The 56,922-nt window shown below is 68.1% G+C and carries 50 protein-coding genes (1 of these 50 only partly in view); 25 read left to right on the top strand and 25 right to left on the bottom strand.

Features of this window, described 5'->3' with window-relative positions; all coding sequences use genetic code 11:
* The 3 genes in view from modB to F464_RS0104935 are tightly spaced (at most 43 nt apart) and all read right to left on the bottom strand, a layout consistent with a single transcriptional unit that may run on beyond the window.
* Positions 1-569, bottom strand: the 5' portion of a protein-coding gene (gene modB / locus F464_RS0104925; protein ID WP_018988674.1) for a molybdate ABC transporter permease subunit. 103 nt of this gene lie to the left of the window's left edge; only the first 569 of its 672 coding nucleotides appear in the window; it begins with the start codon at positions 567-569; the stop codon falls past the left edge of the window.
* A 13-nt stretch (positions 570-582) separates the two neighbouring features.
* Complete coding sequence (gene modA, locus F464_RS0104930; RefSeq protein ID WP_018988675.1) at positions 583-1,338, bottom strand: molybdate ABC transporter substrate-binding protein; 756 nt, start codon at positions 1,336-1,338, stop codon at positions 583-585.
* 43 nt (positions 1,339-1,381) lie between these two features.
* Positions 1,382-2,203: a TOBE domain-containing protein gene (locus F464_RS0104935; RefSeq protein WP_018988676.1), complete on the bottom strand. Its 822-nt coding sequence runs from the start codon at positions 2,201-2,203 to the stop codon at positions 1,382-1,384.
* Between the two features lie 207 nt (positions 2,204-2,410).
* Between F464_RS0104935 and F464_RS0104940 the strand changes: the two genes are divergently transcribed.
* The 6 genes from F464_RS0104940 (at position 2,411) to F464_RS0104965 (ending at position 9,307) form a co-directional block, all read left to right on the top strand.
* A complete protein-coding gene (locus tag F464_RS0104940; protein WP_018988677.1) occupies positions 2,411-2,839 on the top strand; it encodes a TOBE domain-containing protein in 429 nt (142 codons plus the stop codon).
* 171 nt (positions 2,840-3,010) lie between these two features.
* Positions 3,011-3,973: a phosphate/phosphite/phosphonate ABC transporter substrate-binding protein gene (locus F464_RS0104945; protein ID WP_018988678.1), complete on the top strand. Its 963-nt coding sequence runs from the start codon at positions 3,011-3,013 to the stop codon at positions 3,971-3,973.
* 15 nt (positions 3,974-3,988) lie between these two features.
* Positions 3,989-6,055: a putative bifunctional diguanylate cyclase/phosphodiesterase gene (locus tag F464_RS0104950; protein WP_018988679.1), complete on the top strand. Its 2,067-nt coding sequence runs from the start codon at positions 3,989-3,991 to the stop codon at positions 6,053-6,055.
* On the top strand, positions 6,052-6,633 hold the full coding sequence (locus F464_RS0104955; protein WP_018988680.1) for a hypothetical protein: 582 nt from the start codon (positions 6,052-6,054) through the stop codon (positions 6,631-6,633). The genes F464_RS0104950 and F464_RS0104955 overlap by 4 nt, the downstream gene beginning before the upstream one ends.
* Entirely contained in the window at positions 6,630-7,727 is a 1,098-nt protein-coding gene (locus F464_RS0104960) for a c-type cytochrome (protein WP_018988681.1), read from the top strand. Before F464_RS0104955 ends, F464_RS0104960 begins: the two co-directional genes overlap by 4 nt.
* On the top strand, positions 7,724-9,307 hold the full coding sequence (locus tag F464_RS0104965; RefSeq protein WP_018988682.1) for a SulP family inorganic anion transporter: 1,584 nt from the start codon (positions 7,724-7,726) through the stop codon (positions 9,305-9,307). Before F464_RS0104960 ends, F464_RS0104965 begins: the two co-directional genes overlap by 4 nt.
* A 60-nt stretch (positions 9,308-9,367) precedes the next feature.
* Here F464_RS0104965 and F464_RS0104970 read toward each other — a convergent pair whose 3' ends face one another.
* Complete coding sequence (locus F464_RS0104970; protein ID WP_228214785.1) at positions 9,368-9,748, bottom strand: hypothetical protein; 381 nt, start codon at positions 9,746-9,748, stop codon at positions 9,368-9,370.
* Positions 9,749-9,943: 195 nt separating this feature from the next.
* Entirely contained in the window at positions 9,944-11,551 is a 1,608-nt protein-coding gene (locus F464_RS0104975; RefSeq protein ID WP_018988684.1) for a methyl-accepting chemotaxis protein, read from the bottom strand.
* A 289-nt stretch (positions 11,552-11,840) separates the two neighbouring features.
* Here F464_RS0104975 and F464_RS0104980 point away from each other — a divergent pair, with 289 nt between their 5' ends.
* The 6 genes from F464_RS0104980 (at position 11,841) to F464_RS0105005 (ending at position 18,505) form a co-directional block, all read left to right on the top strand.
* The gene (locus tag F464_RS0104980) at positions 11,841-13,499 is read left to right on the top strand and encodes an ATP-binding domain-containing protein (protein ID WP_018988685.1); all 1,659 of its coding nucleotides are present in this window, start codon (positions 11,841-11,843) and stop codon (positions 13,497-13,499) included.
* 202 nt (positions 13,500-13,701) lie between these two features.
* Complete coding sequence (locus F464_RS0104985; protein WP_018988686.1) at positions 13,702-14,025, top strand: cupredoxin domain-containing protein; 324 nt, start codon at positions 13,702-13,704, stop codon at positions 14,023-14,025.
* 4 nt (positions 14,026-14,029) lie between these two features.
* Positions 14,030-14,854: an FTR1 family iron permease gene (locus tag F464_RS0104990; protein WP_018988687.1), complete on the top strand. Its 825-nt coding sequence runs from the start codon at positions 14,030-14,032 to the stop codon at positions 14,852-14,854.
* A gap of 99 nt (positions 14,855-14,953) precedes the next feature.
* The gene (locus tag F464_RS0104995; protein ID WP_018988688.1) at positions 14,954-15,685 is read left to right on the top strand and encodes a hypothetical protein; all 732 of its coding nucleotides are present in this window, start codon (positions 14,954-14,956) and stop codon (positions 15,683-15,685) included.
* Positions 15,686-15,853: 168 nt separating this feature from the next.
* The gene (locus F464_RS0105000; protein WP_018988689.1) at positions 15,854-16,591 is read left to right on the top strand and encodes a hypothetical protein; all 738 of its coding nucleotides are present in this window, start codon (positions 15,854-15,856) and stop codon (positions 16,589-16,591) included.
* A 159-nt stretch (positions 16,592-16,750) separates the two neighbouring features.
* Positions 16,751-18,505 carry an O-linked N-acetylglucosamine transferase, SPINDLY family protein gene (locus F464_RS0105005; RefSeq protein ID WP_018988690.1) on the top strand — a complete coding sequence of 585 codons (1,755 nt, stop codon included), beginning with the start codon at positions 16,751-16,753 and terminating at the stop codon, positions 18,503-18,505.
* A 36-nt stretch (positions 18,506-18,541) separates the two neighbouring features.
* Here the strand turns inward: F464_RS0105005 and F464_RS0105010 are convergent, their stop codons facing one another.
* From F464_RS0105010 to F464_RS0105025, 4 genes are all read right to left on the bottom strand, one after another.
* On the bottom strand, positions 18,542-19,021 hold the full coding sequence (locus tag F464_RS0105010) for a ProQ/FINO family protein (RefSeq protein ID WP_018988691.1): 480 nt from the start codon (positions 19,019-19,021) through the stop codon (positions 18,542-18,544).
* 147 nt (positions 19,022-19,168) lie between these two features.
* On the bottom strand, positions 19,169-21,964 hold the full coding sequence (fdhF, locus tag F464_RS0105015) for a formate dehydrogenase subunit alpha (protein WP_018988692.1): 2,796 nt from the start codon (positions 21,962-21,964) through the stop codon (positions 19,169-19,171).
* Positions 21,961-23,727 carry an NAD(P)H-dependent oxidoreductase subunit E gene (locus F464_RS0105020; protein WP_018988693.1) on the bottom strand — a complete coding sequence of 589 codons (1,767 nt, stop codon included), beginning with the start codon at positions 23,725-23,727 and terminating at the stop codon, positions 21,961-21,963. Before F464_RS0105020 ends, fdhF begins: the two co-directional genes overlap by 4 nt.
* Before the next feature lie 211 nt (positions 23,728-23,938).
* Positions 23,939-24,838 (bottom strand): LysR family transcriptional regulator, encoded by a 900-nt coding sequence (locus tag F464_RS0105025; RefSeq protein WP_018988694.1) that lies wholly within the window; start codon positions 24,836-24,838, stop codon positions 23,939-23,941.
* A gap of 251 nt (positions 24,839-25,089) precedes the next feature.
* Here F464_RS0105025 and gpmI point away from each other — a divergent pair, with 251 nt between their 5' ends.
* The 9 genes from gpmI (at position 25,090) to F464_RS0105070 (ending at position 36,029) form a co-directional block, all read left to right on the top strand.
* Complete coding sequence (gene gpmI / locus F464_RS0105030) at positions 25,090-26,733, top strand: 2,3-bisphosphoglycerate-independent phosphoglycerate mutase (RefSeq protein WP_018988695.1); 1,644 nt, start codon at positions 25,090-25,092, stop codon at positions 26,731-26,733.
* Positions 26,734-27,081: 348 nt separating this feature from the next.
* Positions 27,082-28,023 carry a LysR substrate-binding domain-containing protein gene (locus tag F464_RS0105035; protein ID WP_018988696.1) on the top strand — a complete coding sequence of 314 codons (942 nt, stop codon included), beginning with the start codon at positions 27,082-27,084 and terminating at the stop codon, positions 28,021-28,023.
* Positions 28,024-28,204: 181 nt separating this feature from the next.
* Positions 28,205-28,876, top strand: a complete 672-nt coding sequence (locus tag F464_RS0105040) for a transglutaminase-like domain-containing protein (RefSeq protein ID WP_018988697.1) — start codon at positions 28,205-28,207, stop codon at positions 28,874-28,876.
* A gap of 60 nt (positions 28,877-28,936) precedes the next feature.
* Positions 28,937-29,575, top strand: coding sequence for a thiopurine S-methyltransferase (tmpT, locus tag F464_RS0105045; RefSeq protein WP_018988698.1), 639 nt, complete (start codon positions 28,937-28,939; stop codon positions 29,573-29,575).
* An 11-nt stretch (positions 29,576-29,586) separates the two neighbouring features.
* The gene (locus F464_RS0105050) at positions 29,587-30,150 is read left to right on the top strand and encodes a lipocalin family protein (protein WP_018988699.1); all 564 of its coding nucleotides are present in this window, start codon (positions 29,587-29,589) and stop codon (positions 30,148-30,150) included.
* A gap of 82 nt (positions 30,151-30,232) precedes the next feature.
* Positions 30,233-30,979, top strand: a complete 747-nt coding sequence (locus tag F464_RS0105055; RefSeq protein ID WP_018988700.1) for an ABC transporter ATP-binding protein — start codon at positions 30,233-30,235, stop codon at positions 30,977-30,979.
* Between the two features lie 4 nt (positions 30,980-30,983).
* Positions 30,984-33,347 carry an ABC transporter permease gene (locus F464_RS0105060; RefSeq protein ID WP_018988701.1) on the top strand — a complete coding sequence of 788 codons (2,364 nt, stop codon included), beginning with the start codon at positions 30,984-30,986 and terminating at the stop codon, positions 33,345-33,347.
* A gap of 4 nt (positions 33,348-33,351) precedes the next feature.
* Positions 33,352-34,548 (top strand): efflux RND transporter periplasmic adaptor subunit, encoded by a 1,197-nt coding sequence (locus F464_RS0105065; protein ID WP_018988702.1) that lies wholly within the window; start codon positions 33,352-33,354, stop codon positions 34,546-34,548.
* Between the two features lie 119 nt (positions 34,549-34,667).
* The gene (locus F464_RS0105070) at positions 34,668-36,029 is read left to right on the top strand and encodes an alkaline phosphatase D family protein (protein ID WP_018988703.1); all 1,362 of its coding nucleotides are present in this window, start codon (positions 34,668-34,670) and stop codon (positions 36,027-36,029) included.
* 35 nt (positions 36,030-36,064) lie between these two features.
* Here the strand turns inward: F464_RS0105070 and F464_RS0105075 are convergent, their stop codons facing one another.
* The 16 genes from F464_RS0105075 to bzdN form a co-directional block, all read right to left on the bottom strand.
* Complete coding sequence (locus F464_RS0105075) at positions 36,065-36,748, bottom strand: TetR/AcrR family transcriptional regulator (protein WP_018988704.1); 684 nt, start codon at positions 36,746-36,748, stop codon at positions 36,065-36,067.
* 102 nt (positions 36,749-36,850) lie between these two features.
* On the bottom strand, positions 36,851-37,606 hold the full coding sequence (locus F464_RS0105080; RefSeq protein WP_018988705.1) for an enoyl-CoA hydratase/isomerase family protein: 756 nt from the start codon (positions 37,604-37,606) through the stop codon (positions 36,851-36,853).
* A gap of 299 nt (positions 37,607-37,905) precedes the next feature.
* A complete protein-coding gene (locus F464_RS0105085) occupies positions 37,906-38,724 on the bottom strand; it encodes an enoyl-CoA hydratase family protein (RefSeq protein ID WP_018988706.1) in 819 nt (272 codons plus the stop codon).
* A gap of 53 nt (positions 38,725-38,777) precedes the next feature.
* Positions 38,778-39,524 (bottom strand): SDR family NAD(P)-dependent oxidoreductase, encoded by a 747-nt coding sequence (locus F464_RS0105090; RefSeq protein WP_018988707.1) that lies wholly within the window; start codon positions 39,522-39,524, stop codon positions 38,778-38,780.
* Positions 39,525-39,705: 181 nt separating this feature from the next.
* Positions 39,706-41,280, bottom strand: a complete 1,575-nt coding sequence (locus F464_RS0105095) for a benzoate-CoA ligase family protein (RefSeq protein WP_018988708.1) — start codon at positions 41,278-41,280, stop codon at positions 39,706-39,708.
* Positions 41,281-41,348: 68 nt separating this feature from the next.
* Positions 41,349-42,380: a TRAP transporter substrate-binding protein gene (locus F464_RS0105100; RefSeq protein ID WP_018988709.1), complete on the bottom strand. Its 1,032-nt coding sequence runs from the start codon at positions 42,378-42,380 to the stop codon at positions 41,349-41,351.
* Between the two features lie 39 nt (positions 42,381-42,419).
* Positions 42,420-43,751, bottom strand: coding sequence for a TRAP transporter large permease (locus tag F464_RS0105105; protein WP_018988710.1), 1,332 nt, complete (start codon positions 43,749-43,751; stop codon positions 42,420-42,422).
* Positions 43,748-44,416: a TRAP transporter small permease gene (locus F464_RS27890; RefSeq protein ID WP_018988711.1), complete on the bottom strand. Its 669-nt coding sequence runs from the start codon at positions 44,414-44,416 to the stop codon at positions 43,748-43,750. The genes F464_RS0105105 and F464_RS27890 overlap by 4 nt, the downstream gene beginning before the upstream one ends.
* Before the next feature lie 117 nt (positions 44,417-44,533).
* Positions 44,534-45,712 carry an acyl-CoA dehydrogenase family protein gene (locus F464_RS0105115; protein WP_018988712.1) on the bottom strand — a complete coding sequence of 393 codons (1,179 nt, stop codon included), beginning with the start codon at positions 45,710-45,712 and terminating at the stop codon, positions 44,534-44,536.
* A gap of 133 nt (positions 45,713-45,845) precedes the next feature.
* Positions 45,846-46,649, bottom strand: coding sequence for an SDR family NAD(P)-dependent oxidoreductase (locus F464_RS0105120; RefSeq protein ID WP_018988713.1), 804 nt, complete (start codon positions 46,647-46,649; stop codon positions 45,846-45,848).
* A gap of 187 nt (positions 46,650-46,836) precedes the next feature.
* Positions 46,837-48,150 carry a D-serine ammonia-lyase gene (locus F464_RS0105125; RefSeq protein WP_040394411.1) on the bottom strand — a complete coding sequence of 438 codons (1,314 nt, stop codon included), beginning with the start codon at positions 48,148-48,150 and terminating at the stop codon, positions 46,837-46,839.
* A 202-nt stretch (positions 48,151-48,352) separates the two neighbouring features.
* Entirely contained in the window at positions 48,353-48,805 is a 453-nt protein-coding gene (locus F464_RS0105130; RefSeq protein ID WP_018988715.1) for a GNAT family N-acetyltransferase, read from the bottom strand.
* 49 nt (positions 48,806-48,854) lie between these two features.
* Complete coding sequence (bzdQ, locus tag F464_RS0105135) at positions 48,855-49,772, bottom strand: benzoyl-CoA reductase, bzd-type, subunit Q (RefSeq protein ID WP_018988716.1); 918 nt, start codon at positions 49,770-49,772, stop codon at positions 48,855-48,857.
* A 31-nt stretch (positions 49,773-49,803) separates the two neighbouring features.
* On the bottom strand, positions 49,804-50,607 hold the full coding sequence (locus tag F464_RS0105140; RefSeq protein ID WP_018988717.1) for an acyl-CoA dehydratase activase: 804 nt from the start codon (positions 50,605-50,607) through the stop codon (positions 49,804-49,806).
* A gap of 148 nt (positions 50,608-50,755) precedes the next feature.
* Complete coding sequence (gene bzdO / locus F464_RS0105145) at positions 50,756-52,066, bottom strand: benzoyl-CoA reductase, bzd-type, subunit O (RefSeq protein WP_018988718.1); 1,311 nt, start codon at positions 52,064-52,066, stop codon at positions 50,756-50,758.
* A gap of 19 nt (positions 52,067-52,085) precedes the next feature.
* Entirely contained in the window at positions 52,086-53,225 is a 1,140-nt protein-coding gene (gene bzdN, locus F464_RS0105150; protein WP_018988719.1) for a benzoyl-CoA reductase, bzd-type, subunit N, read from the bottom strand.
* 421 nt (positions 53,226-53,646) lie between these two features.
* Here bzdN and F464_RS0105155 point away from each other — a divergent pair, with 421 nt between their 5' ends.
* The 4 genes from F464_RS0105155 (at position 53,647) to F464_RS0105170 (ending at position 56,852) form a co-directional block, all read left to right on the top strand.
* Positions 53,647-54,129: a DUF3304 domain-containing protein gene (locus F464_RS0105155; protein WP_026295759.1), complete on the top strand. Its 483-nt coding sequence runs from the start codon at positions 53,647-53,649 to the stop codon at positions 54,127-54,129.
* Positions 54,130-54,201: 72 nt separating this feature from the next.
* A complete protein-coding gene (locus F464_RS0105160) occupies positions 54,202-54,684 on the top strand; it encodes a DUF3304 domain-containing protein (protein WP_018988721.1) in 483 nt (160 codons plus the stop codon).
* Positions 54,685-54,756: 72 nt separating this feature from the next.
* Entirely contained in the window at positions 54,757-55,239 is a 483-nt protein-coding gene (locus F464_RS27895) for a DUF3304 domain-containing protein (protein ID WP_018988722.1), read from the top strand.
* A gap of 98 nt (positions 55,240-55,337) precedes the next feature.
* Complete coding sequence (locus tag F464_RS0105170) at positions 55,338-56,852, top strand: T6SS phospholipase effector Tle1-like catalytic domain-containing protein (RefSeq protein WP_198292227.1); 1,515 nt, start codon at positions 55,338-55,340, stop codon at positions 56,850-56,852.
* Positions 56,853-56,922 lie beyond the last annotated feature (70 nt).

Consider the following 56,922-nt stretch of genomic DNA (forward strand, 5'->3'; position numbering starts at 1 on the left):
GCCTCGACGTGGTCGTAGATCTGCACCGACACGACGCGCGTCTTCTCCGGGATGTTGCCGCCAATCATCAGCACCACGCCGAATTCGCCGACCGTGTGGGCGAATCCCAGCACCGCCGCGGTGACGAAGCCCGGCCGCGCGAGCGGCAACACCACGCTGAAGAAGGTGTCCAGCGCGCCGGCGCGCAAGGTCGCGGCGACCTCCAGCGGGCGCTCGCCGATCGCCTCGAAGGCCTGCTGCAGCGGTTGCACGACGAAGGGCAGGGAATAGAACACCGAGCCGACGACCAGGCCGGCAAAGCTGAAGGGCAGCAGGCCCAGTCCCAGCGCCTGCGTGAACTGGCCGACCGGTCCGTGCGGCCCCATCAGCAGCAGCAGGTAGAAGCCGATCACGGTGGGCGGCAGCACCAGCGGCAGCGCGACGACGGCGCCCACCGCGCCCCTGAACGCCGAACGCGTGCGCGCGAGCCACCACGCGACGGGCGTGCCGATCACGAGCAGGATCGCGGTCGTCACGGCCGCGAGCTCCAGCGTCAGCCGGATCGCCGCAAGATCGGCTGCACTCATCATCGTCCCGTCCGCCTCACTGTCCGTAACCATAGGACTTGATGATCGCGGCCGCCTTCGCACCGCGCAAGAATTCCGCGAGCGCACGCGCCGCGGGCTTGTCGCGGCCCGCCGCGAGGATCACCGCATCCTGGCGCAGTGGCGCGTGCAGCCCGGCCGGCACCGGCCACGCGGAGCCGCTGGTGAGCCGGCCGTCGGCCCACACCTGCGACAGCGCGACGAAGCCGAGTTCGGCGTTGCCGCTGGCGACGAACTGGTGCGCCTGCGCGATGTTCTCGCCGGTGACGAGCTTCGCGGCGAGCGCATCGGCCACACCCAGCTTGCGCAGCGCCTCCAGCGCCGCCGCGCCGTAGGGCGCAGTCTTCGGATTTGCGATCGCGAGATGCGCGAACGCACCGCGCCTGAGCACGTCCCCCTTGCCGTCGACCACGCCGGGCTGCGCCGACCACAGCACCAGCTTGCCGATCGCATAGGTGAAGCGGCTGCCGGCCACCGTCGCCCCCTCCTCCTCCAGCTTTGCCGGCGTCGTGTCGTCAGCGGCGAGGAAGACCTCGAAGGGCGCACCGTTCCTGATCTGGGCGTAGAACTTGCCGGTGGCGCCGAACGCCAGCTGGGCCTTGTGACCGGTGTCGCGCTCGAACTCGGCGGCGATCTTCTGCATCGGCGCGGTGAAGTTGGCGGCAACCGCGACGCTGACTTCAGCGGCGTGGGCGGTGGAAAGGGCGGCCGCGGCGGCGAAGCCGGCGGCAAGGCGGATAAAACGGGCTTCCACGGCAGGACTCCTTTCGCAGGGGTTGGATTGGTCGATGCGGTACTCAGTCCCAGGTCGCGAGGATCACGCTGGACGACTTGAACATCGCGCAGGCCGGCACGCCCACGGCGAGCCCGAGCGCCTCGCAGCTGCCGTGCGTGACCACCGCCGTGACGGTGCGCCCGGACAGCAATTGCAGCGTGACCTCGTCGTTGACCGAGCCCGCGTGGATCGCTGCGACCTCGCCTCGCATGCGGTTGCGCGCGGTGATGTGCAGGTCGCCGTCGGTCATCAAGAGCACCGACGAGGACTTCACCAGCGCGCACACCTCCTTGCCGATCGCGAGCCCTAGGCTCTCGGCGCTTTCCTTCGTGATCACCGCGACGATCTCGGTGTCGCGGTCGAGGCGCAGCCGCACCTCGTAATCCACACCGCCGTCGCGCAGGCCGGTGATCGGCCCGGTGAACTGGTTGCGGGCGCTGGTCTTCATCGCCATGCGGTGCATCAGGGCCTGGAACTCCTTGATGCCGACCGGCCCGATGTCGTCGAGCCGCCCGGCGAGCCGGTCGAGTGCCTGCTGGTATTCGATCTCGAGCGCGCGGTACATCGCGACGATGCGCCGGCCGTACTCGGTGAGCTGCGTGCCGCCCCCCTGCCGCCCGCCGGTGACGCGGCTCACGAGCGGCTCGGGCGCCAGATTGTTAAGTGCATCGACCGCATCCCACGCCGCCTTGTAGGACAGCGGCACGGCCTTCGCCGCCTGGCTGATCGAACCACGCCGGTCTATTTCCTCGAGCAGCCGGATGCGCGTATCGGACAAGGCCGCGCCGACGTCCGTCTCGATCGCGAGACGGCCGATGAACCGGTGCGAATCCCGGTTGATCATCGTGGCATCTCCATTTATATGTTAATCGCTATATAGCGAATGCCATGCCAGAGACGCATGGCGTTATGGTTGCGCCTGCATCGTTGGCGAAAGTACAGTGTTTGCGCCGATGGTCACGCTTGCTGACATCGTTTTATATGTAGCTAATGATACAACGAGTCACAAACCCGACAATCCTTACGAACGAACATGACAAGGAATCCCGCCATGAAAGTCAGCGCACGCAATGTTTTTCGCGGCACCGTGAGCGCCCTGCGTCCCGGCAGCGTCAATGCCGAGGTCGAGCTCGCCCTGGCGGGCGGCGACCGCCTCGTCGCGATCGTCACGATGGAAAGCGTGAGGACGCTCGGCATCGCGGTCGGCAACGAGGTCGTCGCGCTGGTGAAGGCGCCGTGGGTGATGGTGATGACCGACGCCAGCGGCGTGCGCCTGTCGGCGCGCAACTGCCTCGGCGGCACGGTGAAGTCGGTGGCGCCCGGCGCGGTGAATGCGGAGGTCGTGATCACGCTCGCGAGCGGGGCGGAAGTGGCCGCGATCGTCACGAAGGAAGCGGTGGGGGAACTGGGCCTGAAACCGGGCGTGGCTGCCACGGCCGTGATCAAGGCCTCGCACGTCTTCCTCGGCGTGCCGACCTAGAACTTTCGTGCAATACGTCACGCGCATCGGAAGCCTAAGGTCTTGAATTCTGCTGCCATCCCGTTCATGCTGCCGGCGCATAAGATATATGTAACCAATAAGAACAAGACGAGGCTCACGTGCCCATATTCACGGCGCGGGACTATTTGATCCACAAGGGAGACGGCTGGTATGACCAGGGGGATTAAGGGCGCGCGGGACGCCAGGCAAACGCTCGCCGATACGCGGGAGCGCAGCAGCGCGGGTACTGCGCTCGCCGGCCGCCGCCACGTCATGCTCGGACTGCTGGCGACCCTCGGGCTGTCGCTCGCCGAACGCTCGATCCCCGCCGCGCTGGCCTCGAGCGCGGCGCCACTCGTGATGGGAATCTTCCCGCGGCGCCAGGCGACGCTGACCACGGAACTCTACGCACCGCTCGCCGCCTACCTCGGGCGCGAGCTCGGGCGGGAGGTCCAGCTCGTCACCGCGAAGGATTTCGACGCATTCTGGGACGGCGTCGAACAGCGGCGTTTCGATATCGTCCATTACAACCAGTTCCACTACGTCCGCTCCGCCGACAAGTACCGCGTCATCGCGCACAACGAGGAGTTCGGCACCGGCACGGTCGCCGGTGCGCTCTACGTCAGGAAGGACAGCGGCATCAACGCGATCGCGCAGCTGCGCGGGCGCAAGATCGTGTTCGGCGGGGGCACGGACGCGATGATGAGCTACATCCTGCCCAGCTACCTGCTGCTCGAGGCGGGGCTGAAGCCGGGCGACTACGAGACGGTGTTCTCCAAGAATCCGCCCAATTCGCTGATTTCGCTGTACCACGGCCAGGCCGACGCGAGCGGGGCGGGCGACATCCTGATCGACCTGCCGGTCGTGCGCAACGCGATGGACACCAGCACCGTCACTCACCTCGGCATGACCGAACGCGTGCTGCACCTACCCTGGGCGGTACGCAAGGACATGCCGCAGGCCCTCGCCGCGCGCATCCAGGCGCTACTGGTCGAACTGCCGGCGCGCGAGGAGGGGCGCGCGATCCTCGCCCGGGCCGAGATGACCGGCTTCGGCGAGGCGCGCGACGCCGACTACGACCCCCACCGCCGCATCATCCGCAAGGTCATGCCGTCGATCGACCTCCCGCGCTGAGCACGGAGAGCGCCCTTGCGCCTCGCGAGCAAGTTCATCCTCACCGTGGCCGGCATCCTGTCGGTCACGCTGGCGCTGAACGCCTGGTTCTTCCTGCGCAGCCAGAACCACCTCCTGGAACAGCAGCTCAACGAGCGCGGCCGCGTGCTTGGCCACCTGATCGCGCTGATCAGCCCCGAGGCGATTCTCGGCCTCGATTTCCTGACCCTCAACGCTTACGCGCGCGAGGTCAGCCGGCAGCGTGACGTCGTCTATGGTGTGATCGTCGACAATGACGAGCAGCCGCTGACGTCCTACGTGAACGGCGACGATCCGCACATCCGCAGCAGCCTCGGCGTCGACGGGCCGACGCCGGATCATCTGCCGCCGCCCCGCCTGCAGACACTGATCCGGGAGCTCGCGGCGCTGCCCGACGTGATCCCGATCGAGTTTCCGATCGCACACGACGGTCGCCCGCTGGGCCGCCTGCAGGTCGGCATCAGTCGCGCGGAACTCGCCATGCAGGCGCGCGAGCAGCTCCTGCAGCAGTTCGGCATCTATGCGGCGATCATCCTGTTCCTGAGCGTCGCGATCTACCTCGTGTTCCGCTACAGTGTGATGCGTCCGGTGCAGCGCCTGATCGAGGTCTCGCGCGACGTCGGGCGCGGCGAATTCACGCTCGTCCCGGTGACCTCGGGCGACGAGCTGGGGCGCCTCGGCGAGACCTTCAACGCGATGACGCTCGAGATCCAGCGCGAACAGGCCAAGCTGCACCATCAGGCGAACTACGATTCGCTGACGGCCCAGCCGAACCGCATGCTCGCGGTCGAGCGGCTGCAGCAGGAGATCCGTTCGGCGCATCGCCAGCAGCAACGCTTCGCGCTGATGTTCATCGACCTCGACGACTTCAAGATCGTCAACGACACGATGGGGCACGCCGCGGGCGACCGCCTGCTCGCGCACGTGAGCGCACACATCCGCGCGCGCCTGCGTGACGAAGACACGCTCGCGCGGCTCGGCGGCGACGAATTCCTGGTGCTGCTGCCGCGCCTCGGCCAGGCGAACGACGCCCGGGACGTCGCCGACCGGCTGCTCGCTGCGGTGGCCGAGCCGGTGACGCTCGACGGACGCGAGGTGGTCGTGCATTGCAGCATCGGCATCGCACTGTACCCCGACGACGGTGAAACGGTCGAGGCGCTGATGGCCAACGCCGACAACGCGATGTATCAGGCGAAAAGACCCGGACGGGCGCCGATCTGCTTCTTCACCGCGGAGATGAACGCCCAGGTGCACGAGCGCCTGCGCCTCGAACAGGATCTCAACAAGGTCATCGCGCGGGGCGAACTGCAGCTCGAGTTCCAGCCCATCTTCCGCGCCGCGGACGGCGCCTACGTCGGCGCCGAGGTGCTGCTGCGCTGGTGGCACCCCGAACGCGGCTTCATCAGCCCGGCGACCTTCATCCCGCTCGCCGAAAGCACCGGCCAGATCGTCGCGATCGGCGAATGGGTGCTGCGCGAGGCAGGGCGGCAGCTGCGCTGCTGGCTGGACGCGGGACTCGCGCCGGGCTATCTGGCGGTCAACCTTTCGCGCGTGCAGCTGCGCGAGGACCTGGAGCTGCTGATCCGCGAAGTCCTCGACACTAACGAATTGCCGCCGCAGGCCCTGGAGCTCGAGATCACCGAGAACATCCTGCTCGACGACCACCAGCAGATCAACGCGGTGCTGGGACGGCTGCACGCGCAGGGGTTGAGCTTCAGCCTCGACGACTTCGGCACGGGCTACTCCTCGCTCAGCTACCTGCGCCGCTTCTCGTTCGACACGCTGAAGATCGACCGCAGCTTCGTCGCGCCGCTGTGCGACGACGCCGAGGCCGCCGCGCTGGTGCGCGCGATCGTCGCGATGGCGCACAGCCTCGCGCTGAAAGTGATCGCCGAGGGCGTGGAGACCCGCGCACAGATGGAATTCCTCCGGGACCTGCACTGCGACTACCTGCAGGGCTACCTGTTGTCGCACCCGCTCGACGCCGAGCACTTCACCACCTTCCTCACCCGCTGCGCACGCGACTCCCTGCCCAGGGACAGCGTGCCGACGTTTGTCCAATGAGCCACAGTCAGCCCGACGCCGCGCTCGCCGCCATGCGCAACCGCCAGCGCGCCATACGCCAGGCACGCCTCAAGGTCGTGCTGCGCGGCGCACTGGGCGCCGCCACCGTGGTCGGCTTCGTGCTGTGGGCCCATTTCGCCTCCGGCCGTCCGATGTTCTCACCGCACGGAACGCCCGAAGCCGGCTGGGAGGCGTTTCGCGACGCCTATGGCGTCAACGCCTTCGGCCGCGACGGCTATTTCGTGCGCGCGGTCCAGAACGGCTACAACCTCGTGTACCACACGCACAAGTACGCCTGGCGCTTCACGCGCAAGGGTGCCCATGACCATCCGAACGCGTGCAGCGACTGCCACGGCGCGGAAGCGCTGGCGTACGCCTTCGCGGCCGGCGACCGCTTCGACGCGCGGCTCGGGCGACGGGTGTCCTTCGAGGAGCGCGTGATGCGCTGCTATGCGACGCATCTCGACGGCTTCATCCCGACGATCCACGAGCCGGCGGTACGCGACATCCGCATCTTCGCCCGCATGGTCGCCCACCACCTGCAGCTCGGCGAGGGCGCGCTGGAGGGCGCGCGGTGAAGCCGCTCGCGCCGGCCTGGCGGAAAGCAGTGCGACTCGCGCTGCTCGTCGGCGTGCTGCTCGCACTGTATGCGCTCGCGCTCGCGAAGCACGACGAGCGCGAGCGCATCCGCGAGCAGCCCGTGACGCTGACGCCGGGCTGCTCCGACAAGCTCGCCCGCTACGGCCTCGCGGCCGGCGCGACCTACGTCTCGCCCTACGCGCTCGCGCGCACCGGGCAGGCGATCGTGCGCCAGGGGTACAGCGAGGAGGACGTGCGCGCGATCCAGCGCGGCTGCAACATCATCGACGACCTGCAGGGACAGCTCGCCGCGGACCCCGCGCGCGAGCGCTGGAACGCGACGCGCTTCGTGCGCGGCACCCACACCAGCTGCGACCACTGCCACCAGGGCATCGGCGACAAGCAGACCGCGGCCGGCGTGCCCCAGACCGGCTCGCTGAGCCTCGCCGGGTCGTGGGTCATGGCCGACATGTATGACCAGTTCACCGGCATCCTGCTGCCCTACGAACTGCGCCAGATGCAGTGCTACATCAACTCGTCGAACGGCTTCAAGCCGAACATCGCCGACGACCTGATCCGCGACGTCACCGCGTACGGGCGCTTCCTCGCGGCGGCGCTCGACCTGCGCTTCGGCAACCGCTATCCGGAACAGGGCATCGACGAAATCACCGCATCGCAGACCGACAAGCGCGGCGACGACTACGTGCGCGGCGGCGCGCTGTTCCGCGAGAAGTGCGCGCGCTGCCACGGCCCGCAGGGCCTGGGTACGGTCGTCGACGGCAAGGTGCTGTTTCCGGCGGTGGCCGGGCCGAACGCGTTCAACCTGCAGTCGCGCAACAACTTCTCCTTCGTGTCGACGATCCTGCCCGGTTTCATCTGCCGCAACATGCCGCTCGGCGAGGAAGGCTCGCTCTCCAACCAGGATTGCCGCGACATCGCCTTCTACGTCAGCAACCTGCCGCGCCCCGCCGGCGACAAGCAGGGGCCGCTCGCGGCGCTGTGGCAGCAGCTGATGATGCGCGTGATGCCGCCGCTGATCCGTACCATCGAATCCTGGCAGCGGCCGGGCGAAGCCGTGGGGAACGGGGCATGAACGTGAAGAGCGGTGTGTTCGAGTGGGCGCTGCCGCGCGTTGGCGCGCTCGGCAACGAGCTGCTGATCGGGCTGACGCTCGCGATCGTCGTGCTGCCGCAGGCGATCGCGTTCTCGACGACGCTGGCCGGCCTGCCCTCGTATTTCGGCCTCTACAGCGCGATCTGGGGCGTGCTGTTCACGGCGCTGCTGAACCCCTCGCGGGTGTTCCACGGCGGGCCCAACAGCACGCTGTCGGCGGTCGTCGGCGTCACGCTGCTGCCGGTCGCGCCGCAATTCGGCCCCGACTACATCGGCTACGCGCTGACGCTGTTCCTGCTCGCCGGGCTGATCCAGCTGGTGATCCTCGCGGTGCGGCCGCTCGGACGGATGCTCGACTTCGTCAGCGAACCGGTTGCCAACGGCATGATCTGCGGCATCGGCCTGTACATGATCTTCAAGTCCTTCCCGGCCTTCGCCGGGCTGCCGATCAACACCCAGGTCGAATGGCGCCTGTGGATCGCGTGGCAGAGCTTCCTCGCGGTGCTCGAGATCGGCAACCTGCACGCGATCCACATCGGCCTGATCACGCTGCTGGTGACCGTCGTCACGCGCCAGTTCGCGGCATTGCGCAACTGGGCGATCCTGCTCGGCATCGTCGCCGGCACGCTGTACTCGGAATACCTGAGCGCGCGCCTCGGCCTTGGCGAAACGCTGATCGAACAGACGGCCAATGTCTCCACGGGTTTCGTGTACCCGTCGCTGCCGCTGTTTGCCCAGGAGGCGATGCCCGACATCATCAGCATCATCCCCGGCGCGGTCACGCTCGCGCTGCTGGGCCTGTTCCAGACCGTCGCGGCGATGCGGCGCATGAACCGCCGCAGCGGCCAGTTCGTCGACGCGCGTCACGGCATCTTCGCCGACGCGCTCTCCAACTGCGTGCTGCCCTTCATCTCGGCGCTGCCGACCTGCGCATCGTTCAACCGCATGTCGCTGATGCACGCGATGAACACCGGCAGCCGGCTCGCCGCCGTCTCATCGGCGCTGTTCCTGCTCGCGCTGGTGAGCTTCTTCGGCGAGTTCATCGCGATCATCCCGGTGCCGGCGATGGCCGCGATCATCATGGTCGTCGGCGCCAACATGATCGACTGGTCGGACATCCGCGCGCACTTCCAGCACCGCCCCGAAGCGATCGTCTTCAGCGCGTCCTTCCTGTCAGTTCATCTCTTCGGCCTCTTCGGCGCGGTGATCTGCGGCTCGCTGCTCGCCCTCGCCTACGCGAAGTGGGAGAAGGCGCATCCCAACGTCAGCCTCGAGCACAACGTGCTGCGCATCCGCGGCAACATCTACTACGGCTCACTGCCGGTGATCGAGTCGCTCTACCACCGGGCCAGCACCGACGCGCGCATCGACGAGCTGGTGGTCGATTTCTCCGCGGTCCACCACATCGACCCGGAGGGCATCCGCTGGCTCGCCGAAGTCGGCAGGAACGGGAAGGTGCGCCTCATCGACCGACGCAGCGGGCAGGACCGGCGCGCGGTTTCGGGCGAATCCCCACCCGACCGCAAGCGCCGCGACCGCCGCCGCCGGCGCACACTGTAGCGGCCGCCGCCGGCACTCCCGTGCCCCGGCCGGCACGGCGATCGCGCGCGGATCGAAGACTTACTTCTTCGCGATGGTCGCGTCCTCGACCAGCAGCGGGTACAGGTAGCCCGACCCGAAGTCGCGGTCGAGCTTGACGTTGCCGGTCACGACGACCTCGTCGCCGACCGCGGCCGTGTCCTTGCTCGTGACGATGAGGTTGTTGCTGCCCTCCTCGCCCGAACCGTCGCGCACGTGGACGAAGTTGCGTCCCATGATGCCGTTGTTCACCTTGACGACCTTGCCGCTGACCTGGATCGCCTTGCCCGACAGCCCGGCCTTTTCCTGATACACGGCGGCAACGGTCTTGACGGCGGCATCCGCGGCAAAGGCGGCGGGGGCGACGGAACCGATCATTCCGGCGATGAGGATGACGCGGGTGAGGGCGAGAACTTTCTTCACGAACAGACTCCTGCTGGTGGGTCCGCATACGGACATGAGGGCGATGCTGCAGCCGGCCATTGTATACCGCGCCGAGATCCGATGAATGGCGTTTGCATTTACTCACCCGCCGGAAAAGACCTCCGCCCCCCTGGACGCGGACCGCGGCGGGGGCGGAAAGTGATCAGGGAGCGGGGAGCGCGTGCCGTACCGACCTCAGGCGAGGCGGAAGCGGCCGGCGGTGGTCTGCAGGCGGGCCGCGACGCCTTCGAGCTGATGCGCAGCGGTCGCGGTTTGCTTCACCGCGGCGCTGTTCTCCTCGCTCATCTGGGCGGTCTGCTCGACGCGCCGGGCGATCTCGTTGCTCGCGGTCGACTGCTCGTGTAGCGCGCTCGTGATGTCCTCGACGGCCGCGACGACGTGGCGCGCCTGTTCCGTGAGCGCACCGATGGCGTCGCCCGCTTCGCGCGACAAGGTGTCGACGTCGCCCATGTGGCCCACGACCTTTTCCATGCTGGAGACGGCGTCGCGGGTGACGTTCTGCACCTGCGAGATCATCTCGGTGATCTCCTGCGTCGATTTGCCCGTGCGCTCGGCGAGCTTGCGCACCTCGTCCGCGACGACTGCGAAGCCGCGGCCCTGCTCGCCCGCACGCGCCGCCTCGATCGCCGCATTGAGCGCCAGGAGGTTGGTCTGGTCGGCGATGTCGCGGATCACCGCGACGATCGACGAGATCTGGTCGGAAAACCCGCCCAGCATGCGGATCTGCCCGGCCGTGTGGCTCACTGCGTTGGCCGTGACACGGCCGCTTTCCACCATGCGTGTGACAATCTCGTGCCCTTCGGCGGACCTGCGCCCCGACTCGGTGGCGGCCGCGCGCACCTCGTTCGCATGATCGGAAACCTGGGCGATGCTGACCGACATCTCCTCGACCGAGGCGGCCATCGAGGACGCAGCCTGCGACTGCTGCTCGGTCGAACCGGACAGCTGCGTCGTCGTCGCCGCGAGCTCCTCGCTCATCGACGCGAGCCCTTCGGCGTGCTCCTGCATGTTGGCGGCGACCTCGCGCAGGTTGCCCTGCATCGTGCGACAGGCCGCGAGCACCCTGGCCAGCTCGTCGCGGCCGTCCACTTCGAAGGCATGCGTCAGGTCGCCCTTCGCGATGCGCTCGGCGGCGTCCTGCACGACCTGCAGCGGCTTGAGGATGGAGCGCAACACGAAACCTGCATAGACCGCCAGCGCGACCGCCGCCACGACGGCGATGATGGTGATCTCGATCAGCGTCCGGCTGCGCTCTTCGTCAAAGCGGTGGTCGGCGTCGAGCGCCTCTCGCCCCATCGACTCGGCGACCCTGGCCAACTGCTCGCGGATGCGGCTCACCGTGGCATCCGCCTCGTCGTCGATCGCGTGGATCGCCGGATCGACCTCGTTTCCGGCATTCAGGACGGGCAGCAGGCGCTTTTCGAACAGCACGACGATCGCCTCGACGTTCTTGCGTGCGTCGGCCACCGCCGCCTTTTCCTCGGGCGTATCCGCCGCCTCGGCAAGCCGCTGCAGGTCGCTGTTCGCCTTGACCTGCAGGGCGGCGAAATCCTTCTTCGCCTCGTCGAGGTCGCGGTTGATGATCGTGTCCGCGAAGATCTGGTAGAACTGGGCCCCCAGCCACGAAGCCTCCGCAGCGCTCGACTGCGTTTGCGTGCGGACAAAACCGTCATCCTGGAAACTGGCGAGATGACTCATGCGGTAGAGCGCGATCCCCATCACCGTGGCAAGCATGATGAGGGCGATGGCTACCATGACCAGCAGTCGGTGTTTGACACTCATTATTCGACTCCCCTGACTTCATTGCGATTCGGGGACGGGCGATTGCCGTCCCGCCTTGAGATCTTAACGTCGTGCCCCCGGCGTTATTGAGCTTATTTTTCTGCAAATTCATGCATTTCGACGACCCAGAATGGGCGTCGAGTCGTACGCATCCGCTTCCGGCGGTCGTCCGGATGACATCCAACCGGAATATATACGCTATCGTCATTTATCCAACCGCTCCGGCTGAACGGCAATGCAATAATTGGCATTCGCCCCTGCTTTCCCCCGATTTCCGGAGACCGCGACGATGGCACGCATCCACCCCGAAGGCTGGCAACGCATCCCCGCAAGCGGGGCGCTGGCGCGCGAGCTCGAGACGCTCGCGACCCTTGCCGAAGGTTTGCCCGATGACCACGCGGTGTATCACGGCATCCACTGGACGCGGGTGAACCGCGAGCACGCACTGTTCGGCGAGATCGATTTCGTCGTCGTCGGCCCCAGCGGGCGCATGCTGCTGATCGAGCAGAAGTCGGGCTACCTCGACGAGACGCAGGACGGGCTGGTCAAAGCCTACGCGAAGGCGAAGAAGAACGTCGGCGTGCAGATGGCGCGCAGCGCCGGCCAGCTGCGCGAGCGCCTGGGCGCCTTCCTGAAGGGCCACCAGGCGCGCATCGACGCCCTGCTCTACTGCCCGGACTATGTGGTACGCCAGCCCGGCAGCGCCGGCATCGACCCGGCGCGCATCATCGATGCGAGCCGCCGCGAGCACCTCGTCGCGATCGTGCAAAGCCTGCTGCGCGACGAGGTGCGCGACCGCGTCGTGCTCGATAACATCCACCGCTTTCTCACCGACGAGCTGGAGCTGGTGCCGGAGGTGAGCGCGATCGTCGGCCAGGCGGAGGCGCTATACACGCGGCTCGCCGGCGGGCTGGCAGAGTGGGCGCGGCGCATCGAGATGCAGCCCTTCCGCCTGCGCGTCACCGGCACCGCCGGCAGCGGCAAGACGCAGCTCGCGATGGCGGTGTTCCGCGACGCGCTCGCGGCGGGGCGGCGGCCGCTGTACGTGTGCTACAACCGCCCGCTCGCCGACCACATCGCGCTGATCGCGCCGCCCGGCGGCGAGATCGCGACCTACCACCAGCTGTGCGACCGGGTTCTGCGCGCGCACGGCGAGGTGCCGGATTTCCGCCTGCCCGACGCCTTCGCCCGCATCGAAATGCGCTTCGCGGCGCTCGACCCCGGCGCGGCATGGCGCTTCGACGAGCTCATCGTCGACGAGGGGCAGGATTTCCGCTCGGAATGGCTGGACGCGCTGCTGCGCCTGTTGCGACCGGACGGACGTGCGTGGTGGCTGGAGGATCCGCTGCAGAACCTCTACGACCGTCCGCCCGTCGAGCTGCCGGGCTGGGTGCGCATCACCAGCGAACGCAACTACCGCAGCCCGACCGACATCCTCGACGCGCTCAACCGCCTGCTGCCGCTGCCTCGTCCGCTCGAGGCGGGCAGCCCGCTCACCGGCTCGGACGTCGAGTTCCTGACATGGGCCGACAGCGCCGGGCTCATCGATGCGACCAAGCGCGCGATGACGCGCGCCATCGGGCTGGGCTTCCGCCGCGACATGATCGCGACGATCACCTTCCGCGGACGCGAGCATTCGGTGTTCACGCCCTTCGACCGCCTCGGCGCACACCGCCTCAAGGCCTTCACCGGCAGCTACGACCTGCTCGGCAATCCCGTGTATTCGGATGGCGACTTCCTCATCGACTCCGTCTACCGCTTCAAGGGGCAGGCCGCGCCCTGCGTGATCTTCACCGAGATCGATTTCGAGGCGCTCGACCCGCTGACGGTGCGCAAGCTCTTCGTCGGCGCGACGCGCGCGGGCATGAAGCTGATCATGGTGCTGTCGGAGCGCGCGGCCGGCACGCTGATGGCCACGCCTGCCCGCGGGCCGGAGTCGGCGCGCTGAGCGGGCAAACCGATGCCGTTCGGGCTGAGCCCGTCGAAGCCCCGGCAGCGCGCGTGGACAAGCTCGGGACGAACGACCGGGCCTGAATGCCACATCAATTACGGGTGACCATCCCCGCAATTTCTTAAGAAAACTTAATGTCCCGCACGGGCAGATTCCGAATACGAATCGTTATCATTCGTGAAACCATCCGGAGCCCGCCATGACGCGCCTGTCCCTCCTTGCCCTGCTGTGTCTGCCGCTCGCCACCTTCGCGGCCGATCCCGCGGAAATTCAACTGGCGATCAAGAACCACCGTTTCGAGCCGGCGGAGGTCCATGTCCCGGCCGGCCAGAAAGTGAAGCTGATGATCCACAATCAGGACAGCACGCCCGAGGAGTTCGAGAGCCACGAGCTGAACCGCGAGAAGGTGATCCCGGGCGGCGCGAAAACGGCGGTATTCATCGGGCCGCTGCAAGCCGGCAAGTATCCGTTCTTCGGCGAATTCAACGAGGCAACCGCGCGCGGCGTGGTCATCGCGGAGTAGGCCCATGTTCGGCGCCGCCATCATCGTCTTCCGCGAATCCCTCGAGGCGGCGCTGCTGATCGGCATCATCGCCGCTGCCGCACGCACGCTGCCCAATCGCAACCGCTGGCTGTGGAGCGGCGTCGCCGCGGGTATCGCCGGCGCGCTGGTGGTCGCGGCGCTGGCAGGATCCATCGCCGAAATGGCCGACGGCATGGGCCAGGAGATGCTCAACGCGAGCATCCTCGGCCTCGCGGTGACGATGCTCGCGTGGCACAACATCTGGATGGCTCGCCACGCACGCGAGATGGTCGATGGCGCACGTGCGCTGGTGCGCGACGTCGCCGACGGCAGGCGCGAGCTGTCTGCGGTCATGGTGCTGGTGGCGATGGCGGTGCTGCGCGAAGGCTCGGAGACCGTGCTGTTCCTGTTCAGCCTCGCGTCCGGCGGTGAATCGACCGGCCAGGTGCTGCTCGGCGGGGCACTCGGACTGGCCGGGGGCGCCGTCGTCGGCTACGGCATGTTCGCCGGATTGCTGCGCATCCCGGTGCGCTGGTTCTTCAGCGTGACCGCGGCGCTGGTGCTGCTGCTCGCAGCCGGCATGGCGGGCCAGATGGCGCGTTTCCTGATCCAGGGCGACATCCTGCCGCCGCTCGCCAACCCGCTGTGGGATACCTCGGCGTGGCTGTCGGCGAGTTCCCCCGCCGGCACGCTGCTGCACGTGCTCGCCGGCTACGACCCGCGCCCGAGCGCAATGCAGGCGCTGTTCTATCTCGGCACCCTGCTCGCGATCGCGCTGGGCATGTTCCTCGTGCGCTCGCCGGCCCCCCGCCGCGCCGCGCCGGCCTGACACCCGTTTCCCGTCGCGCGAGCCCGGCGCGCAAGGCGCCGGCCGGGTCCGCGCATGCCTGCAATCACCGTTTTCAACACAAAACACGAAAGGATCACCATGAAGAAGCAGCTCCTCGCCCTCGCGATCGCCGGTTTCGGCGCGAGCATCGCCCATGCCGGCCCGGCCGCCTACATCTACTCGCCGAACGTCGAGTACGGCGAACACGAGATCGAATTCAAGGCCGGCTCGAGTCGCGATCACGGCAAGGAAGACGAGACCGCGATGATCCTCGGCTACGGCGTGGGCGTTACGCCGTGGTGGTTCACCGAAGTCAACGTCGAATACGAGCGCGAGCGCGGCGAGCGCTTCAAGCACGAGTCCTTCGAGTGGGAAAACGTGTTCCAGCTCACCGAACGGGGCAAGTACGCAATCGACCTCGGCGTGCTGGCCGAGATCGAGCGTCCGCATGATCACAAGGAAGGCTGGGAACTGAAGCTCGGCCTGCTGACGCAGAAGGACTTCGGAAAGGTGCAGGCGAACTTCAACGTGCTCGCCGAGCGCCACTTCGACTCGGAAGAGAAGAGCGAGACCGAGCTGGGCTACCAGTGGCAGGTGAAGTACCGCCTGATGCCGACCTTCGAGTACGGCCTGCAGGGCATGGGCGAAGTGGGCAAGTGGAACGACTGGGCGAAGTCGGACGAGCAGGAGCACATGGCCGGCCCCGCGATCTTCGGCAAGCTGCCGATGGGCGGTCACCAGGCGCTCAAGTACGACGTGGGCGTCCTCTTCGGCATGACGAAGGACACCCCGGACACCACCCTGCGCATGAAGCTCGAATACGAGTTCTGATCGGCAATTCCGGCTCCCGGCCGCCGCAGCCCCGCCCTCGCGCGGGGCTTTTTTTCGCCTGTCAGGGGCCGCAGCGGCGGCGCCTGCCTTATCCTCCGGAAAACGCGCCCGGCGGGCACGCTTCATGCGGAAGCACGGGCACGACAAGAGTTCGAGGAGACGACCCCGATGAAACGCGCCCTGGGCGCCGCGCCCCTCACCCTAGCGTGCGGCCTGGCCTTCGCATCACCGGCCGAAACCGTGATCCTGCCGGATGTCAGCGCGGGGGAGCATGAGATCGAACTGGAACTTGGCACGGAACGTGACAACGGCCGCCGCAACGCGGACGCCCTGACGCTCAGTTTCGGGACAGGTGTCACCGCATGGTGGGCGACCGAGCTGGGAGTCGAACTCGGCCGCGAACGCGACGGGCATGTGCGCTACGACGGCATCGAGTGGGAGAACCGCTTCCACCTGCTCGACGAGGAGGACGAGGCGCCGATCGGCCTGAGTCTCCTCGCCAGTGTCGAACGCCCACGCGAACGCGAAGAGGGGTGGTCGGCGACCGCGGGCCTGCTGTCGCAGAAGAAGCTCGGCCGTTTCCTGCTCAACGCGAACCTGCTCGTCGAGCGCACCTGGGCGGCGGAAGCCGGGGAGAACGGAACGCATCTCGGCTACCAGTGGCAGCTCAAGTATCGTCACGCGCCGCGCCTGCACTACGGCCTGCAGGGCATGGGCGAAGTCGGCAAGTGGAACGAGTGGGACAGGCGCGACGATCAGCAGCACAGGCTCGGACCGGCGATCTTCGGGCGCGTGCCGCTGGACGAGGGGCAGCGCCTGAAGTACGACGTCGGCCTGTTGTTCGGTCTCACGCAGGCCACCCCCGACCACACGCTGCGCATGAGGCTCGAATACGAGTTCCGGTAATGGGCGAGCACCCTGGCGGTCATGCCGGCGGCCCCTTCCCCTGCGGCACCCGGCAGGTGCGCGCCGATGCACATGTACTTGCCGATCGGCCGGTGCCGCGGGCGCGAACTGATAGAATTCGCGCCGTTCCGACGCCCGCACGCAGCGAAAGAGACCCCCATGTCGAAGAAATCCGAGAAGTTGCTCCAGCAGGCACAGGCCGCCGCGAACACCGGAAACCGCGCCCAGGCGCAACGCTGCTACGAGAAGATTCTCGAGAAGGAGCCGCAGCACCTCGACGCGCGCTATTTCCTCGGTACGCTGCTGGCCGAACAGGGGCGCTATCCGCAGGCACGGCAGCATCTCGAGATCGCCGCACGGCTCGCGCCCGACTCGCCCTACATCCTCAACAACCTCGGCAACATCCACCTCCTGTGCGGGGAGGACGCGGCCGCGGAACAGGCTTTCCGCAAGGCCCTGCGCGTGGCACCGGAGATGCCGGAGGCGCAGACGAACCTCGGCAACCTGCTGGTGCGCAAAGGGGCGCTGGAAGAGGCAATCGGGCTAGCGCAGCAGGTCGTCGCGGCGCGCCCCGAGCAGATCGCGGCGCACGTGATGCTGGCGAACGCGTTGAAGGATCAGGGCCGCATCGACGAAGCCATTCCCCATTTCCGCCGCGCCGCCGAGCTGGCGCCGGGCAACGCCGTCGCCCGCTCCAACCTGCTCATGGCGCTCAATTACTCCGCGGCGCTCTCCCCCGCGGAGATCCACCGGGCACACGAAGAATGGGCCAGCCGCTTCCCGCCGGCTCAGCCGCGCCCGGCCCGGGCACGCGCGGGACGCCTGCGGGTCGGCTACCTGTCACCGGATCTGGGCCGGCATCCGGTAGGCTACCTGATGGAACCGGTGCTCGCGGCGCACGACCGCGAGGCGTTCGAGATCTGCGTCTATTCGGACAACCGCAGCCCGGATGACATGACCGCCCGCCTGCGTGCCGGCGTCGACTGCTGGCGCGACGTCGGCGGTCTGGGCAACGACGATCTCGCGTCGGTCCTCGCGACCGAAGGTCTCGACGTGCTCGTGGAACTGGCGGGCCACGGGGCGGGCAACCGGCTCGCCATGCTCGGCCGCCGGTTCGCGCCGGTACAGGTGAGTTACCTGGGCTATCCCGCGACGACGGGGCTGAAGAGCATCGACTACGTGATCACGGACCGCGCGCTGGATCCGTCGGACTCCGACCAGGTTTTCTATGCGGAGAAGCTGTGGTGGCTGCCACGGCCGTGCTTCGCCTTCCGGCCGGACGCGGAATTCCCCGCGGTAGCGCCCCTTCCCGCAGCCACGGCGGACGCACTGACTTTCGGCTCGTTCAACGCGCTCGCAAAGATCAGCCCGGCGGTGATCGACTTGTGGGCGGCGGTGATGCGCGCCCTGCCCGATGCACGCCTGCTAATGCAGGCGCGGGCCTTGTCGGATCCCGGCTCACGCCTGCGTCTCGCCGAAGCGTTCCGCGAGCGCGGCGTCGCGCCCGATCGCATCGAGATGGCGGGCTTCACGTCGCTGCCGCAACATCTGGAACTGTTCAGCCGGACCGACGTCTGCCTCGACACCTTCCCGTGGAACGGCCACATGACGACGCTCGACAGCCTGTGGATGGGCGTTCCCGTCCTGACGCTCGCGGGCGACCGGCGCGCTGCGCGGATGGGCGCAGCGATCATGGGCGAACTCGGCCTGACGGACTTCATCGCCGCCACGCCGGAAGAATTCGTCGCCAGGGCGGTCGCACTCGCCGGCGACCCGATCGTGCTGGGAGACCTGCGCACCTCGCTGCGCGACCGGCTGGGCCGGTCACGCCTGGCCGACGGCGCCGGACTCGCGCGCGCGCTGGAAGCGGCTTTCGCGGCGATGCATCAGGCCGCGCTGCAGCCGGCGCCGTAAGGGCGCGGATCGGGCGGCCCGGAGGCGCCCGGAAGCTCAGCGCCGGCCGAACTTGCCCACGAGCTGGGCGAGCTTCTCGGTCTTGCGGCGCTCGGTTTCTTCGGCGCGCTGGCGCTCGCGTTCGGCGTCGGCGGCAAGCTTCTTGCGCTTGGCGACTTCGGCGAAACGCTCCTTGAGCGTCTGCGCGGCGTGCTGGCGCTGCTCCTCGGTGACCTCGCCGCTTTCCTTGCCGTCCAGGTCGAAGCGCGCCGTGGCCTTCTCGACGGCCTTGAGGTAGCGCGTCGTCGCGGTGTGCATCCGCATGGCGGTACGGATGACCTTGCGGTCGAGCTCGGGGAAGCGCTCAGCAATGGCCTTGTCGATGCGCAGCGCGAGGGGCTTCACTTCGCCGAAGGTGGGAGAGATTTCCTGAAGCTTCTGCAACAGGCCGCGGGCATCGAGGCCGGCGGGCTTGGCTTCGGCGGCCGGCGCCGCGGGCTGTTCGATCAGGGCTTCGGGAGTCGTTTCGGTATTCATTGCGGAAAGGTGCAGGGACTGCGGACGAAAAACGGCATGATCGCATGAAAACGGCTTCCAGCGCGCCGCGGTATCCGCAACGGCGTCGGGCGGGATGGAATCCCGCCGCAACGGCCGACCCGGAGGACGGCCGGATTCCATCCCGCGCTACGGGACGCCTGCGATCCGCGCCGCGCAGTACTTGAACTCCGGAATCTTGCCGAAGGGGTCCAGCGCGGGCTGCGTGAGCAGGTTCGCGGCGGCTTCGACGTAGCAGAAGGGCATGAAGATCGAGCCCTCCTGCATGCCGCGGTCGGCGCGGGCTTCGAGCCGGATCGCGCCGCGGCGCGTTTCCAGCGCGATCGTATCGCCCGACGACAGGCCCAGCGCGGCGAGGTCGTCCGGATGCACGGTGCACCACGGCTGAGGTTCGAGCGCGTCGAGGACGTTGGCGCGGCGCGTCATCGAGCCGGTGTGCCAGTGTTCGAGCACGCGGCCGGTCGTGAGCACGAAGGGGAAGGCCTCGTCGGGCAGTTCCGCGGCGGGCAGCGGCGTGACGGCGACGAAGCGCGCACGGCCGTTCGCGGTGGGGAAATCCTGCTCGAACAGCACCGGGTAGGACGGCCCGTCCTCCGTGAACTTCGGTGCAATCACGGCGCCCTGCTCTTCGAGCTGGGACCAGGTGATGCCGGCGTAGGCGGGCAGCGCCTGGCGCAGTTCGTCGAAGATGTCCGCGGGACCGGCGTAGTTCCATGCGAGGCCGAGGCGCTGCGCGATCTGCTGGATGATCCACCAGTCGGGCCGCGCGTCGCCGGGCAGCGGCAGCACGGGCTGCGAGAGCTGCACGAGGCGGTCGGTGTTGGTGAAGCTGCCGGCCTTCTCCATCAGGCTGGAGGCGGGCAGGATCACGTCGGCGAGCATCGCGGTCTCGGTGAGGAAGAGGTCCTGCACGACGAGGTGGTCGAGCCCGCCGAGCGCGGCGCGCGCGTGCGCGAGGTCGGGGTCGGACATCGCGGGGTTTTCGCCTTCGATGTACATGCCGCGGATCTCGCCCGCGAGCGCGGCGTCCATGATCTCGACGACGGTGAGGCCGGGTTTGTCCGAGAGCCGCGTCTGCCACAGCGTCTCGAACTTCGCGCGGATCGCGGGATCGGCGACGCGCTGGTAGTCCGGGAACATCATCGGGATGAGGCCGGCGTCGGAGGCGCCCTGCACGTTGTTCTGGCCCCGCAGCGGATGCAGGCCGGTGCCGCGGCGGCCGATCTGGCCGGTCATCAGTGCGAGCGCGATCAGGCAGCGCGAGTTGTCGGTGCCGTGGGTGTGTTGCGACACGCCCATGCCCCAGAAGATCATGCTGTTGGGGCCCTTCGCGTACAGGCGGGCGACTTCGCGCGCAGTGGCCGCGGGAATGCCGGTGACGGATTCGACGCGCTCGGGCGGGAATTGCAGCGCGGCGGTGCGGAAGGCGTCGAAGCCTTCGGTGCGCGCGGCGATGAAGGCCTCGTCGGTGAGCCCTTCCTCGATGATCACGCACGCGAGCGACAGCAGCAGCGTGACGTCGGCGTCGGGCCGGAACTGCAGGAAGCGGTGGGCGTGGCGGGCGAGCGGGGTTTCGCGCGGGTCCATCAGCACGAGCTTGGAGCCCCCCTCCACCGCGTTCTTGATGAAGGACGCGGCGACCGGGTGATTCGCGGCCGGGTTCGCGCCGATCACGACGATCACGTCGGCGAATTCGACGTCGCGCACCGGGTTGGACACCGCGCCCGAGCCGATGCCTTCGAGCAGCGCGGCGACGGACGACGCGTGGCACAGGCGCGTGCAGTGATCGACGTTGTGCGTGCCGAAGCCCGCGCGCACGAGCTTCTGGAAGAGGTAGGCCTCTTCGTTGCTGCCCTTCGCGGAGCCGAAACCGGCGAGCGCGTGCGGGCCGTGAGCGGCCTTGATGCGGACGAGGCCGGCGGCGGCGGCGTCCAGCGCCTCCTCCCAGCTCGCCTCGCGGAAGGCCGCGAGCGGGTTGGACGGGTCGAGGTCGACGGCCTTGGGGATGCCGGGCTTGCGGATCAGCGGCTTTGTGAGGCGCTGCGAATGGCGCGGGTAGCCGAAGCCGTAGCGGCCCTTCACGCACAGGCGGCCGGCGTTCGCAGGGCCGTCGCGGCCGACGACGTGCACGATCTTCGCGTCGGAGCCTTCGCCCGCGACGTGGTAGGTGGTCTGGCAGCCGACGCCGCAGTAGGGGCACAGCGAGTCGATGGCTTTCGTCTCGGCGACCGGCGCGGGCGTCCCGATCGGTTCGGCAAAGGCGCCCAGCACGACGGCAGGCTCGGGCGCGGCCGTCGCGAGCGCCGCGGGCAGCAGCGCGCCGGTCGGGCAGGCCTGCACGCATTCGCCGCAGCCGACGCAGCTCGACGTGCCCATCGGATCGCCGAAGTCGAACACGATGGCGGTGTCGGCGCCGCGGCGCGCGAGACCGATGACGTCGTTCACCTGTTCCTCGCGGCAGGCGCGCAGGCAGCGCGTGCATTGGATGCAGGCGGCGAGGTTCACGGCGATGCCGGGGTGGCTGCGGTCGGCGGCCGGTTGTTCACGCGGTGCGAAGCGGCTTTCCTTCACGCCGAGCTCGTCGCACCAGTGCGCGAGCTCGGAGTCGGCCTTCTCGACCTCGGCCGGTACGTCGGCGCGCAGGAGTTCCAGCACCATGCGCTGCGAGGCGCGTGCGCGCTCGCTCTCGGCCTGCACCTTCATGCCGGGCTTGGGCGCGCGACAGCACGAGGGCGCGAGCACGCGCTCGCCGTCGATCTCGACCACACAGGCGCGGCAGTTGCCGTCGGCGCGCAGGCCGTCCGTGTAGCACAGGTGCGGAATCTCCACGCCAGCGCGGCTCGCCGCCTGCAGGATGGACTCGCCCGGCGCGGCGTCGATCTCGCGGCCGTCCAGTTCGAAGCGGATCATGTCGGCGGCGTTCATGCGGTTTTCTCCTGCTGCTTGGCGGCAACTTCATGCGGGAAGAAGCGCAGCACCGATTGCATCGGGTTCGGCGCGGCCTGGCCGAGGCCGCAGATCGAGGCGTCCATCATGGTCTTTCCGAGTTCGGTGAGCAGGCCCGCGTTCCATTCCGGCGCTTTCATCAGCTCGGCCGCCTTCGCGGTGCCGACGCGACAGGGCGTGCATTGGCCGCAGGATTCGTGGGCGAAGAATTCCATCGCGTTTTCGGCCAGCACGCGCGCCTGGTCATGCTGCGAGAACACGACGATCGCCGCGGAGCCGATGAAACAGCCGTGGGGCGCGAGCGTATCGAAGTCGAGCGGCACATCGGCGAGGCTCGCGGGGAGAATGCCGCCCGAGGCGCCGCCGGGGAAATAGCCGTACAGCTCGTGGCCGGGGAGCATGCCGCCGCAGTGCTCGTCGACGAGCTGGCGCAGCGTGATGCCGGCGTCCGTGACGACGACGCCGGGCTTCGCGACGCGCCCGCTGACCGAGAAGCTGCGCAGGCCCTTGCGCCCGTTGCGGCCGAAGCTCGCGAACCAGTCCCCGCCCTTCTCGACAATGTCGCGCACCCACCACAGCGTCTCGAGGTTGTGCTCCAGCGTCGGGCGGCCGAAGAGGCCCACCTCGGCGACGTAGGGCGGGCGCAGCCGCGGCATGCCGCGCTTGCCTTCGATCGACTCGATCATCGCCGATTCCTCGCCGCACACGTAGGCGCCGGCGCCGCGGCGCAGCTCGATGGGCGGCAGGTCCGGCCATTCGGCGCGCACGCGGTCCAGTTCCTCGGCGAGGAGCCGCCGCAGCGCGGGGTATTCGTCGCGGATGTAGATCCAGATGCCGGCGATGCCCACGACGCGCGCAGCGATCAGCATGCCTTCGATGAAGCGGTGCGGGTCGGTCGCGAGGTAGTGGCGGTCCTTGAAGGTGCCCGGTTCGCCTTCGTCGATGTTGATCGCCATGTTGCGCGGCGCGGGTTGTGCCGCGACCGTGCGCCACTTGCGCGCGGCCGGGAAGCCTGCGCCGCCCAGGCCGCGCAGGCCCGCGCCGTCGAGCGCCGCGATGATGGATTCGGCATCGCGTTCGCCGCTGCGCAGCGCGTCCCACAGCGCGTAGCCACCCGCGGCGCGGTAGGCGTCGAAACGGATCGCATCGGGCAGCGCCTCGTCGCGCTCGCCGCTGGCGACGACCGCGACGACCTTGTCCGCATCGGCGTTCAGCACCGGCTGCTGCCCGACGACCGCGACCGGCGCCGAATCGCAGCGCCCGACACAGGGCACGCGCTGCACGCGCACGTCGGCGCCGAGACGGCTCGCGAGTGACGCGGCGAGCTCGGCGCCGCCCGCCATCGCACAGCCGAGCGAGTCGCACACGCGCACGGTGAGCGCCGGCGGCGCTTCAGCGCCGGCCGGGACGAAGTCGAAGTGGTGGTAGAAGGTCGCGACTTCGAACACCTCGGCGCGCGCGAGCTTGAGCGCCTCGGCGAGCGCTGCGAGGTGGTCGGCGTGCAGCGCGCCATGCGCGTCCTGCAGGCGGTGCAGGTATTCGATCAGGCGGTCGGCGCGGGGCGCGACGCCGGCGTCGAGGTCGGGCGCAAGCGCCGCGGCGGCGGCTGCGAGCGCGGATTCGGGCAGCGGTTCGCGCTTGCGTCCGCGCTCCCCGCCGCCCTTCCCGGCTTTTTCACCACGACCTCCTCCTGAACCTTTACCGGCGCCCTCGGGACGCCCGCCCTGCCCTTTCTGATCCATGATGTTTCCCATGCCGCTCGCCGTATCCGCCATTGCACACCCGCTCGAAACGTAGGGCGGTAGGCGCGCAGCGCGCGTCCCGCCGTTCAATCGCCGGGTGGCGGGATACGCCTCCGGCTCCTCCCGCCCTACGACGGGGCACCGGCCGCGGCCGGGTCGACGGAACAATAGTGCAGCGCTCGGGGCGAGAAAAGCGGAATCTGCCGAAGGCCTATTCGCTTTTTCCGAACACTGGAGAGAGCGTGCCCGCTGCAGCAAGCAGCGCGTCGACGAGCGGGGAGCCCGGTTCCCGCTTCAACGTCACGAGCCCCGTTTCCCATGCGACCGACGGCTTCACGAGCGGCAGCACGCGCAGTTCCTCGGGAGCGCCGACGAGACCGAGCACGCTGCGCGGCAGGATCGTAGACCAGCGCCCGGTGCGAACGTGCGCGAGCAGGCTCAGGATGGAGTTCGTCTCCAGCCCGACGTGCGGCGTGCATTCCAGGCTCTCGAAGACGCGGTCTATGGTCTGGCGGTTCTGCATGTCGCGCGACAGCAGGCACAGCGGCTGACGCGCCGCGGCTGTCCATTCGAGGCGATCGTCCGCGACCGCGCCGCAAGCGCTCGTCACGAACACCAGCTGCTCGCGCCACAGCGGAAGGTAGTGCAGATCCGCGGCGTCGGCCGAATGGGAATAGACGACCCCCGCCTCCAGCTCGAAGTTGCGCAGCTGCGTGAGGATCGCCTGCGTGCTCGCCGAATGCACCTCGATCGCGACCGCCGGATGTGCGTCGGCGAAGGCGTTGGTCAGCGATGCGACCACCGGCAGCGCCGTCGGGATCACGCCGATGCGCAGCGGCCCGCGCAGCCCGTCGCGCAGCATGCCGAGCTCGTGGCGCAGGTCGTCGGCACCCGCCGCGACGCGCTTCGCATGCGCGACGACGCACTCCCCTTCGGCCGTGAGCCCCGCGAAGCGCTGCCCGCGCACCACCAGCGCGACGCCCAGCTCGCCCTCCAGGTCGCGGATCGCCGCGGACAGCGTAGACGGCGACACGTGACAGCTCTCCGCGGCCCTGCCGAAATGCCGCTCGCGCGCGAGGGCGAGGAGGTAGAGGTATTTGCGGGCGATCATGACGGAGAGGATAAGGCCTGCGGCGGCGGCTCGCCAGACACGCAGGGCGGGAGGAGCCGAAGGCGGATCCCGCCATGCGGCGGTCGGGGCATTGTTTGTCGCCGGAATGGCGGGACGCGCTGCGCTACTCCCGCCCTACGCCCGAACATGACAATCACCTACGCCCGATCCGGTAACGTTCTCATGCGGAACAGGGCCCATACCTTCGCTAAAATGCAGGGTTTTCCGCCCCCAACACAGGACTCCCCAGAATGCTGCAAAAGCTCCCGTCCTTCCCCGGCATCGCCGGCCCGGTCGTCGTCATCGTGATGGACGGCTACGGCATCCCCAAGACCGAGGTCGGCAGCGCGATCGCCGCGGCGCGCAAGCCGACGCTCGACGCACTCTTCGCGAAGTACCCGAACATCACGCTGCGCGCGCACGGCACGGCGGTGGGCATGCCCTCGGACGAGGACATGGGCAACTCGGAAGTCGGCCACAACGCGATCGGCGCCGGCCAGGTGTATTCGCAGGGCGCAGCGCTGGTCGCCGGCGCGATCGCGTCGGGGGCGATCTGGCAGGGCGAGGCGTGGCAGCAGGTCGTCGCCGGCGCGAAGGCGGGGCGCGGCGTGCTGCACTTCATCGGGCTCTTCTCCGACGGCAACGTGCATAGCCACATCGAGCACCTGAAGGCGATGGTGCTGCGCGCGCGCGACGAAGGCGTGAAGGCGGTCCGCATCCACGCGCTGCTCGACGGCCGCGACGTACCCGAAACCAGCGCGCTCGAATACGTCGAGCCTTTCGAGGCCTTCCTCGCCGAATTGCAGGCGGGCGGCTTCGACGCGCAGATCGCCTCGGGCGGCGGGCGCATGACGATCACCATGGACCGCTACGACGCGAACTGGAAGATGGTCGAGCAGGGCTGGCACACGCACGTGCTGGGCCGCGGCGAGCAGTTCGCGAGCGCCTCCGAGGCGGTGCGCGCGCTGCGCGAGAAGCACCCCGGCACGATCGACCAGGACCTGCCCGCCTTCGTCATCGGCAAGAACGGCCAGCCGGTCGGCACGATCGAGGACGGCGACGCGGTCGTCTTCTACAACTTCCGCGGCGACCGCGCGATCGAGATCACGCGCGCATTCGAGGAAGGCGCCGAGTTCGACAAGTTCGAGCGCGTGCGCGTGCCCAGGGTCACCTACGCCGGCATGCTGCAGTACGACGGCGACCTCAAGCTGCCCAAGCGCTTCCTCGTCGATCCGCCGGCTATCCGCGACACCATGAGCGAGTGGCTGTCGAAGAGCGGCGTCGCGCAGTTCGCGTGCTCCGAAACGCAGAAGTTCGGCCACGTGACCTACTTCTGGAACGGCAACCGCTCAAACAAGTTCGACGGCGAGACCTGGCAGGAAGTGCCGAGCGACGTCGTGCCCTTCGAGCAGCGCCCGTGGATGAAGGCCGCCGAGATCACCGACGCGATGATCGCGGCGATCCGCTCGGGCAAGTACCGCTTCCTGCGCTGCAACTATGCGAACGGCGACATGGTCGGCCACTCCGGCCACTTCCGCGCCGCGACGATGTCGATCGAGGCCGTCGACCTCGCGCTGTCGCGCCTGCTGCCCGCGATCGACGCCGCCGGCGGCGTCGCGCTGATCACCGCCGACCACGGCAACGCCGACGAGATGTTCGAGCTCGACAAGAAGACCAAACAGCCCGCGCAGAACGCCGACGGCTCCTTCAAGGCCAAGACCGCGCACACGCTCAACCCGGTGCCGCTGATCCTGTACGACAAGGTCAGCGGCGGCAGGCTTGGGCTGAAGGCGGTCGAGGGTGCGGGCCTTTCGAACATCGCGGCGACGGTCGCAAACCTGATGGGCTTCGAGAAGCACGCGGCCTGGGACGCGAGCCTGCTCGAGGTGCGCTGAGCGGCAAGACCGGACCGGCGTAGCCGCCCGCGCTCGAAAGCCGGGCGGCTACGCTTTCTTCCGCGACATTTGCAGGGCGCGCGAAAGCGGGCCAACACCGCAGTGTGTGCGGGTTGGCCCGGCTGGTTCATCGCACGCCGGTTGGCGCAGCGTCCGGCTGGAGGCGATTCCGGTGGGAACGCCGGGCCGATGCATCCGGGCGGGGTGGGGCCCGAGGGCCGTCGCTTGTGGCGGCGGTGGATGCGTCGGCAGCGGATGGGTCCATTAGACGCGAACGCATTCGATCTGGAAAATATCGAATTCCGATCCTGCGATCTGATTTCGCGATACTTCGCTACAATCGGACGCATGGAACTGCGCCAGTTGCGTTACGTCATCGCGATCGCCAAGTCGGGCAGCCTGTCGAAGGCGGCCGGGCAGGTGTTCGTTGCGCAGTCGGCCCTGAGCCACCAGCTCGCGCAACTCGAGGAGGAGCTGGGGGCGCCCCTGTTCCATCGGTCGCGGCGGGGCGTGGAGCCTACCGAGGCGGGGCGGATCTTTCTCGCCCATGCGACTGCGATCCTGCGCCAGGTCGAGGATGCGCGCCTGGCGGTGCAGGCGGCACATGGCGAACCGACCGGCAAGGTCGTGTTCGGCATCCCGCACAGCGTGTCGGCCGCACTGGCCCTGCCGCTGCTGCAGGCGGTGCGGGAACGGCTGCCCAAGGTCGAGCTGGAACTGACCGAGGAGCTAACCGGCAACCTCGTGCCGCAGCTGCGCAGCGGCCAGCTCCACCTCGCGGTGCTCTTCGACGACGGCCTGATCGGCGAATTCACGCAGCAGCCGCTGCTCGACGAACGCCTGCTGCTGATTTCGCCCGCGCAGGCGCCCGACCGTCCGCGGCAGCCGGCCATCACGCTGCGCACGGCACTCGCGCTGCCGCTGATCCTGCCCGCAGCGCCGCACGGCGTAAGGCCGATCATCGAGCAGGCGGCCCGCGCGCAGGGCCTGCCGCGCCCCAATGTGGTGGCCGACATCAGTTCGATCAGCATCCTGCGCACGAGTCTGCTGGCCGGCCTGGGCCACACGCTGCTGCCGCCGATGCCGCTGCGCCATGAGCTCGACGCAGGCCTGCTCGCGGGAGTGGAGGTGACGCCCGCGCTCACCCGGCGCGTGGTGTTGTGCGCGTCGCGTCACCTGCCCCTGTCCGCGGCCGCGGACGCGGTGGCCGCGTTGACGACCCCCCTGTGCCGGGAGCTCGCGCGCACGGGACGCTGGCAGGGCGCGGCGCCGGTGGCCGCGCCGGACTGACTGGAACGCCGGTCCGCGAGGGCTGTCGGGCTTCGGCCCGCACCCGCCTGGTGGTGAGCTCGTGAGTCGAGTCCGGAACGGACAATTGGAAACACTGTCGCAGCACAGCACCCGCTTTCCGTGCCATCATCACAGTGAATGATTGTTTGAGCCCCACTCTTTTGCCTTACGGGACACCGCGATGACCGATGCCAACCTTTCGCCGACCACCCTGATCGACAGTGACCACCCTGACGTCCTCGCCTTCGCCCAAACGCACTGCCGCGGCAAGGACGTGCGCGAGCGCGCGGTGTCGCTGTACTACGCCGTGCGCGACGGCTTCCGCTACGACCCCTATCGCATCGACCTGACCGAAGCCGGGATGAAGGCGAGCAGCGTCATCGCCGCCGGCGCCGGATGGTGCGTGCCGAAGGCCACGCTGCTGGCCGCCGTGTGCCGCGCAGCGGGCATCCCCGCGCGCCTCGGTTACGCCGACGTGCGCAACCACCTCAGCACCGAACGCATGCGCCAGACGATCGGCTCGGACCTCTATCGCTGGCACGGCTACACCGAGATCCTCATCGACGGCGACTGGTACAAGGCCACGCCGGCCTTCAACCTCACGCTGTGCGAGCGCTTCGGCCTGCTGCCGCTCGAATTCGATGGCCGCAGCGACTCGATCTACCACGCCTTCGACCGCAGCGGCAATCAGCATATGGAGTACGTGCACCAGCGCGGCTATTATTCCGACGTGCCGCTGTCGCAGATCTCCGCCGATTTCCGCACGCACTATCCGGTGTGGCTGGAGCAGGCAGAACAGATGAAGACGGCGGATTTCCTCGCGGACGTGGAAAGGGAAAACCAGCCCGCGTAGTTTGGCGTGACCGGCGGCCGGAAGCTGCGCGTCGCACCCGCAACCCAGGAGACATCAGCAATGGAGCCGGATTTCTGGCATTCGAAGTGGGAACGCAACGAGATCGGCTTCCACGGCAGTGACGCTCACGTCCTGCTCGTCGAACATTTCGGCGCCCTCGCGCTCGGCCCGGGCAGCCGCGTCTTCCTGCCCCTGTGCGGCAAGACGCTCGACATCCACTGGCTGCTCGCGCAAGGGTATCGCGTCGCCGGCGCCGAGCTGAGCCCGCTCGCGATCGGGCAGCTCTTCGCCGAGCTGGGCGTCGAGCCCACGGTCACGCGCGTGGGCGCGCTCGATCACTATGCAGCCCCGGATATCGACATCTACGTCGGCGATTTCTTCGACCTGAGCCGCGAGACGCTCGGCCCCGTCGATGCCGTCTACGACCGCGCCGCCCTCGTCGCCCTGCCGAATGCGATGCGCCACCGCTACGCCGCGCATCTGGCGGACATCACGCACAGCGCGCCGCAGCTCCTCATCTGCTTCGAATACGACCCGCAGCAGCACGAAGGCCCCCCGTTCTCGATCGACGCCGACGAAGTGCGGCTCCATTACGAAGGCCGCTACCACCTGACCCGGCTCGCGCACATCGACGTGGCGGGCGGCTTGAAAGGCAAGACCCCGGCGAAGGAAAGCGTCTGGCTGATGAAGAAGGCCTGACGCGCCCGACGATGCCCATAGCCTCCGCCCTCCCGGCCCTGCTCGCGGCGCTCGTGCTGTGCGCGCACGCGCCGACCGCCGCGGCCGAGGCGCCCCAGCCGGCGCTGACGAGCATCGCGGCGCTGGACGTGCCGCGCTACATGGGCACGTGGTACGAGATCGCCAGGTACCCGAACCGCTTCCAGAAGCATTGCGCGGGTTTCACGCAGGCCGAGTACCGGCTGCAGGAAGACGGGCGGGTGCGCGTGGCGAACCGCTGCAGGACGGCCGACGGCCAGCTCGACGAGGCGATCGGGACGGCACGCCAGATCGGCGAGGCGAATTCGCCGCGGCTGAAGGTGCGCTTCGCGCCGGCGTGGCTGTCCTTCATCCCCGCCGTGTGGGGCGACTACTGGGTGATCGACCTCGACCCGGACTACCGCCTCGCGGCGGTGAGCGAACCGGGGCGCGAATATCTGTGGATCCTGTCGCGCACGCCGGAGGTCGCGCCGGCAGCCCTGGACGCGCTGCGCACCCGCCTCGCCGCGCAGGGCTTCGACCTCTCGCGCCTGGAGATGACGCGTCAGACGGACTAAGTTCGCATCCCGAGCGGCGTCGCGCGCGACATCCAGGGCCTGCCAAGCTATGCTCCCAGCGTATTGACCGCCGGAGCTTCGCATGCCGGAGCAAGCCTCCCCTCCCCCGCTGTCGGCCCCTGCGCCGCGCCCCATCTTCGAGGCGCGCGGCCTCACCAAGGTGTACCAGATGGGCGAGGTGCGCGTGGAGGCTCTGCGCGGGGTCGATCTGGACCTGTACGCGGGCGAACTGGTGGTGCTGCTGGGGCCGTCGGGAAGCGGCAAATCGACGCTGCTGAACATCCTCGGCGGGTTGGACACGCCCACGAGCGGGACGGTGCGCTATGCGGAGCACGACCTCACCGTCGATGACGATGCGGCGATGACGCAGTACCGGCGCGAGCATGTCGGCTTCGTGTTCCAGTTCTACAACCTGATCCCCAGCCTCACGGCACGCGAGAACGTCGCGCTGGTCACCGAGATCTCGCAGAACCCGATGACGCCCGAGGAGGCGCTGGCGCTGGTGGGGCTCGCACCACGCATGGACCACTTCCCCAGCCAGATGTCGGGCGGGGAGCAGCAGCGCGTGGCGATCGCGCGGGCGGTGGCGAAACGGCCGCAGGTGCTGCTGTGCGACGAGCCGACCGGGGCGCTGGATGCGCAGACCGGCGTGATGGTGCTGGAGGTGATCGCGCGCGTGAATCGCGAGCTGGGGACGACGACGGTGGTGATCACGCACAACGCGGTGATCGCGGCGATGGCGGACCGGGTCGTGCATTTCGGCGACGGCCAAGTCGTGCGCATCGAACGCAACGCGAGCCGCAAGGCGGCCTCCGAGCTGAGCTGGTAGCGCCATGCGCGCCATCGACCGCAAACTGTGGCGCGACCTGTGGCACATGCGCGGGCAGGCGGTGGCGATCGCGCTGGTGGTGATGTGCGGCGTCGGCACCTACGTGATGTTCCTGTCGACGCTCGGCGCGCTGCGCGCGACGCAGGACGACTACTACCGCGAGTACCGCTTCGCCGAGGTGTTCGCGACGCTAAAGCGCGCGCCGGAGTCGCTGCGCGCGCGCATCGCCGCGATTCCCGGCATCGAGCGCGTGGAGACGCGCGTCGTCGAACCGGTGCGACTCGACATGCCGGATTTCCCCGAGCCGGTGAGCGCGCGCATGGTGTCGCTCGCCGACGATGCGCCGCACGGCCTGAACGGCCTGCACCTGCGCGCGGGGCGGCTGCCGCTGCCGGGGCGCGCGGACGAGGTGGTGGTCAGCACGCCCTTCGCGAAGGCGCACACGCTGCATCCGGGCGACCGCTTCCACGCCATCCTCAACGGCCGGCGCCAGGCGCTGACGGTGGTCGGCACGGCGCTGTCGCCGGAGTTCGTGCAGCAGCTGCGCCCCGGTTCGGCCTTCCCGGACCCGAAGCGCTACGGCGTGATGTGGATGGGGCGCAAGGCGCTGGGGCAGGCCTACGACCTCGACGGCGCGTTCAACGACCTCGCGCTGAGCCTGCGTCCGGGCGCCGACGCGCAGGACGTGATCGACCGCGTCGATGCGCTGATCACGCCCTTCGGCGGGCTCGGCGCGTACGCGCGCAAGGACCAGCTCTCGCACCGCTTCCTCACCCAGGAGCTGGACCAGCTCGGCACCCTGGCGACGCTGTTCCCGACGATGTTCATGGGCGTGGCGGCCTTCCTGCTCAACGTCGTGATCAGCCGGCTGGTGACGATGCAGCGCGAGCAGGTCGCGACGCTCAAGGCCTTCGGCTACGGCAACGGCGCGGTGATCGCGCATTACCTGAAGCTCGTCGCGATGATCGCCGGCAGCGGCGTCCTCGGCGGCACCGCGCTGGGGGTGTGGCTGGGGTATGCGCTGTCCGGGATCTACATGGAGTTCTACTACTTTCCGTGGCTGCGCTTCAGCCTGCAGACGCAGACCGTCCTCGAGGCCGCGGGCGCGAGCTTCGCCGCGGCGGGCGCGGGCACCGTCGTCGCGGTGTGGCGCGCGGCGAGCCTGAGTCCGGCGCAGGCGATGCGCCCGGAACCGCCGCCGCGCTACCGCGAGACGCTGGTGGAGAAGCTGGGCATCAAGCGCTGGCTGTCGCAGCCCACGCGCATGATCCTGCGCCACATCTGGCGCAAGCCGCTGAAGTCGGCGCTGACGGTGCTGGGCATCGCGCTCGCATGCGGCATCATCCTGACCGGCCTGTTCCAGCGCGACACCGTCGGCTACATGATGAACGTGCACTACGGCATGGCGCAGCGCGAGGACCTGTCGGTGGCGTTTACGGAACCAACGGCCTACCGCGCGCGCTTCGACCTCGCCGGGCTGCCGGGGATCGAGCATGTGGAAGCGTTCCGCTCCGTGCCGGTGCGGCTGCGTCACGGGCATCTGGACTACCGCACGACGATCCGCGGGATCGAGCCGCACGGCGACTTGCAGCGTCTGCTCGACACCGAGCTGCGCCCGGTCGCGATGCCATCGGATGGGATCCTGATGACCGACCATCTCGGCAAGATATTGGACGTTCGCGCGGGCGACCGCATCGTCGTCGAGGTGCTGGAGGGCAACCGGCCGCTGCGCGAGGCGGTCGTCGCGGGCCTGGTGAAGGAGTACCTGGGCGTCGCGGCCTACATGGATCTCGCGGCGCTCAACCGCTTCATGCACGAGGGGCCGACCATCTCGGGCGCGTGGCTCGCCGTCGATCACGCGCAGCTGCAGGGGCTGTACGCCCGCCTGAAGGGCTTGCCGCGCGTCGCGGGCGTGGCCGAGCGGGTGCAGGAAATCCGAAACTTCAACCGCCTGATGGACGAGACGATGCTGTTCTTCACCTACGTGTCGACAGTGTTCGCGGTGATCATCGCCTTCGGCGTGATCTACAACAGCGCGCGCATCGCGCTGACCGAGCGCGGGCGGGAGCTCGCGAGCCTGCGCGTGCTGGGATTCACCCGTGGCGAGATCGGCTACATCCTGCTCGGTGAGCTGGGCATCCTGACGCTGGTCGCGATTCCGCTCGGGCTCAAGCTGGGCGAGGCGATGTGCTATTACATCGCGCAAACAATGCAGACAGACCTCTTCCGCGTCCCGGTCGTGCTGGTGCCGCAGACCTACGCCTTCGCGGTCGCGGTGGTGCTGATCTCGGCGCTGCTGTCGGGCCTCGCGGTGCGCCGCCGCCTCGACCGGCTCGATCTCATCGCGGTATTGAAGACTCCGGAGTGAAGCCATGAAGACCAGGGTGCAATGGCGCCGCCAGATCGTGTTCATGCTGATCGTCGCGGCAGTGGCTTGGGGCCTGTATTCGGGCTTCCGGCCGCAGCCGGTGGTGGTCGAGTTCGGCGAGGTGGTGCGTGCGCCGTTGCGCGTGACGGTGGAGCAGGAGGGACGCACGCGCGTCGTCGATCGCTACGTCGTGACGGCGCCGGTCGACGGCTATGCGCGGCGCATCGACCTCGACGTCGGTGATACGGTCGCCGCCCGCGACACCCTCGTCGCGCTCGAAGCCTCGCGCTCGGCGGTGCTGGACGCGCGCCGGCGCGCCGAGGCCGAGGCGCGTGTGGCGGCGGCGCAGGCGAACCTCGCGGCGGTCGAGCAGCGGGTGAAGGCGACGGAAGCCGGCGCGGCGCTCGCGGCGAAGGAGCTGGAGCGCATGAAGCGGCTGCGCGCGTCCGGCCACGTCGCGGCGGAAGCCGAGGACCGTGCGGCGGCCGAGGACGAACGGGCGGGCGCGGAGCTGCGCTCGGCGCGCTTCACGGTGGCCACCGCGCGCCACGAGCTGGAGGCGGCGCGCACGGCGCTGGGCTTCGCGGCGGCGGGCGGGACCGGCGCGCCGGTCGAGGTGCGCGCACCGGTCGCCGGGCAGGTGCTGAAGATCCCGCGCAAGAGCGAGGGCGCGGTCGAGGCAGGCCAGCCGCTCGTGGAGATCGGCGACGCTCGCGCGCTGGAGGTCGAGGTCGACGTGCTCTCCGCCGACGCGGTGCGCATCCGCCCCGGCACGCGCGTGCTGTTCGAGCGCTGGGGCGGCGACGGCGCGCTTGAAGGCAAGGTGCGCGTGGTCGAGCCGGCGGGCTTCACGAAGGTCTCGGCGCTGGGCGTCGAGGAGCAGCGCGTGTGGGTGATCGCGGATTTCGCGTCGGCGCCCGAAACCTGGCAGCACCTTGGCGACGGCTACCGCGTGGAGGCGAGTTTCGTGCTGTGGGAAGGCGAGGACGTGCTGCAGGTGCCCGCGAGCGCGCTGTTCCGCGACGGCGACGGCTGGGCGGTATTCGCGGTGGAGGAAGGGCGTGCGGTGCGCCGGCGCGTCGAGACGGGTCAGGGCACCGGGCTGGTCGCGCAGGTTCTTGACGGGCTGAAGGAAGGCGAGCGGGTCATCGTGCATCCGGACGACCGGCTGCGGGATGGGGTGAAGGTGAGCGGGCGGTGAAACATCCTCATCGATCCCTGGAGAATCGAGCCCGCCCCCTCTTTCTCGGGCGCGTGGGGCCTGTGCGCTCGCTTGGGCGGCGGGCCATCTCGGCGATGCGTTCGACGGCATGCGGCGCAATGCCCTTCGGTGATCACGCCCTGCGCCGCCTGGCGCTGTCCTGGCTGCTGCTGGCCTTGCATGCGGGCGGCGCCGGAGCGGCCGACCTGGCCGGCGGCCCGATGGCCGGGCCGGCGACGGCCACGCGCGTCGGCGTGTGGCTGATGACCGACGCCCCCGCGCAAGTGCAGCTCGAGTATTGGCCGCAGGGACAGCCCGACACGGTGCGGCGCAGTGCGCCGGTTGCCGCCGGCCCGGAGCGCGGCCACACCGCGCGCGTCGACCTCGACGGTCTGCAGGCCGCCACCCGCTACGCCTACCGCGTGCTGCTCGATGGGAATCCGGTCGAGCTCGGCGAGCCGCCCGCCTTCACCACCGCGCCGGCGGATCCTGCCGCGCCTCGCGAGCTGCTCATCGCCACGGGCTCGTGCAACTACGTCCCCGACCCGCCTTACGTGCTCACGCCGGACTCCTTCGGCGCCGGCTTCGAGATCTTCGATACCGTCGCCGCTCGGCGGCCCGACCTGATGCTGTGGCTGGGCGACAGCATCTACTACCGCGACGACGACTTCGCGCCGGCGGACCAGGCCGCCGCGCGGATGGACAGGCGCTGGGTGGCCACGCGTGGCTTCGCGCCGATGCAGCGGCTGCTGCGCACCGGCCAGCACGTCGCCATCTGGGACGACCACGACTACGGCCCCGACAACTCGAACCGCGACTTCGCACTCAAGGCGACGGCGCTTGCGCTATTCCGCGACTATTGGGCGAATCCCGGCTACGGACTGCCCGACGCGCCCGGCATCTTCACCCGGGTGCCGCTCGGCGACGTCGAGCTGTTCCTGCTCGACGACCGCTACCACCGCGACGACGATGCCGGGGCCGACCCCGGGCGGACGATGCTCGGCGCGCAGCAGCTGGAGTGGCTCAAGGGCGCACTGCGCGACTCGCGCGCCACCTTCAAGCTGGTCGCCAACGGCAGCCGCATGCTCAGCGACCGCCCCTCGCCCGACGCGCGCGGAGGCGAAGGCTGGCACAACTTCCCGCGCGAGCGTCAGGCCTTCCTCGACTGGCTCGCAACCGAGCGCATCGACGGCGTATTCTTCGTCTCCGGCGACATCCACTACACCCACCTGACCGAGCGCGAGCGCCCCGGAACCTACCCGCTGACCGAGCTGACCTGCTCGCCGCTGACCTCGCGCGTGCATCCCCGCCCGTTCCCGGTGCGCGAGGTGCCCGGGACGCTGGTTACGCAGCGCAACTTCTGCACGCTGGAGTTCGCCGGGCCGGCCGGTGCGCGCCTGCTGCGCATCGCCGCGTGGAACGCCGCGGGCACGCGCCTGTGGGAGAAGGAGATTCCGGCAGCGCGGCTGCGCACGCCGTGAGCGCGCCCGGCGGGGGCCGGGTGCCGCGCGCGGCCTCAGCCCGGTTGGTGCTGCGGCGCCTCGGCGTTCTTCGGGATCTTCGCCAGCGCGGTCTTGCCCTTGGCCGTCAGGAAGGGCTCCACGAGCAGCAGCAGGCCTTCCTCGACGTATTCGGCGAGGCTGAAGCGGTCGTCGAAGGCCCAGTGCTTGAGCGCCCAGGCGTGGGCGAAATTGACGATCTGGTAGCCGAGCAGATATTCGTTCACCGGCCGCATGAAGCCGCCGGTCGTGCACGCGCGGATCGACTTCTCGATCATGCGGTTGGTGCGCGTCTCGCCGTCCTTGATCAGCACGCGCCGGTCGGCGCGCAGGGATTTGGTCGAGCGGTAAGCGAGCACCGTCGCCTCGCGCTGGGCGTCGACCACCGCGCAGTAGGCCCATACGGCGCCGCACAAGCGTTCGACGGGGTGCGTCAGGCCTTCGATCTGGCGCGGGATTTCCTGCTCGTAGGTGTCGAGCACGTTCTTCAGCGTCAGGAACAGGATGTCGTCCTTGTCGCCGAAGTACTGGTAGATCAGGCCGGTGCTGACCTTGGCCTCGCGGGCGATCTGCAGAATCGTCGTCGTGTAGTAGCCCTGCTCGGAAAAGAGCTTGGTGGCCGCGCTGATGATCTGGTGACGGCGCTCCTCGACCAGCTTCGGGTCCGTGACCACGCTTTTGACGCTTTCTGCTGAACTCATGTCCCTTCCCTCGGTGAACCATTGCCGCAAAGCCCGGCGTTGGCCGGACGCCGTATTGTGCCACCGGAGCGGCCGGGTTTCCGCGTCGCCGTTCCCCGGACCTTACTGACGGTTCAGAAAGGCTCGCACGCGCTGCTGCGTTTCGCCGTCGGCGAGCAGGGCCGCGCTGCCGGCGAGTTCGACCTCGTAGCCGTCCTCGCGGCCTTCCACCGCGACCGTGATGCAGCGCTTGCACTCGGACAGCGCCAGCGCGGGCAGTGCGGCGATGCGCGCGACGATTCCGCGGGTGAAGCTCTCCAGTTCGGCCGCCGGGGCGACCCAGTGCGCGCAGCCGAGCGTCACGGCGTCCGCGCCGCCGAGGACTTCGGCGCCGAGGATCAGGCGTCGCGCGACGGCCTCGCCGCAGATGCGCGTCATGCGCTGCGTGCCGCCCGCGGCCGGGAGCAGGCCCAGACGCGCTTCGGGCAGGCCGACCTTGGCGCTGTCGGCGACGACGCGCAGGTCGCACGCGAGCGCGAGTTCGAAGCCGCCGCCCATCGCCGCGCCGCCGATTTCCGCGACCGTGACCTGCGGCAGGCGTTCGAGGCGGGCGTAGAGCTGCTGCATGCGCCGCGTGATGTCTATCATCTGCACGCGCCCGGCCTCGGTGGCGAACAGCGCGCCGATCACTTCAAGGTCGGCGCCGGCGCAGAACACGCGCTCGGCACTGCGGATCCACAGGACGTTGATGCGCGGCGTGTGTTCGAGTTCGGCGAGGATGCGGTCGAATTCGGTTATCCATTCATCGTTGATCGCGTTGACCGGGGCACGGCACAGCGTCACGGTCGCGATCGAATCGTCAATCCTCAGCGAAATCATTGCGATGTCCTTTTTGGCCCGAGCGCCATCAACTACGTACCGTTCGGGCTGAGCCTGTCGAAGCCCTGCTGAACGCGGCCCTTCGACAAGCTCGGGGCGAACGGCTTCTGCGTTGCTGCAGTGGAAAAAAACGGGGCGTCGCCGGCCTCTGCGCACATCGGAGGAGAGATCTTTGGCATAACGCACAGGCCGCGAATGCGACGCCCCTGGCAAACCGGCCGGCGAAACTGCGCGTCAAACCGGCCGTACGGCAAGGCGCATCCGGGCGGCGGGGACGGCCGCACCGGCGCGCCGGAACGTCAATTGCCTTCGAACTTCGGCACCTGCTTGTTCACGAAGGCGTTGTAGGCGCGCGTGAAGTCCTGCGTCTGCATGCAGATCGCCTGGGCTTCGGCTTCGGTCTCGAGCGCCTGCTCGATGGTCTGGTTCCACTCCTGGTGCAGGCACTTCTTTGTCATCGAATGCGCGAAGGCCGGGCCGTTGGCGAGCGACAGCGCCAGCTCCTGCGCCTTCGCCAGCACCTTCTCGGCCGGCACGATGTCGTTGAAGTAGCCCCACGCGCGCCCCTCCTCCGCGCTCATTGAGCGACCGGTGTAGAGCAGCTCGGAGGCGCGCCCCTGGCCGATGATGCGCGGCAGGATGCTGCACGCGCCCATGTCGCAGCCGGCGAGGCCGACGCGCACGAAGAGGAAGGCGGTCTTCGCTTCGGGGGTGGCGTAGCGCAGGTCGGAAGCCATCGAGATGATCGCGCCGGCGCCGGCGCAGATGCCGTCCACCGCCGAGATGATGGGCTGCGGGCAGTTGCGCATTTCCTTGACCAGATTGCCGGTCATGCGCGTGAAGGCCAGCAGGCCGTTCATGTCCATCTTGGTCAGCGGCCCGATGATGTCATGCACGTCGCCGCCGGAGCAGAAGTTGCCGCCGGCGCCGGTGATGACGACCGCGCGGACGTCCTCGGCGTACTGCAGCTTGATGAAGGTGTCACGCAGCTCCGCGTAGCTCTCGAAAGTGAGCGGGTTCTTGCGCTCGGGGCGGTTGAGGGTGATGGTCGCGACGCGGTCGACGACTTCGAGCTTGAAGTGTTCCGGACGCCATTCGGCGGCTTTGAGCTTGTACATGAGAGTCTCCTGAAGGTGGATTACGTGCTTGCGAAATGTGATTGAACGATCACTCAGCCTGCGAGCGTGAGACCGCCGCTGACGCTGATGACCTGGCCGGTGACGAAGCTCGCGCGGTCGCTGGCGAAGAACAGCACGGCGTCGGCGAGCTCGGACGGCTTGGCGAGGCGGCGCATCGGGGTCGCCTTGACGAAGGCCTCGCGGTGCTTTTCCGGCACCGCCTGCAGCAGCGGCGTGTCGGTCGGGCCGGGGCAGACGCAGTTGACGTTGATGTTGTAGCGCGCAACCTCGCGGGCGAGCGACTTGGTGAAGGCGATCGCGCCGCCCTTGGCGCCCGAATACACGGTCTCGCCCAGGCTACCGACGCGGCCGGCGTCGCTCGACACGGTGACGATCTTGCCCGAGCCGCGCTCTATCATCTGCTGCAGGAAGGCCTGCGACACCGCGACCGGCCCGAGCAGGTTGAGGTCGATGACCTTGCGCCAGAAATCGGGCGTGTTCTCCATGAAGGGCTGGATCTTGCCCCAGCCGGCAACGTTGGCGACGATGTCGACCTGGGGATGGCGGCGATAGGTTTCGTCGCGGAAGGCGTGGATGGAGTCCATGTCGGTGACGTCGAGACGGACGAAATCGACGTCGAGGCGCTGCTCGGCGAGCAGGCCGGCCGCGGCCGCGCCCTTGGCCGCGTCGATGTCGCCGATCACGACCTTCGCCCCCGCCCGCGCCAGCGTCTCCGCCGTCGCATACCCGATCCCGGATGCACCGCCCGTGACGACGGCCGTTTTGCCTTGCAGGTTCATGTCTGTCTCCTCATTCACCAGTCATTCGAGCCAGGGGCGTCTTCGCTTCCGCCGCCCCGTTTCCTGTTTGCTGCAGCGTCCCGAGTCCGGTTCCGTCAGCAGTTGAATGAATGTTCGTTCATTCGATAAATCTAGTCAAGCCCTTTACACAAAATTCCGTCGGGATCGGGCGATGGACGTCCTACAGCCGCCCCGCCTTGAGCAGCTCGCGCAGGCGGAATTTCTGGATCTTGCCGGTCGCGGTGCGCGGCAGCTCGTCGACGAAGCGCACGGTGCGCGGGCATTTGTAGATCGAGAGGTTCGCCATCAGCGTGTCCTGCACCTGCGTGGACAGGCGCGACTGGCTCGCTGACGGGTCCTTCGCCACGGCCACCAGCACGAGGCGCGTGAGGCCGTCCTCCTGTGGCACGCCGACGACGACAGCCTCGGCGATGTCCGGCGCGGTCATCGCGCAGGCCTCGATCTCGGACGGGCTCACCCACTGGCCGGAGATCTTCAGCATGTCGTCGGCGCGGCCGTTGTGGTACCAGTAGCCGTCGGCGTCGAAGCTGAACATGTCGCCGGGAAAGTACCAGCCGTCGCGCAGGGACTTCGCCGTCTGCTCGGGCAGGTTCCAGTAGCCGCTGAACTGCGAGGGCGTGCGGATCGCGATCTGGCCGGGAACGCCGGGTTCGGTGATGTCGGCGCCGCTCTCGTCGACCAGGCGCACTTCGGCCCAGGGCACGGGCTTGCCGCAGGAGCCGGGGCGCTGCGCGTGGCCTTCGTTGACGAGGAAGAGGAAGATCGTCTCCGAGGCGCCGATGCCGTCGACGATGGGCTTGCCGATCGCTTCGAGCCAGGACTCGTACAGCGTCTCGGGCAGCTTCTCGCCCGCCGACAGGAAATGGCGCACGTTGCGGAAACCTTCGCTCTCGCCCGCCCCCTCGCGCAGCAGGTTGCGGTACATCACCGGCGTGCTGAAGAACAGCGCCGGCCGGTGGGTGTCGACCACTTCCATGATACGCAGCGGATCTGGCCAGCCGGGGGCGACGACGACCGTCGCGCCGCAGCGCAGCCCGCCCATCATGGAATGGCCCAACGCCCAGCCGAAGAACATCTTGGACGTGGCGAAGATGCGGTCGCCGGGGCGCACGCCAAAGTAGTCGGCCTCCATGCGGTCGGCGATCAGCACGCAGCCGTGCGTGTGCATCACCGCCTTGGGCCGCCCCGTCGTGCCCGACGAATACACCCAGAAGGCAACGTCGTCAGGCGCCGCCGGCTCCGATGCCAGCGTGTCCGGTTGCCCGGCGACGAAGTCGTCGAGCGGCACGCCGCCGACGCGCGGCGCGGTGCCGCGCACGACGACCTGCGGCGGATCAGCCAGCTCGGCGGCGATCTCCTGGTACAGCTGGGCGAATTCGGCATCGACGAAGAGCAGGCGGCAGGCGCTGTCCTCGATCACGTAGCGCACGTCGCGCGGCGCGAGCCGCACGTTGAGGGCGACGGCGACCGCGCCGATGCGCATCGCGCCGAGGTAGCCCGCCACCATCTCGGGCGAATCATCCATCAGGAAGAGGACGCGCTCGCCGCGGCCGACGCCGCGCGCCTTCATCGCGTTGCCGGTGCGATTGACCATCGCATCGAGTTCGCCGTAGGTGACGGAACGGCCGCCACCGACGATCGCCGGCTGGTCGGCGAGGCCTTGGGCGAGGGGACGGCCGATGATCTCGTCGGCGGCGTTCATCGCGCCGCAGCGTGCGGTGTTGTCGAAACTCATGGGTGCTCCAGGACGACCGAAGGGGTCCCCGGCGCGCGCGCCGGGGTGCAAGGGAAATGGCACTCGGTTCAGTTCGCGAGCAGCGCCTGGGCTTCGGCCAGCAGCTTCTTGCCGTCGTAGCCCTTGGCGCTGACCTCCTTGACCCAGTCCGCCGTGACCGATTCGGACGCCTTCTGCCACTTGCCCACCTCGTCGGCGGGCACGGTGTAGAAGGTGTTCTTGTGGTCGACGCCGGCCTGCCGTCCCGTCAGCGTTGCGTCGTCCCAGATCTTGCCGGCCCACGCGGACACCTCGGGGCCGCTGTTGGCGTCGATGACCTTCTTCAGCTCGGGCGGCAGGCTGTCGTATTTCGCCGGATTCATCGCGAGGATGAAGGTCGTGGTCGACAGCAGCGGCATCGTCGGGTCGGTCTCGGTGTGGTACTTGACGACCTCCTGGACCTTCATCGCCGGCACGACCTCCCACGGGATCATCGCGCCGTCGATCACGCCCTTGGCGAGGCTCTCGGTGACCATCGGCACCGGCATCGGCACCGGCGTCGCGCCGAGCGCGCTGAGCATGCGCGTCGCCAGCCGGGTTGGCGCGCGCAGCTTGAGGCCGCGCAGGTCGTCCATGCTGCGCACCTGCTTCGCGGTGGTGTGCAGCGCCATGCCGGAGATCACGTGGAACACCAGCGGGCGCACGCCCTTGTACTCGGCGGTCGCATTCTTCGTCGCGTAGGTCCACAGCGCGCGGCTGGACTTCTCGCCCGACACGCCCATGAAGGGCAACTCGAAGGCTTCCGAGACGAGGAAGCGCCCGGCCTGGTAGCCGGGAACGGCCCACACGATGTCGGCCACGCCGTCCTTGGCCTGGTCGAAGAGCTGCGGCGGCGTGCCGCCCATCTGCATCGCCGGGTAGATCTGGCACTTCAGGCGCCCGCCCGACTCGCTCGCGAGCTTGGCACACCACGGCTCGAGGAACTTCACCTGCGTGTTCGACGAAGGCGGCAGGAAGTGATGCACGCGCAGCGTGACGACCTTGTCCGACTGTGCCTGGGCGGCACCGCCCGCGAGCAGCAGGGCCGCCAGCAGCGGCTTGAGCAGTTTTCCGGTGTTCATCGCGTCTCCTCTTTTGAATGGAAGGCCGGCCCCGGCTTGTCAGCCGCCGAAGGTCCGAACCAGGTACAGCGTGATGGCGGGGAAAAACAGCAGCAGCGTGATGCGCACGAGGTCGGATGCGAGGAAGGGCATCACCCCGCGGAAGGTGTCGGTGAGGGGCACGTCCTTCGCGGCCTTGTTGATGATGTAGATGTTCATGCCGACCGGCGGATGCACGAGGCCGATCTCGACCACCATCAGCACGAGGATGCCGAACCAGATCGACTTCTCGTCCGGCGTCAGGCCCCAGAACTCCAGGCCCATGACCATCGGGTAGAAGATGGGAATGGTCAGCAGGATCATCGCCAGCGCGTCCATCACGCAGCCGAGGAAGACGTAGACCAGCAGGATCGCGGTGAGCACCAGCAGCGGCGACAGGCCGCTGTCCTTGACCCAGTTCGCGAGCTCCACCGGCATCTGCGTGAGCGCGAGGCCGGTATTGAGCATGTCGGCGCCGAGCAGCACGAGGAAGATCATCGCGGTGGCCTCGGCCGCACCGAGGACGCTTTCGCGGATGCCCTCGGCGCGCATGCCGCCGCTGACCACCGCGAGGATGCCGCAGGCCGCGGCGCCGATCGACGCCGCCTCGGTGGGGTTCGCCCAGCCGCCGTAGATGCCGACGATGACGACAAGGAAGATCAGCGCGACCGGGGCGACGTTGGCGATCGAGCGCAGCTTCTCCGCCAGCGGCACGCGCGGGCCGGCCGGACCGGCCTCGGGCTTGAGCGTGACGATGATGCGGATCACCAGCATGTAGCCGAGCATTGCGATCAGGCCCGGCAGCACGGCCGCCATGAAGAGCTTGCCGATCGACTCCTGCGTGAGCACCGCGTAGATCACCAGCGGCACCGAGGGCGGGATCAGGATGCCGAGCGTGCCGCCCGCGGCCAGCGCGCCGGTCGACAGCGCGCCCGAGTAGTTGCAGCGCTTGAGCTCGGGCAGCGCGACCTGGCCCATCGTCGCCGCGGTCGCGAGCGAGGAGCCGCAGATCGCGCCGAAGCCCGCACAGGCGCCGGTCGAGGCGATTGCGACGCCGCCGCGCCAGTGCCCGACGAGCGAGCTCACGCAGCGGAACAGCGCGCGCGACAGGCCGCCGTGGGTCGCGAACTGCCCCATCAGCAGGAACATCGGGATGACGGCCAGATCGTAGTTGGAGAGCCGGGCGTAGGCGAGGTTCTTCAGCATGTTGAGGAAGGGCGTGATCTCGCCGCCCATCATCGTCAGGTAGCCCGCTGCGCCGACGAGGAACATGGTGATGCCGATATGCACGCGCAGCACCAGCAGCACCAGCAGGACCGCGAACATCGTCGCGCCGATCGCAATACCGCTCATTTTTCACCTCCGGCCACGACGCGGAAGCGACGGCCCGCGATATACAGGCTGGTCGTCGCGAACAACAGGAAGCCCGGCACGATCAGCGCGATCGACACCCAGCCCGGCCAGCCCAGCATCAGCGAGGCCTCGCCCGATTCGTAGGACGCGAGCGCCGCGACGGCGGTGCGCCACGTGATGAGCAGCGCGACGACGCCCATCAGCAGCGCCGCCAGCCCGTCGAGGAACGCACGCCCGCGCTGCGGCAGCCAGTGCGTGAAGAAGTCGACGCGCACGTGGCCGTCGACCATCTGGCAGTAGGAGAAGAAGGTCGCCGACGCGACGGCCGCGCCCATCTGCAGGATCTCGAAATCGCCCGGCACCGGCAGCGAGAACAGCTTGCGCCCGACGATGGACACCAGCGACATCCCGATCAGCGCGATGAAGATGGTGCCGCCGATCAGCGCGGACACCCTGCTGGCCGCGTACAGGCGCCGGCCCCACGGCCCGTGCGGCAGGGCCTCCGGACGGGCGACGTGCTCGATCGAACCGGGTTCGAGCTGGACGCCGGCGTCCTCATTCCCGTCGGCCCCTTCCGCCCCTTCCGCACCTCCCGCGCCGCACACCTTCGCGGGCCGCAACCCCGCCGCGGCAGCGGCGTCCAGGCTCACTACGCTCGTATGCATGTATTGTCTCCTCCTTCGTGCGCTCATTGGCTGAACGTTCACTCATGTATCATGCGGAGAAAATAAGGGAGCTCGCGGCGGGCGCCGCACGACGCCCGCCGCGGTCCCTTGGCAGGCTCAGACGGACTGTTCCTGTTCCCAGGCGGAGAGGGTCTGGCGGGCGATGATGAGCTGCTGCACCTCGGTCGCCCCCTCGTAGATGCGCAGCGCGCGGATCTCGCGGTACAGGCGCTCGACCGGGTGCTCGCTGACGACGCCGCAGCCGCCCCACAGCTGCACGGCCGCGTCGATGACCTGCTGCGCGGTTTCCGTGGAGGTCATCTTGGCCATCGCCGCGGCGCCGGTGATGTTCTTGCCCTGGTCGCGCATCCACGCGGCGCGGTAGGTGAGCAGCGCGGCGGTGTCGACGTGGGTCGCCATCTGCGCGAGCTTGGCCTGCGTGATCTGGAAGTCGGCGAGCTTCTTGCCGAACATGTCGCGCGTGGTCGCGCGGCGCAGCCCCTCGTCGAGCGCGCGGCGTGCGAAGCCGAGCGCGGCGGCGGCGACCGAGGTGCGGAAGATGTCCAGCGTCTGCATCGCAACCTTGAAGCCCTGCCCCGGCGCGCCCAACAGGTTCGCGGCGGGCACGCGGCAGCCGGAGAAACGCAGGCGCGCGAGCGGATGCGGCGCGATCACGTCGATGCGCTCGGCGATCTCGAAACCCGGCGCGTCGGCCTCGACAATGAAGGCCGACAGGCCGCGCGCGCCGGGGGCTTCGCCGGTGCGGGCGAACACGACGTAGAAGTCGGCGATGCCGCCGTTGGAGATCCACGTCTTCTCGCCGTCGAGCACGTAGTCCTGGCCATCGCGGCGCGCGCTGCACGCCATCGCCGCGACGTCGGAGCCGGAATCCGGCTCGGACAGCGCGAAGGCCGGGATCGCGCGGCCGGCAGCGACTTCGGTGAGATACTTGCGCTTCTGCGCGTCGCTGCCGTGCAGCGTGATCGCACCCGAACCCAGCCCCTGCATGCCCAGGGCAAAGTCGGCGAGGCCCGAGTGGCGCGCCAGCGTTTCGCGCAGCAGGCACACGGCGCGCGTATCGATGGTGTCGTGGCGGCCGCCGTAAGCCGTGCCGCCGACCATGTAGCGCAGCCAGCCGTCGGCACCGAGTTTGCGCACCAGCGCGCGGCAGGCGTCGTCGAGGTCCCCATGCGGGTGGCCGTCGATGTGCGCAGCCGCCCACGCCTCCAGCTCGATCTGCATGCCGCGGTGGCGCTCGTCGAAGAAGGGCCACTCCAGATAGCTTCGGTCACTCATTTTCGCGTCTCCTCTCGGGGCAGTACGCCGGCGGCGCCCACCCTCATCCTTATGGTTGCTGTCCTGTGCGGCGCCCGCTCGGGCGGGTCTGTATGCCGCTTGTGTCGATCTATGATTGCGCCCTGTCCGCTCCTCACATCACCTCGCCGCCGGACACCGAGATCGCCTGCCCGGTGATCGCCTCCGAGCCCGGCAGGCACAGCCACAACACCGCGTTGGCGACCTCTTCCGGGCGCACCAGACGGCCCTGCGGGTTGTGCTTCGCCAGTTCGGCGAGCGCGTCGGTCTCGCTGCGTCCGGTCTTCTCGCGGATGTTCGCGACCGCATCGCGCACGATGTCAGTGTCGGTGTAGCCGGGGCATACGGCGTTCACCGTGATGTTCTTGTGCGCCATTTCCAGCGCCAGCGCGCGCGTCAGGCCGATGACGCCATGTTTGGCGGCGCAGTACGCGGACACGTAGGGATAGCCCTTCTCGCCCGCGGTGCTCGCGACGTTGATGACGCGGCCCCAGCCGGCGGCGAGCATGCCGGGCAGCGCGGCGCGCGTCGCCAGATAGGTGCCGGTGAGATTCACGTCCAGCATCTGCTGCCACAGCGCGGGCTCGGTGCGCAGGAAGGGCGCGCTGCCGGCCTGGCCGGCGTTGTTGACCAGCACCGCGACCGGGCCCAGCGCGCGGGCGGCGGCAGCGAAGGCCGCTTCGACCGAATCCGCGCTGGCGACGTCGACCGCCTCGCAATGCACCTCGATGCCGCGCGGCCCTGCTTCCGCCCGCAAGGCGGCGGCGCGCTCTTCGAGCTGTCCGCGGGTGCGGCCCATCAGCGTCAGGTGCGCACCCTGCGCGGCGGCGGCCGCGGCGATCGCGGCACCGATGCCGCGGCCGCCGCCGGTGATCACCACGTGTTTGCCAGCGAGTGCGCGATCCAGATCTGCCGCCATCACATCCTCCGCGTTTGCTTGTCCTTGCCGGTCGAGCCCGCCGCGCACCGAGGTCCGGATACGCCTTGCAGTTCGGTGAATGAATATTCGTTCATTTCAATCGTACAGTCAACGGGAATCTTTCCTTGCGTCGGATTCCCGTTGCCCGGCTCCGCTCGGCGGCCGCCCGGGCCACGGCTTGCGTCGTTCAGGCCACAGCGTCGCTCAGGGTTTCCGCGTAGGCCTGGAAGCGCCGGAGTTCCTCGGGCGGAACGAGCGAGCCGCCCGTCGCCCAGATCACATGCGTGGCGGCGCGCAGATCGAGCCCGTGCTCGCGCACGTAGGCTTGGCCTTCGGCCGAATCGCGCAGCCACCCCGGCCCGCCGACGCCGGCCGCCGCGGACGGCTCGGCCTCCACGCCCAGCGATCGCTTGAGGGCGCGCAAGTGAACGTAGAGCCGATCGTCGGGGACGGTGAACACGCCGGCAAGCTGCGCAGCCATCAAGGGGCTGACGAGGTGGGACGCCAAGCCGACGGCGAGACCGTCGGCATCGGTGCGGTTGTCGAGGCCGATGTCGTAGACGGATACCGGGGCGTCTCCCCCCGAGGCCAGCTGCACCAGCATGCAGGGCGAGGCGACGGGCTCGGCGAAGAAGCAGTGCACATGATCGCCGAACAAGGCCTTGAGCCCGTAGGTGATGCCGCCGGGGGCGCCGCCGACGCCGCAAGGGATGTAGACGAAGAGCGGATGCGCGGCGTCCACGACGCGGCCGGCTTCGGCAAGCTGACGGGCCAGATGACGGGCCGCGGCCGCGTAGCCGAAAAAGAGCAGCGCGGAGCTTTCGTCATCGACGAAATGGCAGCGCGGCGAAGCCATCGCCTGCTCGCGCCCCGCCGCCACGGCTTCGGCGTAGTCGCCTGCGTGCTCCACGACGCGCACGCCGCGTTTGCGCAGGCGGTCCTTCTTCCACGCCTTCGCGTCCGCGGACATATGCACCACCGCGTCGAAGCCGAGGGCTGCCGCCATCACGCCGATGCTCAGGCCTAGGTTGCCGGTGCTGCCGACCGACACCGTGTATTGCGAGAACAGCGCGCGTGCGGGCGCCGTCGCGAGGACGCGGGGATCGCCGCCAGCGGCTAGGAGTCCGTGCTCGATGGCGACGGATTCGGCGAAGGCGAGCACTTCGTGAAAGCCGCCGCGCGCCTTGATGGACCCGGCAACCGGCAGCTCGTCGTCGCGCTTGATGAACCACGCCCCCTCGGTGCCATCCGTGCCGGCCAGCTCGTCGCGGAGCGCAGCGGCGGGCATCAGTTGCGATTCGATATTTCCGTTGCTTGGCGCGAGTTCGGGAAACAGCGTCGCCATGAGCGGCGCAAAGCGCGCCAGGCGCGCTTCGGCGGCCGCAATCAGCGCAGGCGATGGGGCAGAGGCCGGCAGGGCTTGGCCTCGCCGCGGATTCAGCCAGAGCAACGGCCGTCGAGATTGAAGCTGCGCCAGCAGTGCCGGAGCGAGAGCAGTCATGTTGCCGATCCTTGCAGGGGGTTCCCGTGTGGATCGCGATCCTAAGCCCGCTTGGCGCGTGGAAATAGCGATTCTTTCTAAATCATGCATCAGCCCTGCTAATACATCCGGGACCGGACGCCTCCGTTCCCGGGGCGGCGCGCTCGCCCCTTGCGGACGCCGTACAAGCGGCGTCCGCAAGCGAGGGCACTCGACGCAACCGTCAGGCGACGGCGTATTCCAGGTTGACCCGCTTCGACGGGGCGAAACGCTGGCGCGAGAAGAAGCGCGCCAGCGCGAAGTCGTCCCAATTCACCGACGTGTACACCTTCTTCACGCCCGCCACCTTCATGTTCGTCATGAACTGGTCGAGCAGTTCGCTGCCGACACCGTGGCCCTGCAGCGCCGGGTCGACGCCGATCGTGTCTATCGTCGCCGAGGTCTCGGGGATGCCGAACTCGCCGAAATAGATGTCGCCCATGACGAAACCGGCGACGCGGCCGTCGATCTCGCACACCAGCGACACGTTGATGTTGTGATTCGGGTTCAGGGTCGCCGCGATCTTGCGCGCGTAATACTCGCGCCGATCCTGCTTCGAGGCCACCTGGTCGATGCGCACGATCGCGTCGAGATCGTCCTTCCTGAGCACCCGCATTACCCGCTTCTGGTTCGCCATGCGTCTTCCTCCTCGGAGGGCGCGCCCTGGAGCGGGCGCGCCTCAATGGTCAGCCCTTGGCGGCCTGCTTCTGCATCAGCGTGTAGCCGAACAGCGCAGCGCCGAGTGCGCCGGCGATCTGGCTGTCGATCTTCGTATCGACGGCCTTGATGCCTAGCAGCTTTTCGATGCGCTTCACGACGCCCGGGTTCTTCGCGATGCCGCCGGTGATGAAGAAGCCCTCTTCCACGCCGATCCGCTCCAGCAGGCTCACGACGCGCTCGGCCATCGCCTGGCAGTACGCCGCGATCACCTTGTTCTTGGTGTAGCCGGCCTTCAGCAGCGCCAGCGCCTCGGATTTCGCGAACACCACGCAGATCGACGACACGGCTTCGGGCTCCTCATCGACCTCGAAGGAGCGCGGGCCCAGCTCGGCGATGGGGATCTGCATCAGGTCGGAGATGACTTCCATGCCGCGACCGGTACCGGCTGCGCACTTGTCGTTCATCAGGAAGTTGGTGACCTTGCCCTTTTCGTCGCAGTGGATGGCCTTGCAGTCCTGACCGCCCATGTCGAGGATGGTGCGCACCTTGTTGCCGCCCATGTAGTTCGCGCCGCGGGCGTGGCACGCGATCTCGGTGATCGCCTTGTGGGCGAAGGGCACGTTCACCCGGCCGTAGCCGGTGCCGATGACATGGTGGATGTCCTCGAGCTTCATCCCGATCTTGTCCATGATGCCGGCAAGCGCATTCTTCGCCGAGTCCGGCGAGTTGCTGCCGGTGCGCATGCTGTTGTAGCCGTACAGCTCGCCGTCACAGACCAGCACCGCCTGCGAGGACACCGAGCCGACGTCGATGCCGCAGGTGATGATCTTCGCGTCCTTCCAGTTCTTGGTCTCGTCGTACCAGGTGTTTTCCTGCCAGCGCCAGAATTCCTTCTTCTCGGGGGCGGCGGTGGCGAGCGTCCCCTGATCGATTCCTGCATTCATTTCATTTCTCCTCGATTCATGTCCGGTCGGTTCAGTGCAGGCGCTCGGCCGCGATCAGCGCGCAACCCAGGGCGCTGACGAACTCGGGCAGTTCGGGCAGCAGCACCTCGTCGACCTCCATCGCGTTCTTCAGCGAAGCGACGAAGCCCGGGTTGTGGCCCATACCGCCGATCAGCACGACCTTGCCGTCGATGCCGACGCGGCGCACCATCGCGCACACGCGGCTCGCCACCGCATCCAGCACCGCCTTGGCGATGTCTTCCTTCGGCGTCGAGGAGTGGATCAGCGACACGACTTCCGACTCCGCGAACACGGTGCATTGCGCGTTCATCGGGATGCTCTTGTCCGACTTCAGGCTCGCCTCGCCGAACTCCTTGAGCGACAGCTGCAGCGCGCGGCTCATCGCCTCGGCGAAGGAGCCGGCGCCTGCGGCGCACTTCTCGTTGCCGGCGAAGTCGATCGCCTTGCCTTCCGGATCGGTCTTGATGCCGCGCCCTTCCTCGGCGCCGACGTCCACGATGGTGCGCGCCTGCGGGTACATGTACACCGCGCCGCGCGCGCCGGCGGTCATCTCGGTGACGCCTTCGGTGGCGAAGGCGACCTGGCCGCGCCCGGCGCCGGTGGCAAACACCGACTTCACCTGCCCGCGTTCGACGCCCGCCGCCTTCAGGGCGTCGTCGTAGGCCTGTTCGGCCGCCTGGTCCGCGTCGAGGTCGCCCGGCAGCATCATGTGCGCCTTCTTCACGACCAATTGCGGCTTGCCTTCCATGTCGAGCTCTTCGAGCAGCACGACCTTGACGCTGCGCGAACCCATGTCGATTCCTGCGGTGATCATGTTCCTGTCCTCATCTCTTTGGCATTTTCCGTGATTCTTGTCCGGGCGCGTGGCGACACCCGGGGGCCGCCTCCGCGACGGGATGCGGCCCCCGGGCACGGCGACGCGGCGCCGCTCTCTGCCGGGTTATCGGGGGTGCTTGTGTGGATCAGGCTGCCAGGCGGCGCAACCCGAGCTGCTCCATGAAGGCATCCACACGCGCCTGCGTGCGCACTTCGTCGAACTCGCGCTCGTCGCCCATGTTGCCCTCGTAGGTCATGATCGGAATGCCGGCCTTGGCCATCGCCTGGCGGTTTTCCATGATGCCGACCGAGAGGCCCTCGCAGCCGCGGTTGAGGTGCATCATGCAGCCGTCGACACCCCAGTCGCGCGCGATGTTGAGCATCATCTCGGACTTCACCGAGGGGTCGAAGAACTGCTGCCACAGCGGCTTCGAGAGGTTCCAGTCGGCATACAGGCGCAGCGCCGTGTCGCGGTCGTTCATCTCGATGCCCTTCTCCCACGGCACCGTGCGCGCGCCCCACGAGCCGTCTTCCTTGTACTCCCACGTGCCTTCGAGGCCGAAGGTGTAGAGCGAGCCGATCGACACCGCGCCGTAGCTCTCGAGGTAACGGAAGATCTTGAGGAAAGGCCACGGCGGCTGCGTGTCGGACATCAGGCGGCAGCGCTCGTTGGCCACCGCGGCGATGCCGCGCGCGACGCGGTCCTTCACCTCGTCGTACAGCTCGTCCATGAAGTCCGCGCACCACTGCGAGGACTTGTGCAGGATGCACAGCACATACAGCGAGTACATGGTCTTCTCGTCGAGCGGCGCCGGCCGCGCCTTCTGAAGCTCGCAGATCTGCGCCCAGCGGCTGGTCGAGCGCATCTCGTTCTTGATCGCGCGGATCAGCAGCTCGTCGTCGCACTTGCGCCCGGTCGCCTTCTCGACGAACTCGATCGAGTCGTGCAGCTGGCTGGTGACGTAGTCGAGGCGGTCGGGCGTGAGGTCCTTGTACGCTCCGACCGAGACGTCGACATAGAAGTCAGGGATCTTCTTCACGTGCGCGACGTGCTGGTACCACTTCGCGTGCGAGCAGCAGATCTGCGTCTGGTAGATGAAATCCGACGTCGGCCACTTGCCGCCGTAGAAGTATTCATCGAGGTGCATGCTGCCCCAGTAGATGCGCATGTAGGAGCACATGTCGCGCGCGAAGCCGTAGGACTCGGCGGCGTCGAGGCAGCGCTGGGTGAACTTCTTGTCGAGCGACACGCCGGCCGAATACGGTTCGCCGGTCAGCGGATAGACGTCGTCGCCGAGCGAGGTCGGGATCGCATCGAAGGACCAGCCCGCCGCGGACCAGCGGATGCCGCCGTTTTCCTTGGCGCGGGCGTAGTTGTGGTAGTACTGCTCGCGCAGCTGCTTGGCCTTGCCCCACAGCTTGAGCTGTTCGGTCGGGTAGATCGCCTTGGTGTCCATGTCTTGTCTCCTGTCGCGCTCAGAACAGTTCTTCTTCGCTCAGCGTCTCGAGCATCGCCTCGATGCGGATGCGGAACGGGCCGATCGGGTTGGTGATGTCGAACTCCAGGAACAGCGTCGGGATGCCGTTGGCCTCGAGGTGGCGCTTGAGATCCGGGTAGTCGCCCTCGTGCGGATCGCAGAACTTCTGCTGCAGGAAGACGGCCGCCTGCACCTTGTATTCCTTGGCGAGATCCAGCACGTGCTGGAAGCGCGTGTGCGACGGGTAGTCCTTGGTCGGGCAGGCCGGGCGGTCGCAGTAGCGTTCGGCGATCGCCTTGACCACGTCGTCGTCAGCCTTCGATGCGTTCCAGAAGTAGCGCGTGCCCGAGCACTGGTCGTCGATGACGATCGTCGCGCCCACCGACTCGACCATCGCCATGAAGGCCACGTCGTCGTTCTCCGAGCCGATCGTCATGAAGCGCGCGCCCGTCGGCCGCGTCACCTTGCGCGCCGGCAGCGCGGCGAGCACCTTCTTCAGCATCTCGTTGTGTTCGCGCTTGTCGATGAACTGTGCGGTGATCGACGCGTACAGCGCCTCGACGCCGGTGACGCGCGGCTCGTCCGCCTTGCGGTAGTCGAACAGTTCGCGCAGCAGGCGGCGGTTCTCGTCGCACACGGCCAGCGCGTCGCGCAGCATGTCGTCGGTGAGTTCCTTGCCGGTGAGCGTCTGCAGGAACACGCGGAACGCCTGCACTTCGGCACGGTGCGCCTTGCGCGAATGGGGCGACTGCACGTCGTTGGGCATCGCGACGTAGTAGTCCCACTTCACCGTCGGCACGTTCTGGCGCCAGGAGCTGTAGGCCTGGCGATACTGGATGCAGGACTGCGTCAGCGTGACGCCTTCCGCGTAGTCGAAGCGGCCCAGCAGGCCCTGCGCCAGCGAGTCGCGGCAGAACGGGCAGAACATGCCGAAAATGTGCGGCTCGGTCACGTTCTGCGGCTCGTGCGCGCCGAGCACCCGCACCGGCAGCATGCCGGCCGCAATCAGCAGCTCCTCGGGCGAGTAGGTGCACATCGTCGCGACGACCTGGCCGCCGGTGCGCGCCTTCCAGGCGCGGGCATAGTCGTGGCGCTTCTCGTACCACTCCTTGAACTGGTCAAACAATCCGTCGTTCATGAATCCGTCTCCTTGTGATTGCCCCGCCCTGTCGGGGAGCCTGTCCGGCCAAACCTTCCGATCCCCCACCCGGTCCTGTCCTGCCTCCACTTCAATCCGTTTGATGCCCATCAACTGACTGAATGTTCGTTCACTCTACATCCGGATTTTCGCGAAATCAAGCAGTGAATGAACAATTATTCATTCGCATGCAGTGGAGTGCAGGCGAACGGGTTTGGGGGCGCGACCGGATGGCCCTTCAACGAAATTGATTGCGACAGAGCAAGGACGAGTCCGCGCCGATCGGCCCGGCTCGCGAAAATTTTCATTTGTCATTTTCCGGGAAGAACAGATTACACTGCCTGCCTTGCCCGACGATCGCCGCAGCTCAACGCGGTCACGCAACATCAACGACCTTCGCTTATGCATTCGTGACGCAAACATGAGAATCTGGAAGCCTGCTCTCGGCGCCCTGACCGCCCTCTCCGTCTCCTCCTGTGCGACCCCCTTCGACCCCGGCAACGAGCCCGGCAATATGCTGGTCCCGGTTAACCACACCGATCGCTATGCACCGAACATCGTCGTGGAGGACGCCTGGGCGGGGAATGTGGATCCTCACGGCGGCGGAGGCAGCGCAACGTGCTGCATCGCCGGCCGCAAGGACTGGTCCAAGCCCGCCCTGGTGCAATGGCGCTGGGGTGCCGAGGACGACCGCGCCACCGGGAAGATCATCCTCGCCGGCGAAGACCGCTCCGCCCTCGTTCCCTTCCCCCGCGCCCCGCACCGGATCGCGAAGACCGTCAAGGACGACTGGTCAACCGAGGACTTCCTCGCCGACGAGCTCTATCTGTGCGTGATCTTCCGGACGCTGGACAAGGTCGAGTTCGCCTTCTCGTCCAGCGCCAGCGCCTGTCGCCACAAGTAATCATCCCATCAGGCGGGGCGGATGCCCGGACGAGATGAACGGCCCTTTCGCTTACACATCCGACACGCAAACATGAAGATTCTGGAATCTGCTCTCGCGGCGCTGACTGCCCTCTCCCTCGCGTCCTGCGCGACCCCCGTCGTCTCGGGCAACGAGCCCGGTCAGATGTTGGTCCCGGTGAACCACACTAATCGCTATGCGCCGAACATCGTCGTGGAAGACGCTTGGGCGGGAAATGTGGATGCACACGGAGGGGGAGGCAAGGCGACGTGCTGCATCGCCGGCCGCAAGGACTGGTCCAAACCCGCCCTCGTGCGCTGGCGCTGGGGCGCCGAAGACGATCCCGCCACCGGCAAGATCACCCTCGCTGGCGAAGACCGCTCCGCCCTCGTTTCCTTCCCCCGCGCCCCGCACCGCATCAACAAGAGCACCAAGGACGACTGGTCACGCGAGGATTTCCTCGCCGACGAGATCTATCTGTGCGTGATCTTCCGGACGCTGGACAAGGTCGAGTTCGCATTCTCGTCCACTCGCAGCGCCTGTCGCCACAAGTGATCATTTCATCAGGCGGGGCGGAAGCCCGGACGAGATGAACGGCCCTTTCGCTTACGCATCCGACACGCAAACATGAAGATTCTGGAATCTGCTCTCGCGGCGCTGACTTCCCTCTCCCTCTGGTCCTGCGCGACTCCCGTCGCCTCGGGCAACGAGCCCGGCCAGATGCTGGTCCCGGTGAACCACACGAATCGCTATGCGCCGAACATCGTCGTGGAAGACGCATGGGCGGGAAATGTCGATGCTTTCGGAGGGGGCGCGGGCGCAACATGCTGCATCGCTGGCCGCAAGGACTGGTCCAAGCCCGCCCTCGTGCGCTGGCGCTGGGGCGCCGAGGACGACCGCGCGACGGGCAAGATAATCCTCGCCGGCGAAGACCGCTCCGCCCTCGTTCCCTTCCCCCGCGCACCGCACCGCATCAACAAGAGCACCAAGGACAACTGGTCAACCGAGGATTTCCTGGCCGACGAGATCTATCTGTGCGTGATTTTCCGGACGCTGGAGACGGTCGAGTTCGCGTTTTCGTCCACGCGCAGCGGATGCAAAGCCAAGTAGCGGATCGCACGGATCGAGACATGACTGTCAAACAAGCCGTTTCCCCGACGACGGACGAACAGCTCGCGAGCGCGTGGCACGAGGGCGCGAAGAAGCGCATGGAAGAGCAGATCGCATGGTGTACGCCCGAGTCGACACCCGCCGACCGCATCCGCTGCCGCCTCTATCCCAAGCTGTCCTTCTTCTTCGACGGCACCGGCAACAATCTCTACGAGGAGATGGCTAAACCCGAGGGGGAACGCGCGTTATCCAACATTGCGAAGCTCTATCAAGCCGCGATAAAGGACAAGGACGGAATGGAGGCAGTCCCCACCTATATTCCCGGCGTCGGCACGCCCTATCGATATGCTAATGGCAACATTTCGGCGAATGAAGACCCGGGCGGCAGCCTGGGACTGGGTTTTGGCGCCGGTGGCGAGATGCGCCTCGAGGCAGCACTGTACGAGTTCCGACGCATCCTGGAGATCGATTGGGGCGCGGGCGCGCTACCGCACATTGAGTGGGTCACGCTGTCGATCTTCGGTTTTTCTCGCGGCGCGACCCTCGCCCGCGCCTTCGTCCGCCGTCTGATTGCCGAGCAATGCGAACGTATTGCCGACGATCAACTGCTGTGGAACGCCCGCAACGGCGAGCAGGTGCGCCTGCGCATTGTTTTCATGGGCCTGTTCGACACGGTCGCCTCGGTTGGCGGCCCCGGGCTGCACATGGGCTGGGGCTCGAAACTGGCGATCCCCGGGGGCGTCGAGCGCTGCCTGCATTTCGTTTCGGGGCATGAAGTACGGCAGGCCTTCCCGCTCGATTCGGTTCGCGTCGGCAGCGAATACCCGGAAAAGTGCGAAGAGGTGATCTACCCCGGCGTGCATTCGGATGTCGGAGGCGGCTATTTCGACGGCTTCCAGGGCCGGTCCAATGCGCTTTCGCGCATTCCCTTGCGTGACATGTACGCGGAGGCACTGAAAAGCGGCGTGATGCTGCGCAGGCTTTCCGACGCACCGCTCGAAGTTCGCGATGAAATCGCGCTGCCGGCCGATGCACCGCTATTGCAGGCCTATAAGACCTATATGGCGTCGCTACCGGCAGCGAACGATGATTCACTGGAATCGCTGCTGCATGCACACCGGGCGCTGAAGTTCCGCTGGCGCGCGGCGATCACGCGGATGAACAACGACGTCCGCGTGTTGGGAGCGCTGCACCGCCGTGTCGACCCGTCGCTATGCGAAACGGTAGGCGCACAGGACAACCATCGGAAATGTTCGCCAACAAGCTGGACCCACGAACTGCCGCGCAAACCGGATGTGCAGGCGAAGCAGCTTCTGGCCGAGCATCGGCGCCTGCTACGCCGGATGCCGGCGATCCGCGAGCCCATCGAATGGCAGGGCGACGCCGAAAGGCGCCGAGTGCGCAACCCCTACGAAGATTTCATCATCGCCGCCTGGGACGACCAGTCAGGGCTTCCGGAAGAGGTCGACACCTTCATGGCCGAGCATGTCCACGATTCGGTCGCACATTTCACCGACTGGCCGTGTGCCTTGCATGACCAGCGCGCGATCTTCTGCGATGAAACGCGGATTCTCGCGGAGCGCGAAAAGCGACGAAGCACGGCCCACGCCTGACACCCGCGGTCGCCCCGCAGCGATTTGGCGCGTCGACGCCCCACCCCCGACGACGAACAGCTGCACGTCG

It is taken from the genome of Aromatoleum toluclasticum ATCC 700605, assembly GCF_000378245.1.
GTDB classification, from domain to species: domain Bacteria; phylum Pseudomonadota; class Gammaproteobacteria; order Burkholderiales; family Rhodocyclaceae; genus Aromatoleum; species Aromatoleum toluclasticum.

Excerpts from the sequence above, each read along its gene's own strand:
- F464_RS0104935 (WP_018988676.1), bottom strand. The coding sequence starts at position 2,203 with ATGATCAACCGGGATTCGCACCGGTTCATCGGCCGTCTCGCGATCGAG.
- F464_RS0104940 (WP_018988677.1), top strand. The coding sequence starts at position 2,411 with ATGAAAGTCAGCGCACGCAATGTTTTTCGCGGCACCGTGAGCGCCCTG.
- F464_RS0104945 (WP_018988678.1), top strand. The coding sequence starts at position 3,011 with ATGACCAGGGGGATTAAGGGCGCGCGGGACGCCAGGCAAACGCTCGCC.
- F464_RS0104955 (WP_018988680.1), top strand. The coding sequence starts at position 6,052 with ATGAGCCACAGTCAGCCCGACGCCGCGCTCGCCGCCATGCGCAACCGC.
- F464_RS0104965 (WP_018988682.1), top strand. The coding sequence starts at position 7,724 with ATGAACGTGAAGAGCGGTGTGTTCGAGTGGGCGCTGCCGCGCGTTGGC.
- F464_RS0104975 (WP_018988684.1), bottom strand. The coding sequence starts at position 11,551 with ATGAGTGTCAAACACCGACTGCTGGTCATGGTAGCCATCGCCCTCATC.
- F464_RS0104980 (WP_018988685.1), top strand. The coding sequence starts at position 11,841 with ATGGCACGCATCCACCCCGAAGGCTGGCAACGCATCCCCGCAAGCGGG.
- F464_RS0104985 (WP_018988686.1), top strand. The coding sequence starts at position 13,702 with ATGACGCGCCTGTCCCTCCTTGCCCTGCTGTGTCTGCCGCTCGCCACC.
- F464_RS0104990 (WP_018988687.1), top strand. The coding sequence starts at position 14,030 with ATGTTCGGCGCCGCCATCATCGTCTTCCGCGAATCCCTCGAGGCGGCG.
- F464_RS0104995 (WP_018988688.1), top strand. The coding sequence starts at position 14,954 with ATGAAGAAGCAGCTCCTCGCCCTCGCGATCGCCGGTTTCGGCGCGAGC.
- F464_RS0105000 (WP_018988689.1), top strand. The coding sequence starts at position 15,854 with ATGAAACGCGCCCTGGGCGCCGCGCCCCTCACCCTAGCGTGCGGCCTG.
- F464_RS0105005 (WP_018988690.1), top strand. The coding sequence starts at position 16,751 with ATGTCGAAGAAATCCGAGAAGTTGCTCCAGCAGGCACAGGCCGCCGCG.
- F464_RS0105010 (WP_018988691.1), bottom strand. The coding sequence starts at position 19,021 with ATGAATACCGAAACGACTCCCGAAGCCCTGATCGAACAGCCCGCGGCG.
- fdhF (WP_018988692.1), bottom strand. The coding sequence starts at position 21,964 with ATGAACGCCGCCGACATGATCCGCTTCGAACTGGACGGCCGCGAGATC.
- F464_RS0105020 (WP_018988693.1), bottom strand. The coding sequence starts at position 23,727 with ATGGATCAGAAAGGGCAGGGCGGGCGTCCCGAGGGCGCCGGTAAAGGT.
- F464_RS0105025 (WP_018988694.1), bottom strand. The coding sequence starts at position 24,838 with ATGATCGCCCGCAAATACCTCTACCTCCTCGCCCTCGCGCGCGAGCGG.
- gpmI (WP_018988695.1), top strand. The coding sequence starts at position 25,090 with ATGCTGCAAAAGCTCCCGTCCTTCCCCGGCATCGCCGGCCCGGTCGTC.
- F464_RS0105035 (WP_018988696.1), top strand. The coding sequence starts at position 27,082 with ATGGAACTGCGCCAGTTGCGTTACGTCATCGCGATCGCCAAGTCGGGC.
- F464_RS0105040 (WP_018988697.1), top strand. The coding sequence starts at position 28,205 with ATGACCGATGCCAACCTTTCGCCGACCACCCTGATCGACAGTGACCAC.
- tmpT (WP_018988698.1), top strand. The coding sequence starts at position 28,937 with ATGGAGCCGGATTTCTGGCATTCGAAGTGGGAACGCAACGAGATCGGC.
- F464_RS0105050 (WP_018988699.1), top strand. The coding sequence starts at position 29,587 with ATGCCCATAGCCTCCGCCCTCCCGGCCCTGCTCGCGGCGCTCGTGCTG.
- F464_RS0105055 (WP_018988700.1), top strand. The coding sequence starts at position 30,233 with ATGCCGGAGCAAGCCTCCCCTCCCCCGCTGTCGGCCCCTGCGCCGCGC.
- F464_RS0105060 (WP_018988701.1), top strand. The coding sequence starts at position 30,984 with ATGCGCGCCATCGACCGCAAACTGTGGCGCGACCTGTGGCACATGCGC.
- F464_RS0105065 (WP_018988702.1), top strand. The coding sequence starts at position 33,352 with ATGAAGACCAGGGTGCAATGGCGCCGCCAGATCGTGTTCATGCTGATC.
- F464_RS0105070 (WP_018988703.1), top strand. The coding sequence starts at position 34,668 with ATGCCCTTCGGTGATCACGCCCTGCGCCGCCTGGCGCTGTCCTGGCTG.
- F464_RS0105075 (WP_018988704.1), bottom strand. The coding sequence starts at position 36,748 with ATGAGTTCAGCAGAAAGCGTCAAAAGCGTGGTCACGGACCCGAAGCTG.
- F464_RS0105080 (WP_018988705.1), bottom strand. The coding sequence starts at position 37,606 with ATGATTTCGCTGAGGATTGACGATTCGATCGCGACCGTGACGCTGTGC.
- F464_RS0105085 (WP_018988706.1), bottom strand. The coding sequence starts at position 38,724 with ATGTACAAGCTCAAAGCCGCCGAATGGCGTCCGGAACACTTCAAGCTC.
- F464_RS0105090 (WP_018988707.1), bottom strand. The coding sequence starts at position 39,524 with ATGAACCTGCAAGGCAAAACGGCCGTCGTCACGGGCGGTGCATCCGGG.
- F464_RS0105095 (WP_018988708.1), bottom strand. The coding sequence starts at position 41,280 with ATGAGTTTCGACAACACCGCACGCTGCGGCGCGATGAACGCCGCCGAC.
- F464_RS0105100 (WP_018988709.1), bottom strand. The coding sequence starts at position 42,380 with ATGAACACCGGAAAACTGCTCAAGCCGCTGCTGGCGGCCCTGCTGCTC.
- F464_RS0105105 (WP_018988710.1), bottom strand. The coding sequence starts at position 43,751 with ATGAGCGGTATTGCGATCGGCGCGACGATGTTCGCGGTCCTGCTGGTG.
- F464_RS27890 (WP_018988711.1), bottom strand. The coding sequence starts at position 44,416 with ATGCATACGAGCGTAGTGAGCCTGGACGCCGCTGCCGCGGCGGGGTTG.
- F464_RS0105115 (WP_018988712.1), bottom strand. The coding sequence starts at position 45,712 with ATGAGTGACCGAAGCTATCTGGAGTGGCCCTTCTTCGACGAGCGCCAC.
- F464_RS0105120 (WP_018988713.1), bottom strand. The coding sequence starts at position 46,649 with ATGGCGGCAGATCTGGATCGCGCACTCGCTGGCAAACACGTGGTGATC.
- F464_RS0105125 (WP_040394411.1), bottom strand. The coding sequence starts at position 48,150 with ATGACTGCTCTCGCTCCGGCACTGCTGGCGCAGCTTCAATCTCGACGG.
- F464_RS0105130 (WP_018988715.1), bottom strand. The coding sequence starts at position 48,805 with ATGGCGAACCAGAAGCGGGTAATGCGGGTGCTCAGGAAGGACGATCTC.
- bzdQ (WP_018988716.1), bottom strand. The coding sequence starts at position 49,772 with ATGAATGCAGGAATCGATCAGGGGACGCTCGCCACCGCCGCCCCCGAG.
- F464_RS0105140 (WP_018988717.1), bottom strand. The coding sequence starts at position 50,607 with ATGATCACCGCAGGAATCGACATGGGTTCGCGCAGCGTCAAGGTCGTG.
- bzdO (WP_018988718.1), bottom strand. The coding sequence starts at position 52,066 with ATGGACACCAAGGCGATCTACCCGACCGAACAGCTCAAGCTGTGGGGC.
- bzdN (WP_018988719.1), bottom strand. The coding sequence starts at position 53,225 with ATGAACGACGGATTGTTTGACCAGTTCAAGGAGTGGTACGAGAAGCGC.
- F464_RS0105155 (WP_026295759.1), top strand. The coding sequence starts at position 53,647 with ATGAGAATCTGGAAGCCTGCTCTCGGCGCCCTGACCGCCCTCTCCGTC.
- F464_RS0105160 (WP_018988721.1), top strand. The coding sequence starts at position 54,202 with ATGAAGATTCTGGAATCTGCTCTCGCGGCGCTGACTGCCCTCTCCCTC.
- F464_RS27895 (WP_018988722.1), top strand. The coding sequence starts at position 54,757 with ATGAAGATTCTGGAATCTGCTCTCGCGGCGCTGACTTCCCTCTCCCTC.
- F464_RS0105170 (WP_198292227.1), top strand. The coding sequence starts at position 55,338 with ATGGAAGAGCAGATCGCATGGTGTACGCCCGAGTCGACACCCGCCGAC.